Below are 54,355 nucleotides of genomic sequence, written 5' to 3'. Positions count from 1 at the left end.
GTCGACGGCGGCCCAGCTCAAGGTTCCGGTCACGGTGCTCGGCTCCGCCGCGAAGATCGTCTCCGAGGGCTTCGCCTTCGAGAACGAGTATCGGACGCCCGTTGAGGTCATGGCCGAACCGGCCGAAGGCTTCTCCATCGAGAACCCCGCGTACGACGCGACTCCCGTCGCCCTCCTCGAGAGCGTGATCACGGACGAGGGGCGGAAGACGTTCTGAGGCTACGGTGGAAAGCGAACGAAGTCGGAGCCGAGGCCAGTACCGGAACGAACTGACGGCAAACGGGGTGGCGAACGAGGGTGAAGAAACGGACGCCGAACGGGGGCGGTGGATGGGGATAGACAAACGGACGGCGAACGGGGATGGGGAGATTCAAGAGGCCCGCGCGTGCCATCTCGAGTAGATGCGCCACGATCACCTCATCACGAGCAAACACCTCACGCGGGAGGACGTCGAGGCCGTCCTCGACCGGGCTGCCGAGATCGACGCCGATCCGGACGCCGTCGCCGGAAAACACGAGGGGACGATTCTCGGCCTGCTCTTTTCGAACCGAGCACCCGGACGAAGATGAGCTTCGAGACGGCCATGAAACGCCTCGGCGGGGACGTCGTCGACATGGGATCCGTCGAGTCCTCGAGCGTCAAGAAAGGGGAGACGCTCGCCGACACCGTCCGCGTCATCGAGGGATACGCCGACGCCATCGTCGTTCGCCACCCGAGTCAGGGCTCCGCGAAGATGGCGAGCGAGTTCGTCGACGTCCCGCTGATCAACGCCGGTGACGGGGCGGGCCACCACCCGACCCAGACGCTGCTCGACCTCTACACGATCCGGGAGAACGCCGGTCTCGACGACCTCTCGATCGGGATCATGGGCGACCTGAAGTACGGACGGACGGTCCACTCGCTGGCCTACGCGCTGTCGAACTTCGACGCTCACCAGCACTTCGTCAGCCCGGAGAGCCTGCAGCTGCCGCGGGAAGTCGTCTACGACCTTCATCAGGAAGGGGCGTCCGTGCGCGAACACGAGAGCCTCGAGGAGGTCCTCGACTCCCTGGACGTCCTCTACGTGACCCGCATCCAGCGCGAGCGGTTCCCGGACGAAAACGAGTACCAGCGAATCGCCGGCGAGTACCAGATCGACCTCGAGACGCTCGAGGCCGCGAGCGACGACCTGACGGTGATGCACCCGCTCCCGCGGGTCGACGAGATTGCGCCCGAGATCGACGACACCGACCACGCGGCGTACTTCGAACAGGCGCACAACGGGGTGCCGGTTCGGATGGCGCTGCTCAATCGCCTTCTCGAAGGGGGTGTGTCTCGATGAGCGATAATCACGATCACGACGACGACCCAGACCACGACCACGAACTCCGCGTCAGCAAGATCCGAAACGGCACCGTCATCGACCACGTGCGGGGTGGCCAGGCGCTGAACGTCCTCGCGATCCTCGGAATCGACGGCAGCCAGGACGAGGAGGTCTCCGTCGGGATCAACGTCCCCTCTGACCGACTCGCCCGCAAGGACATCGTGAAGGTCGAGGGCCGCGAGTTGAGCCAGGAGGAAGTCGACGTGCTCTCGCTGATCGCGCCCGACGCGACGATCAACATCGTGCGAGACTATGAGGTGGCGAGCAAACACCGCGTCGAACGACCCGAGGAGGTCGAGGGCGTGCTCACCTGCCCGAACGCAACCTGCATCACGACCGAGAACGAACCCGTCACCTCCCGCTTCGACGTCCTCGAGGACGGGGTTCGCTGTTCGTACTGCGAAACGATCGTTCGCGACGAAATCGCCGACCTGATCGACTCGCGCTAGGTGACGAACGAATTTCTCGTTCTATTTCCGAGACTATCCAGAATCTCTAAGTGTTAGGAGATTGACTCTCCACGCGTACATGTCGCGTACGATCAAATTCCTGTTCGTCCTGGTCGCCGTCGTCGTTCTCTGGAAAGTCGTCTTCAGCACGTCCGAGGTCGACGTCGAGTACGAGCCGATCGAGTAGAGAGGAACCGAGCGAATCAGAACCGCTTACCGTCTCGACGTCCTATCGCCGCCCATGTACGGCGTCGTGACGCGAAACCCCGACGAAGTCGTGTGGGACGACTTCGGCCGGGCGTTCTACGAAGTCAAAGACGTGACCGGTCGATCCGCCGAACCGCTCCCCGACGCAGTGAACATGGTCTCCTGTTTCGGTGACAACGCGGCGGCCGACGCCGACCCCTCGCTCGTCCCCGTCGACGACGAGGGCCGTCCCGCCACGCGAGAGCGGCCCTACTTCGACTGGGCCTACATATGCCCCTCGAGAACCGAGTACCGGGATGGACTCCTCGAGATCATCGACGACTGCGTCGCCGCGAACGAGGACGTTCGTCTCGACGACGTCGGCTTCCCGCGCCCGGAGTACTGTCGATGCGAGGTGTGCGAGCGACGTTTCGCCGAGAGCGAGTTCGAGGATCGATTCGCGTGGCGCGCGAACGTGATCACCGAGTTCGTCGAGGCGGCGGCCGATCGTATCCCCGGCCGCGTCTACCTGACGCTGTATCCCGACCCCTACCCGGGACACCTCTACGAGCGATCCGGGCTCGACCTCGCGGCCCTCGAGCCCCACGTCGACGAGTTCGTCGTCCCCCTCTACGACATGGGGTACACGACGACCTACTGGCTCGAGACGATCGCCAAAGGGTTCGAGAGCGCGCTCGAGACGCCGTTCAGTATCGAACTCTACGCGGTGAACGTCGACCTCGAGAACCTGTGTCAGGCGGCCGAGGTGGCCGGTCACTACGGGAATGACGTCATCTTCGGCTACGAGGCGGGCAACGCGCGGGCCGCGGTGCGGCGACTCCAGGCCGACCAGCGCGAGGGCGTCTCACACGGCGACCCCTGACGCGACTGCGGCAAACGCCGACACATACTATTTGACCGTGGGTCTCGAACACACGACTCACAGCGATGTACGAGCGAATCCTCCTCCCCACCGACGGCAGCGAGACGACGGGTCGCGCCCTCGAGCACGCGATTGACCTCGCGAACCAGTACGACGCCGCGTTACACGTCCTCTACGTGATCGACAAGGCCGTCTTCGCGGGCGACGTCGAAACCGGCCCCATCGTCGAGCAGTTCGAGACCGTCGGCGACTCGGTCCTCGAGGACGTCTCCGGCGAGGCTGCCCGGGCTGGCGTCGAGCCGGTTATCACCACGCTCGAGCGCGGCAGTCCTCACACGAAGATTCTCGAGTACGCCGAGAGTCAGGGGATCGATATGATCGTGATGGGGACGCACGGCCGGACCGGGCTAGATCGCTACCTGATCGGGAGCGTGGCCGAGAAGGTGGTTCGGCTCTCCGACGCGCCGGTGTTGACGGTTCGCCAGGCAGAAGACGTTTCGGGCGGAGGCGAACGATAACCGGTAACGAAGCGTTATCAGTCACTCCTCGCCAGCATCGGCCGCCAGTTCCTCGAGCACCGTCTCGGCGTTTTCGACGGCCTGTGGCTTCTTCGCCGGGTAGGCCTCGACTTTCGCGCGGAACGTGATCCCCTCGCCGAGTCGGACGTCCCCGCCGAAGGCGGCCTGCTTGTCAAGGCGGAGAAACAGTTCGCAGTTGTCGGTGACGCGGTCGTCGAGTTCCGCCAGCAGCCGGTCGAACGTCTCGAGGTCGGTCAACTGGGCGAGCACGTGGCGAACGTCGTCGGCGTTCTCGACGCGGGCTGAAAGCACGAGAATACGGTCCCCGTAGTGGCCCTCGCTCTCGACGCGTTCGATCTCGGCCTCCTCGGGGAGGAAGCGTCTCAGCGCCGCCTCGACGCGCTTGTCGTCTTCGGTGGCGTAGCAGAACGTTCGCAGGTCGACGTAGTGAAGCGGAATCTGTGGCATCGGCGTGTCCTCGAGTCGGGGTCGAACGGCGGTGGTGAGACGCGCTACTGGGGGCGAATCGAGACTAGTTACGCGTCGTCTTCTTCGTCTTCGTCCTCGACGACATCCTCGTCGGCGGCCTCGTCCTCGGCTGCTTCGAGGGCATCCTCCGGAACGCCGGCCTCCTGGCCGTCCTCGAAGCTGATCGTGTAGGTCGTGTCGCCGAACATCGACTCCATCGTCTGGGTGATGGTGCCAGTTTCGCCGTCGAACTCGCTGTGCTTGTCGTGTAAGACGACGCGGTCGTCTTCGTCGAAGCTCATACCGGCTTTTCCCCGTCGTCGGGTAAAAAGGGCGTGATTCCCGCCAGCCTCGGCGAATCCGTTCGAGCTGGGCAGACCGACGGATTACTGGGAGATCGCGGCTCGCGCCCACTCGTATACCGTTCCGACGACGACCGAAATCCCGTAGCACCCGGCGACGAAGGGGATCCAGTAGACCCAGAGCTCGAACTGTGGCGCGAGCCTGTGGCCGACCGCCGACCCGATCGCGTAGATGATGTAGCCGGGAAGCGCGAGCGGGGAGAACAGGGCCGTCTTGAGCCAGCCGAGGCCAAACGGAACGACCAGGAAGAGAAACGTGGCGACGGTCGCCGGGCCCGCCAGCACGCGTCGGAGAGTGAGGGTCATCGGGCCACCACTGCCTCCGTCTCGAGTAGGCCGTGTAGTGCGAGGACGCGGGCCGCCGCTGCCCGCGTGAACGCGTTTTTCGTAGATCGGTCGAGCATGAAGCGGGTCGTCTCGAAGAGGTAGGCGGTCGACCCCAGTTCGTGTGCTGCCTTCTTGAACAGGAGCGGACTCGGTTGAGTGCTCTCCATGGCCACGAACCGGTGAGCGGGCATGTACCAGGGAACGAGGTCATCGTTGAGAGACGTCGCGAGTTCGTCGCCGTGGGCGTCAGGCGTGTGGAAAACTGCCTGGCCGACGTATCGGTCGTGAAGGCCGAAGATGCCGAGCGATCGGTGTAGATCGAGGACGACGTCGGGGTCGTAGCGTTCGACGGCGTCCCAGATGCCGCGAGCGAGGTCAGTTATCGGTTCGCGGTCCAGTGGAAACATCCGGTTGAGGTCTCCGTCAGTGCCTTCTCGCTGCTCGTTCTCGACGGCGACGCGGTTCGTCTCGGGGACGACGACAAGCGTCCCCGCGTCGGGGTTCCAGTCGGTGATTTCGTGAGCGACGTCGATGCCGTTGTGCTCGTCGCCGTGGACCCCGCCGAACACCATCACCGTCGGGCCTTCTTCCGGCGCGTCGATCGCGTGCAGCGGCGTCTCGTGCTCAGTACCAGAGAGGAGGCGTTCCGTCTCTCGTTCGACCCTATCCGCCGCTGGCGGCGCTCGAGCCGCCGAAACGAACGCGTCGTCACGCGACGTCTGACTCGCGGCGGTCGCAACCGTGACCACCCCAGCGGCGAGCGCCCCACCGGCGCCCAGGACCGTCCGTCGTTTCATCGTTCAAACCGATAACGTGCTCCCTTAAGCGGGTTTCCATCGGCGAGATCAATGTCAAAATAGGTACGATTTGACGATTCTCGTCCCCTGGTACGAACGCTCGAGCGCGTTCTTACTGACCGTTCTGTTCGAGTTCTTCGAGCAACGTCTCGGCGGCTGCCCGGGAGGATTCCGGCCCACGGCCCGTGATCAGGTCGCCGTCGACGATCACGTCCGTGTCGGCCTCGGCGTCGGCGTCCCAGTCAGCGCCGGCGGTAGTGACCTCGTCTTCGACCCAGTAGGGAAGCTTGCGGCCGTCGGGGAGCAGGTCCCGGTCGTCGACGATGTCTTCCTCCCAGGCGTTGGGGAACCCGGTGACTCGCCTCCCGTTGGCGACGAACGCACCGTGGCTGTCGCGGGCGAACGCGAGGATGCCGACGGCGTGGCAAACGACCAGAGCCTTTCCTCGCCCTCCAGAATCGTCCGCAGGGCGGCCCGGGCGTGGTGATCCTGGTTGACGTCCCACTCGGTGCCGTGGCCGCCCGGAAAGACGACCGCGTCGAAGTCCTCGGCGTGGACGTCCGCGATTGCCTCCGGATCGCTCAGCCGTTCGTCCGTCTCGTGGCGCTCCTGAACACGTTCGGCGGTCTCCTCACCGACCGTCTCGGGATCGATCGAGCGCTCGTCGATCTCCGGCGGCCCGCCAGAGGGCGTCGCAATCGTCACCTCGACGCCCGCGTCCTCGAGCGTCTCGAGCGGGTCGATACACTCCTCGCCCCAATAGCCGTACTCGCTCACGACGAATAGTGCGTTTGCGTCCGTCATCGAGTGAATGAACGGGTGCCACGGGGGAGTATCCTCCCCTGTCGTGTGCAGGGGGTGCCCTCGAGTGCTCCGCGTCCCGATGCCCCCGCACCCCGACGCCCAGCACCCGGTGCCCCGGCAGCCGGTCTCCCGACCCTCCTGCACCCCGACGCCCCAGCGCCTCGGCATCCCGGTGCACTCAACTTTTCTGACGGTCACTCCGACGTGCAGAGGACTTTTCGGTCCCGACAGCGTTACTCGAGACGACCATGTCACGACGTCCCAAACCACTCGACGACCTCGGTGCATTCTTCGAGCGACTCGGCCGCGAGTTCGGCGCCGCAACAAGTTCGTGGAACCCCGAGTTCACCCCCAGAGGCGGCCTCGGCTGGTCGCTCCACGATCGCGAACCCAACGTCGACGTCGCCGACTACGGCCACGCGTTCGTCGTCAGCGCCGACGTTCCCGGCTACGACGCGGACGACCTCGAGATCCAGGTGTCGGCCGAGAGCCTGCAGATACGGGGCACCCGGAGCCAGACGCGAGAGCGCGACGATGCGAACATTATCAGACACGAGCGACAAGCCAGTTCCTTCAACCGGCGGGTGGCGCTTCCCGACCCGATCGAGACCGCCGCCGTCGACGCGACGCTCAACAACGGCGTGTTGACGGTTACGCTCGCAAAACGCCAGCCAGCGGACGAACCCAGGCGGATCGACATCGACTGAGCAACTCACTCCCTGGAACCGTTCCCGGAATCCAGATTCAGCGCCTCGAAAAATCGTCGCCGAACCCGGGTGCCGACGAACGCCAGCACGCTCTCGTCGTCGCTGGCTTCGTCTGCGAACAGTCCAAGCCCAATTCGGCCGCCAGCCATGTCGTGGTGGCCGCCAACTGACCCGAACTCGCCGTAGGCATCCACGAGTACGTCGCCGATGTTGACCCGCGGATCGATCGACCGCCCGCTCAGTCGAACCGTCCCGTCGACGATGCCGTAGGTGAGCGTCGTGTCGACGCCCTCGATGTTGAGGAGGTAGTCCGCTGCCTGGGGAAGCGCATCCGTCTCGACCGTTCGACCGACGCTCGCGGTGACGGCCGATCCGCGGCGCTCGCGGGTGGTAATCGCCCGACCGATCGCGTCGATCGTCGCCGGCGAGAAGGCGCTGCCGTACAGCTGTTCGAGCGTCTCGAGGTCGGCCTCGGGATACACCGCCAGTGCAGCTTCGTACTCCCGCTGGGTCGGCTCGCGGACGAAATCCAGGCGTTCGCGGTGAAGCGCGAAGAGCAACGCGGACGCCAGTCGCGTCGTCAACGGGACCTCGAGTTCGTGGAGGTACTCGACGAATATCGTCGCCGTCGCCCCGTAGTCGGTTCTGACGTCGACGAACGTCGCGTCGGCGGATTCGCCGGGGTGGTGGTCGACGATCACGTCCGGTTCGAACCGCGCGTCGAGCGCCGTGTTCGCCGTCGGCATGGAGTGATCGACGAACGCCAGACAGTCGTATTCGCCGATCTCGAGATCCTCAAGCGGTTCCACGTCGATCTCGAGGCGGTTGACGAACGCCCGGTTTTGCTGGTGGGATATCTCGCCGCCGTAGGCGATGGCCGTCTCGGCGACGTCCTGGTCGGTCGCGATCGCCTCGAGTGCGAGCGCGCTCGCGAGCGTGTCCGGGTCGGGGTTGTCGTGACAGACGATCACGAGCGACGAACTGTCGGCGAGGACGTCCGCGAGGTCCGCTGCACGAGACATACCCGACGTAGGAGGGGGAAACGCTTCAACGTCGCTCCTGAATTCGATGTATCGTCGTCGAAACGAATACTGTCGGTCGCCGATCGACGTTTCTCCTCGAGCGGCGTGCTGTCGGTCGTCGTTTTCGAACCGTCTCGTACGGGAGGTAGTGCGATCGTCGTCGGCTATCGCTCTCTGAGCCCGCCGAAGCCGCCGAATCATCGACCCCATCGAACCCACGACCCCTTCGAAGCCGTTGGAGCCGTTGAATCCGTCGACACCGTCGACGACGTTCCGATACCACTTAGCGACGACGCCATGAACTTCGAGTATGGACCAGCACGACTTCGTTCGGCTCTCGCTGCTCGCCTTCGGACTCGTCGTCCTGAGCTTCGTCGTGCTCGGATTTGGTCGGATCGTCCTCCCGTTCCAAACGGCCCAGACGGTCGCCGCCCCCATCGGCCTCGTCGGGTTCGCGCTCGTCGTCTTCCTCTTCCTCCGGGCGACCGCCGCGGCGATCGGCCTCGCACCGATCGAGGAAGACGCGGACGGGGATGCGGATGCAGGTGGGAACGAGAGCGCGTAACCCCGGCCGCGAACGCAACCGTTTTTCACCGTTCGCCCGAATCCGAGCGTATGAGCGCGTTTTCCGTCACCGAAATCGCCGACCTCGGTCTCGAGACCCGGGCGGCCCTGTTCCAGCGCGACGCCGGAGTCGACGCCGCCAGGAACGACGCCCGCGAGATCGTCGAGCGTGTCCGCGAGGAAGGCGACGTCGCCGTCCGGGAGTACTGTCGCGAGTTCGACGGCGTCGACGTCGGCAATCTCGAGATCACCGACCAGTGCGAGCGTGCCGTCGAGGACCTCTCGGACGACATCCGCGACGCCATCGACACCGCCATCGAGAACGTCCGCGAGTTCCACGAGGCCCAGGTGCCGGAGGACTGGCGGCGCGAGTTCGACGACGGGCGCGAACTCGGTCGACGATTCCGGCCACTCGAGCGCGTCGGCGTCTACGTCCCCGGCGGTACAGCGGCGTACCCCTCGAGCGCGATTATGGGTGTCGTCCCCGCCGTCGTGGCGGGCGTCGAGCACGTCTCCGTGGTGACGCCACCAGCCGAGGAGATCAATCCGGTCACGCTCGCGGCGATCCACCTCGCCGGGGCCGACGCCGTCTACAGCGTCGGTGGCGCCCAGGCCATAGCTGCCCTCGCTTATGGAACCGAGAGCGTCACCTCGGTCCAGAAGGTCGTCGGCCCCGGCAACCGCTGGGTGACCGCCGCGAAAGCCGAGGTTCGCGACGAGGTGGAGATCGACTTTCTCGCGGGGCCGAGCGAGGTCGTCGTCGTCGCCGACGAGATCGCCGATCCCGACTACGTCGCCGCCGAACTCCTCGCCCAGGCCGAACACGACCCCAACGCCTCCGTCGTGGCCGTCACGGACGACGAAGCGACCGCCGAGGCCGTCGTCGACGCACTCGAGGATTCGCTCCCCGACCGCGAGCGCGAGGAGACGATCCGGGAGGCGCTCGAGAACGACGCCAGCGCCGTCTTGCTCGCCCGGTCGATGAGCGAGGCGATCCTCTTCACCGAGGAGTACGCCCCCGAACACCTCGCCATCGTCGCCGGCGACGACGAGTCCATCCTGGACCGCGTCGACAGCGCCGGGAGCGTCTTCCTCGGCCCGAACACCCCCGTCGCGGCGGGCGACTACGCCAGCGGCACCAACCACGTCCTCCCGACGAACGGCGGCGCGAAAGTCGCGGGCGGCCTCTCGGTGGAGCACTTCCTCCGGAGCACGACGGTGCAACGGCTCTCCGGCGACGGACTCGCGGAACTCGCGCCAACCATCACGACGCTCGCCGACGCGGAGGGCCTCGAGGCACACGCCGAGAGCGTCCGCGTCCGTCTCGACGACCGGGACGACGAGTGAGTTCCCCACCTCGGCGAGCGTCACAGTTAACACCGAGGCAGCCGTGGAGTGCACTATGAGCACGGAGAGCGCAGACGGTGGATCCGCCAACCCACGAATCGAGGTGACCGAGACCGCCGCCGAGCGCGCCCTCGAGTTACTCGAGGCCGAAGACTACGACACGACGGAGGCCGGACTCCGACTGTTCGTCCAGCAAGGCGGCTGCGCCGGCCTCTCCTACGGGATGCGATTCGATGAAAAGCCGGAGGCCGACGACGCGATCTACAACCACCACGACCTGCGGGTCTTCGTCGACCCTGCGAGCCTCAAGTACATCGAGGGTAGCATCCTCGACTACGAGAGCGGCCTCCAGGCCGAGGGCTTCCACGTCGAAAACCCGAACGTCGTCAGCGAGTGTGGCTGCGGCGAGTCCTTCCGGACCTGATTACGCTACTCCTGTAGTTCGAACGCGACCGTCACTTCCGCCTGGTACTGTCGCTCCTCTACCGACGCGATTTCGACGCCCAGTTCGTCGACTTCGACCCAGTAGACGTTGTTCAGCGTCGACTCCGCCCGGTCGATGGCGTCGTCCGCTGCGGCGTCGAAGCTCTCCGTACTCGTTCCGATCAGCGTGATCTTCTTGAAGACCATTGCACGGCCCCCTACATCGGTCGTCGCCTTAAACGTACGCTGAGCACTGTTCGAGCACGGGCACCGCCGCTGGTACCCGCTTCTGGGCTCAAGGTGGGCCCTCGAGTTCGGTATTCGCCGCCAGCGCTTGCGTTCTCGACGTCCTGAAGTGTCCGAGTTGGTCGTCCAGGCGTCCGCTTGAGGTCGACCGTTCGGTGGTGGCTCGAGGGGTGCTGCGGCTCTTCAGTATGAAAACGATATGAATGGAAGCGGCGAGTCGGAGTTTCCAGCGGATCTCTCACGCCAGTACTGGCCGAAACGCGGGCGGGCTTATCTGCCGTGTTCGGGATGGGTACGGGAGGTACCCCGCCGCTGTGGCCGCTCTAATGCCGATCGGCGGAATCGAACCGCCGCGAGGACGCCAGTATCGGTGGATGCTGTATGTGGTATGAGTGGGTCGGCGGCGAGCCGGGGTTCCCAGCGGGTCTCCCACGCCAGTACTGGCCGAAACGCGGGCGGGCTTAACTGCCGTGTTCGGGATGGGTACGGGTGGTGCCCCGCCGCTCTGGCCGCCGTAATGCCGACTCGCGGAGTCGAACCGCGACAGTACCAGGGTCGGTTACGGTGTCTAAGGTTCTCTGGTCGGTTGTGACCGTGTTGTACGTGTAGTCCAATTAGCGCCTGGACCCGTTCTTACGGGTTGATCCATGCGAAATGAATGGTGGCTTGATCTGTTAGTGCTCGCGGGCTCAACACCTCGTTGCCTCGGTGCGTACACCCCGAGTCTATCGAACTCGTCTTCTACGAGTGATCTCGGTGGCATCTCTTTTTCGGGTGGGTTTCGAGCTTAGATGCGTTCAGCTCTTACCCCGTGGTGCGTCGCTGCCCGGCACGTGCCCTCTCGGACAGCCGGTACACGAGTGGCACCCATTCGGAGTTCCTCTCGTACTATACGAACGTTCCCGTCAGATACCGTAGCACCCCCAATAGATAGCAGCCGACCTGTCTCACGACGGTCTAAACCCAGCTCACGACCTCCTTTAATAGGCGAACAACCTCACCCTTGCCTGCTTCTGCACAGGCAGGATGGAGGGAACCGACATCGAGGTAGCAAGCCACCCGGTCGATATGTGCTCTTGCGGGTGACGACTCTGTTATCCCTAAGGTAGCTTTTCTGTCAGCAATTGCCCGCATTGGGCGGGCTAATTGGTTCGCTGACCACGCTTTCGCGTCAGCGTCCGTTGTTGTGCCGGACACTGTCAGGCTTCCGTATGCTCTTGCGCTCTTTCTCGGGTCTCCGACCCGAGTGAGGAAACCTTGGGGCGCGCTCGATATCTTTTCAAGCGCGTACCGCCCCAGTCAAACTGCCCGGCTACCAGTGTCCTCCGCCAGGAGTGAGAGTCGCAGTCACCATCGGGTAGTATTTCAGTGATGCCTCGGTGGCCCGCAGCGCGGGTACCTGTGTAACGGCTCCTACCTATGCTGCACAATGGCGACCACGTCTCAGTGACAGCCTGCAGTAAAGCTCTATAGGGTCTTCGCTTCCCCTTGGGGGTCTCCAGACTCCGCACTGGAATGTACAGTTCACCGGGCCCAACGTTGGGACAGTGGCGCTCTCATTGATCCATTCATGCAAGCCGCTACTAAAGCGGCAAGGTACTACGCTACCTTAAGAGGGTCATAGTTACCCCCGCCGTTAACAGGTCCTTCGTCCCCTTGTACGGGGTGTTCAGATACCTGCACTGGGCAGGATTCAGTGACCGTACGAGTCCTTACGGATTTGCGGTCACCTGTGTTGTTACTAGACAGTTGGAGCGCCCGAGTCACTGCGACCTGCCACTTTCCGTGGCAGGCATCCCTTATTGCGAACGTACGGGACTAACTTGCCGAATTCCCTAACGTCGGTTGCTCCCGACAGACCTTGGCTTTCGCCGCCACGAGTACCTGTGTCGGATCTCGGTACGGACAGTGTGCTTGCCTTTTCACGGGCTCTGGGTTGACCTCTCTTGCGTTATCCAGCCATTCGACCGCTTCGTGCCATTACGGCTTCCACGGTCTTGGACTGTTCACCCGGGCGAAAGCCCGGGAGAGGCGGCCCCAAAGCGTCGGCTTTGAGTGCACACTGGCATAGGAATATTAACCTATTTCCCTTTTGTCAGCTTCGAATTGCGGGCTGACTTAGGACCGGCTAACCCTCAGCTGATTAGCATTGCTGAGGAACCCTTACTCGTTCGGCCGTCGGGGTTCTCACCCGACTAACGCTGCTACTATGACCAGAATTTTCGTTACTGCACGGTCCACACGAAATCTCTTCCGTGCTTCCACCCGAACAGTACGCCAACCTACGGAATCGTGCTGTGACGCACGTCGCTAGGTCTCGGTGATGGACTTGAGCCCCGATCATTTTCGGCGCCGCAAACCTCGGCCGGTAAGCTGTTACGCTTTTCTTAGAGGGTAGCTGCTTCTAAGCTCACCTCCCGGCTGTCTAGGGCTTGCGACCACCTTCGATCGCACTTAGTCCATACTTGGGGACCTTAACCCAGCTCTGGGTTGTCTCCCTCACGGTACACAGGCTTACCCCGCGCACCGGACTCCCCGCGTCGACGGCGTTCGTAGGTTCGGAGTTGGACAGGGGGGGCGAACTCCTCTCGGAGTCCGGTCCCCCAATCCGTCGCTCTACCCCACGAACTACCTCGGCGGAGGTCATGCTTCGACATGTTTCGGTTGGAACCAGCTGTTTCCGGATTCGATGGGCCTTTCACCCCTAGACATAGGTCACGCGAGGGTATTGTAGGACACCAACGCTAGCGGGCCTCCACGTGGCTTTCGCCACGCTTCACCCTGCCCATGCCTAGATCATCCGGTTTCGGGTCGTGCCCGCCTGACTCCCCGCGCTTGAACACGGTGACCCTGGTCGTAAGACTGCGGTCATATCGGTTTCCCTCTGCCTTCCCCGATACTCGGGTTAGACTCGTCAGACAGGCACACTCTCTGGTTCGTTTTTCAAAACGTACGACGGAACACCGGCTTCCCTCTCGGCTTACTACAGGTTCGCACCTGGTTCATTGTGAGAGGGACCTTGTATGCCCCGTCGCTCTATCGCCAACTGAGTTCACGCCCTATTGCACCTCCCTTTTTGGGGTGCTTTTCAGCGTTCGCTCACGCTACTTGTTCGCTATCGGTCTCGAGGAGTGTTTAGTCTTCGCGGTCAATGCCCGCGGGATTCACGAGGGATTTCCAACCCCCGCTACTCTGGAGCTGACTCCCATCGTACTGATCGACGGTACGGGACTGTCACCCTGTTTCGTACCCTATTCCAAGGGATTTCTCGTCGATGGTCGGATGTTGCAGGTCAGTCCGAACACCACATTGCCCGTGAGGGCTTCGGTTTGGACTGTGTCGGGTTCACTCGCCGTTACTAACGACATCGCGGTTTGCTTTCTTTTCCTGTCGATACTAAGATGTTTCAATTCTCGACGTTCCCCATTGCGCTAAGCAATTGCAAGAGGATTCCTATTCGGAGATCCCAAGTTCTTCCCCTCCGTGCGGGTCCCTTGGGCTTATCGCAGCTTGGCACGTCCGTCATCGGCTCTCGAGCCGAGCGATCCACCAGTTGGCACAGTAGCCACGTTCTTTCGGATCGGTGCTGCACAGAATGCAGCGGTTGTGACCCGGGAACGGGTCCAGTGGACGCCTGGACTACACGTACATACGGTCTTCATCTGCCACCAGTAGACGGCTGGTGGCATCGACCCTTCCCTCCCTCGCTTGCGCCGGGAGGTGCATCAGTTTTGCTTACGGATTGTATTCTCTTTCGGTCACGTACTTAAGGGCACGGATTCGACGTCGCCTGGTGATGCCCCCACATGGCCACCACTGGCACGGGGTTTTACTCGAGCCAAGACGTACTCCGGGAACGCTGAGACGCCCTCGCCCTCCAGACACAGATTCGCCGGGGAGTGAACGCTTTTGGTGGTTCCCACACCACACTATGCCATGCCACCAGCTAGCGACGACTCGAGCGCACCGGACGTCGGCGAACTGACGCCGCCGACGCGAACCCTGATGGGACCAGGGCCGAGCGACGTGCACCCGCGCGTACTCCGGGCGATGAGTACGCCCCTCGTCGGGCACCTCGATCCGTCGTTCATCGAGATCATGAACGAGGTGCAGGAACTACTCCGATACGCCTTCCAGACGGACAACCAGTGGACGATCCCCGTCTCGGGGACCGGCTCGGCCTCGATGGAGGCCGCGATCGGCAACGTCGTCGAGCCGGGAGACACGATGCTCGTCCCGACCAACGGCTACTTCGGCGGGCGCATGGCGTCGATGGCTCGCCGTGCGGGCGGCGAGGTCGTCGAGGTCGACGCGCCGTGGGGCGAACCGCTCGATCCAGCGGCGGTCTCGGACGCGCTCGCGGAACACGATCCCGACGTGTTCGGATTCGTCCACGCCGAGACGAGCACGGGCGTCCGCCAGCCGAACGTCCCCGAACTCACCGCCGCGGCCCACGACCACGACGCGCTCGTGATCGCCGACACCGTCACCTCGCTGGGCGGCGTCGAACTCCGGGTCGACGAGTGGGACATCGACGTGGCCTACTCCGGCCCGCAGAAGTGTCTCTCCTGTCCGCCAGGGGCCAGTCCGCTTACCCTCTCCGACGAGGCGATGGAAAAGGTCCTCTCGCGCGAGGAGCCATCCCGGTCGTGGTACCTCGACCTCTCCTTACTCGAGGGCTACTGGGGCGACGAACGAGCGTACCACCACACGGCGCCGATCACGAACGTCTACTCGATCCGGGAGGCCCTCCGCTTGGTCGCAGAGGAGGGCATCGAGAATCGCTGGGCACGCCACCGACGACTCGCGGGCGCGCTCAAGGCCGGCGCCGAGGGGATGGGCCTCGAGATGAATCCGGACGACGAGTACTGGCTCCCGAGCCTCAACGCCGTCCGGGTTCCTGACGGCGTCGACGACGGCGAAGTCTGCGACGAACTCCTCGAGCGCTACGACCTCGAGATTGCGGGCGGCCTGGGCGACCTCGCTGGCGAAATCTTCCGCATCGGCTGTATGGGCCACTCCGCGAGTCCGGAGAACGTTACGCTCCTCGTCGCGGCGCTGGCCGACGTGCTCGACGATTTCGGTGCGGACGTCGAGCCGGACGGCGGCGTCGCTGCGTGTCGTGAGGCCCTCCGATAATCGATAAGTGGGTGCGGGGACTGTCGTTAGACAGTGACTGTCGGTCCTGGCGGTGCGCGTTCGACCTGATAATCCTCGCCGTCGGCGGCGATGATGGCCCACTCGTAGCCCGGATCCAGGCTCTCGAGTCGGTCCTCGAGGTCGTCTACGTCACCGGGTTCGGTGACGAAACAGTGAAATTGTCCCGAGCATCGGGGAAGCTGTTCAACGTCGGAGACGGCGTTGACGTGAACGACTTTCCACGCCCGTTCTGCTCGGAAATCCGGTCCGTTGCCCTCGACCGTGTAGCCGAGTTCAGCAAAGATCGACCTGGCCTGCTCGACGAGTCGCATGTTAACAGGACCCATTCGAGTAGAACTACATCGGACACCATGATAAACGTTTGCACGGCGACAGGCAATGGACATCTCGAAGGACGTCGCTACCTTCAGCTGCTTCTGGTAATTACTCGTGGGCGGCGTCCCACTCGGTCGGTTTCCGGAGGTTGCCACACCGGTTACACAGGATGCGTCCCATCGGGTCCATCGCGTTGTCGATCGATTCGCAATTCGAACAGAACCAGCCGTAGCGACGCCTCCGCTCGCGGCTCTCGTAGGCGACCAGGAACGGTCCCTTGGATCCGCGGTCGCCGTCGGTCGTTTCGACGTAGACCGTGTCCCCATCGTCGGTAGCCACCGCTTGCATACCGCCCGCTACGGAATCGGCGGGTAAATGGCTGTCCTTCCGGGTCTCAGCCCGACCGTTCGCGGTAGGTGCCGAGCACCTCCTCGAGAACCAGACACTCCTGGTCGGTCGGTTCGTAGTGCATGTCGATGAAGTCCTCGGCGTCCTCGTAGTTCCCGCGAAGTCCGTACTTTCGGACGGTGATAAGCGCGTCGAGGAAGAACGTCCCGCCGTCTGCGCCCACCTCCTCGGCTCGAGCCGGTCGGTCGATGTTTAACTCGCTCTTGATCTCGTCGAAGTTGAACGTCTCGACCTTGTGGTCCGGGTTGATCATGGTCAGCACGTACTCCGCGGAGAACCGGTAGAACTCCGATTTGCTCTCGAACATACCGTCGTCGACGAGGTTGTCGATGGCTTCGACGACGTCGTCGGGATATCGGACGGTATCTTTTGCCATACCTTCCATCTCACTGCTACGACAGCATTATTGTTGCGGGAAAAGTCGAACTTCTGATATAAGCTCCTCGAACTCGAAACTCGAGATTTGAGCCTGAAGATTGAGACTCGAGACTCGTATCGACGCTCGAAACGGCGCGAACGTTTTAGGGGTCTCCGAGGTTCTCTTCGGACGACGACAGGGAGACCCACGTGTATTCTGGACTCATCTTCGAATCGCTGCCGTGGTGGATCGCCGCGCCACTGTTACAGCTCGGTATCCTCGTCTTCGGGATGGCTCTCGACGAGACCTACGTCAATCGGGCGACGGTACTGACGGGAGCGATCGCTCTCTACACCCACTCGGTCATCGCAGGCGGGGTCTGGATGCCGGTCGGACTCTACCTCGACATCGGCGTCGTAATCGGCGCGTACGGCCTCTACGCCTACGTGGTCGACGCCTACGTCGCGAACTGGTTTCGGGTCGCCGCCTTCTTCGTCTACTCGCCGCTGTCGGTCTTCCTGGTCATATTGCTCCCCGATGTCGTCTTTCCACTGGCGCTCGTCCTCGCTGGCTACGTGAACCTCCAGTTGATGGCGACCCTCGAGCCCACCGAACCCTACTACTTCGGGCCGGGCTCGCCCGACGAGTTCGAGGAGGCCGTGGCCGCGACTGACGAAGGTGAGAAGGGCACGGAGGACGGAACGGAGTCCGGACCAGACGTCTCGAGCGAGGACTCGAGCAGTGGTCATCTGGGTGCCGGACCCGCGCCCACGGGCGGTGACTCCGACGAGCGCGGGGTCTTGCCCGAGTTCATGCGTCGACTGTAACTATCTGTTTCGGCCATTGTGGCGTCATCCACGCACACTGGACGGGGTGCATTGACTACCGTAGAACGTGGCATTTTACGGCGAGTAACGATCGATACAGATCGTTCGTATCGTTCGCCACATCATTATTCGTAAAATACATAGTATGGCGACCTTTCTGGAAAATATGGTTTCACGGCGTGCACTTCTCGCGGGCGTCTCCTCGTCGGTGACAATCTCTCTAGCTGGATGTGCCTCGGCAGTTTTACGGAGCGAGAACTCGGTTCTCAACTGCATCGAGGTCGTGAGTGCAAGTAATACGCCACACACCGTTCATCTCCGTGTCGACTACGAGGGCGACGAGGTGTATGCTGACTCGTACAGCATCGATGGCAGTCGAATGGGCGAGTCGCTTCAATACCAATGGATCCCACGGAGTTGGCCAGACGATCCAGGCCACTTCCGCGTTCATATGCGCATGGACCATCACACGGAGTGGGTGACGATCGATTCTGAAGAAGAGTCCGGGGAATCCGCCTACCAGATCGCGTACTGGATCGGGCCCGATGGCAATGGCATTCCCCACTGGGAAACGGTCGATCTCGACGACCGCGAGCAACAGTGCAACTCCTCGTTACACGACCTCGTAACTGTAGATCAGTGAGACGAGCGTCTGTCCGGTTGATTTGTCCGATACGGGCCAAGCCGTTCGGTTCACACACGAAGTAGCCCGTGTCTCGAGCGAAGAGATAGTCGACGTACGACATTGAGAATGGATGACGAGATGTACGCGCTCAGCCCTCGAAGCCGTCCTCGAACACGAACGCTCCGTCCCGCTGCACGACCTGCGCCCACCTTTTGCCTCGCTCGTCGCTCCGCGACTTGCTCGCAAAAGCTGGACCAAAAAGCGGCTGTTCAGCCCTCGAAGCCGTCCTCGAACACGAACGCTCCGTCCCGCTGCACGACCTCGCCGTCCACTTCGATGAACGAATCCTCGCTCATGTCGACGATCATGTCCATATGGACGGAACTGTCGTTTCGCTCGTTGCCTTCACCGACCGTCTCGTCGTAGGCGCGACCGACCGCCATGTGAACCGTGTCGCCCATCTTCTCGTCGAACAGCATGTTGTAGGTGAACTCGGTGATGTCGCGGTTCATCCCGATGCCGAGTTCGCCAAGTCGACGGGCGCCGTCGTCCGTCTCGAGCACCGTCGAGAGCACCTCCTCGTTCTTCTCGGCCGCATGGGAGACGACCTCGCCGTTCTCGAACTCGAGGTACACGTCCGTGATCTCCCGGCCCTGGGCCATCAGCGGCTTGTCGAAGAGGACCTCGCCCTCGACGCTGTCGGGGACGGGTGCGGTAAACACCTCGCCGCCGGGGAGGTTCTTCTCCGCGTAGTCGTTGAGCGTCGGGTTCCCCGCAATCGACATCGTCACGTCCGTCGTGTCGCCGCTCACGATGTGAACCTCGTCGGCGGGATCGAGGATCTCGACCAGCTGTTGCTGGAACTCCCGCTGGGCGTCCCAGTCTCTGGTGATCGCGCCCCAGACGAACTCCTCGTAGGCCTCGGTGCTCATCTCCGCGTCCTGGGCGTTCCCCGGCGCGGGGTACTGGGTCCCAACCCAGCGCTTGCCCATGACCTCGTCCTGGATGGGTTTGTAAGCCTGGCCGAACGCTGCGGTGACTTCGGGGTCAACGTCGCTCGTCTCGTAGGTGTTCTCCGAGGCCCGGATCGAGATGAAGACGTCCGTCTCCTCGGCGGCCGCGAGGACGTGGCTGGGACACTCGAGGTCCTCCGGATCGACGGCTCGCCGGTAGGCGCGGCTGGCGGCGCTGTTCGACGCGCTGAGCAATGGGTGGGCACCGCGTTCGCCGAGCAGTTCGTGGATCGCGACGACGAGGTCCTGGGCGATCGGCGGTGCGCTGATTCTGACGTTGTCGCCTTTCTGTACGTCGACGGAGTGGTCGACGATGATTTCGGCGTGTTCGCGGACGCGTGGGTCCATACCCGTTAGTCGGGGAATCCCATCAAGAACCTTTATCATTCGGTCGTCGAGGGCGGCGTTCGCGGTTCGGGTACCGACTCGCTCCTCGAGTCCGACTCGACGCTCGATTGGACACGCCCACCGCGTCACGCACCCACCGACTCACACTACTCGAGCGTCGGCGGTTCCTGGCGACCGATGTGAATCTCGTGAGCCTCGATGTCCTCGATCGCGGCGACCCGACCGCCGACGCTCACGGAGCCGTCGTCGGTCTCGAGGGTCAGGCTGGCGACCTCCTCGCTCACCTCGAAGGAGACGTCGACGACCTGGCCACGAACGACTCGCGAACCCCCGCGCTCGACGTCACGCCCCTCGATAGTAGCGTAGAACTCGCCGCCGTCCTCGATGAGGTCCTTGACGCAGCGGCGGATGGAGGCGTACTTCCGGGGATAGGGACGACCTTCGCTGTTCTCACCCAGGATTTGCTCGGCGGTCGTCCAGAGCACGGTGCCGAAGAAGCCCGACACCAGGAAGCCGAGCGCGGAGCGGTTGAAGATGACACCGTAGCGGTCCTGGTCGTCCCGGAGGGCGTCCTGGGTCGCGTACATCGAGTAGTTGCCGTCGGCGACGGCGATGACCGGAGTCGTGATCCCGCGGCGGGCACGGGCCGTCGTCGCCACGGCCTCGTAGTCGAACTCCGCGGGAAGGGGCGCCTCCACGGCGGGCGTCACGATCAGGTCGACGCTGACGTCGGCGCTCGTCGCCGTCCGGAGCTGGTCCTCGAAGCGGATCAGCAGGTCGGGGGTCAACGAGAGCGCCAGTTCGTACTCGGCCTGCTCGATGATCTCCTCGAGGTAGCGCAGGATCGTCGATCGCGATTTCACGAGGGAGACGGCCTCGGTCTCTCGCGCCGGAGCGGTGTACCGGGCCTCGAGTTCGTCGACCATCTCCTCGAGGGCGTCCTGGACGTCGTCGAAGGCGTCGCCGGGGTCGATCGCGACGATCTTCATCGGGCGGGATTCGCGGAGTTCGACCAGGCCGCGGTCGCTCAGACTGCGGACGGTGTCGTAGACGCGCGGCTGTGGGATGTCGGTTCGATCGGCGATTTCGCTCGCCGTGAGCTGTCCGTGTGCGAGGACGGTCAGGTAGGCGTCGATCTCGTACTCGCCGAGATTGAATCGATCGCCCACGCGTTCGACCGTCGAACGCAGTTCGTCAGTGGCCATACGCGGTCATCGAACGCGACCGCTAAAACATTTTTTATGTTTCGAGTAGCACCTGATTCCAGAACAGAGTACCCAGTGTCGAACCCTTCAGAACGCTTAACCACGACGCCCCTGACAGTGAGGGTATGCTGCAGAACGCCACGGGTGGCAACGAGACGGCCGTCGAGGAGGGGCTCCGGTCACTCGCTCCCGACTGGATTCCACCCGGGGTCGTCGACCTGGCGTTCGCCGTTTTCGTGCTGCTCGTCGGCTGGTACCTCTCGAAGGTCGTCGTTCGTCTCACTGGCCGGACGATCGCCCAAAAAATCGAACGGCCGTCGGTGACGCGAACGGTCCTTCGGGCCGTTCGAATCACGGTCATCGCATTCACGGTCCTGATTGCGGCCAACATCCTCGGTCTGACCGGCGTCGAAATCCTGCTTCCGGTGACGGTCATCTCGGCCATGGTGGGTATCGTGCTCGCGCCCCTGGTCGGCAGCCTGATCAACGGCCTGTTCGTCCTCTCAGACCAGCCCTACGAAATCGGCGACATGATCGAAGTCACCGACAGCGGCCACCGGGGGTTCGTCGAAGACATCACGATCCGCTACACGAAGATATTCACGCTCGAGAACACGTTCATCGTCATCCCGAACTCGGAGATCAACGCCCGGGACGTCGTCAACTTCTCCGCGGAGGATGAACGGACACGGTTGTCCGTCTCGTTCGAGATTACCTACGAGAGCGACCTCGAGACGGCTATACGCGTCTCCGAACGAGCAACGCGAGGCGTCGACAACGTGATCGCCGGCGGCCCGGACATTCGCATCGGGAGCGCCCGGTACGCCGCCTCGCCGACGTGTGACGTCCTCCAGTATGGCGACAGCGGCGTCACCCTACAGGTCCGGTTCTGGGTGAACCACCCGTACAAGATCACGGTCGTCCGCTCGGCGGTCAATCGAGCAATCCGCGACCGGTTCAGCGCGGAGGAGTCGAGTTCGCCTACCCGCACACCCACCACGTCTTCGACGAAACCAGTGGTACTGCCCGGGTCGCGCAGGTCGACCGCGAACTCGAGCCCCGGCCGACGAGCCGAAAACACGAACAGGTTGCCGACGGGGATGGAGACGGGAACGAATAGCCCACGATCGACCCGTTCGAGACACGGACTCCGATCTCGACCAGTAGCCGTCCAGCCCGGGTTACAACGAGCGGGGCAGTCTCGCCACAAAAGGGTCCCTGACTCAGCCTACGCGATGGCCTGGCCGACCGTGATCACTTCGCACTCGAGGTGGTTCTTGAGGTACCGCTCGATGTTAGGGTTGTCCATCACCCGTCCGATGATGCGTCGCCAGCGGCTCACCTGTTTGGTGCCCACGACGACGACGTCCGCCTCTTCGCCGGCGACTTCGTCGAGAATCGTCTCTTCGACGAGAAATCCCGATCGAACGACGTATCGAGTGTTCTCCAGACGACCGAACTGGCGTTCGACAGCCGATTTCAGATCCGACCGCGTCACCGTCTTGCCGTTCTGATAGAGATTGACGTGCAACACCGAGAGAGCCGCGTTCCGCTCGCGGGCGACCTCGATGGCCTCCTCGAGCGTGCGGCGAGAATTGTTCGTTAATGGGTACCGAACGGGGACCACGACCAGAGTCATCACGAGAGGAAACGCGGTCCGTAGTGGTAAACGTTTCACTCGGTGCGTTCGCTCGACTCGAGTCGTGATTCGAGTCGACGCACGCGCCCCTCGATAGCGGGGTCGATGCCGTGCCGTCTGGCGTATTCGACCAGCACGTCGTACTGGCAAACCTCGGTTCGCTTGACGCGATCCGCCGGGTCGAGCGCGGGAAACTCGTCGTCGGTGTGAAAGAGGTAATCGGAGGTTGCTACGCGGTAACACTGGTCGGGATCGAGCGGTTCTCCGCCGACGCTGTCGACGACGACGCGGTGATCCGTCGGGTTCCACTCGAGGACGGCGCCGCTCACCTGGGCGTGCCACCAGTCCGGTTCGGCGAAGCCCAGGTCGAGTCCGGCGCCACCCTCGAAAATGGCCTCGAGCGTCGAACCGCTGACCTCGGCGACGGCGACGGGTTCCTCGAACGGGACGAGGCTGATCACGTCGGCGACCGTGACGTCACCCGAGAGCGTCGTCCCGGTCCTGAGCCCGCCGCTGTTCTGGATAGCGACGTCGGCCCCGGTCTTCCAGCGGTAGGCGTCGGTGACGAAGTTCCCGAGCCTGGCCTCGCCGCCAAAGAGCGTCGTCTCGGACCGATCGAGCGGTTCGTCGACGCGGGCGATTACTTCGTCGAGTCCCGTCTCGGCCTGGAGGGCTTCGAACGACCGGACCACGTCCTCGTGGGGCTCGAGTTCGGTCGTCTGCCGAATCGTTGCAGTCGGCCCGTCGCGCTCGAACGTAAGGTCCACGATCGCCGTCCCGCCGTCGCCGGGTCGCGTGAGTAGCGTCCCCTCGACGACCTCGTTCCGGGCGCTCGGAACGTGCCCCCCGAGGACGACGTCGGCGTCGACCTGCCGAGCGAGGGCGTCGTCGCCTCGCCCGAGGTGTGAGCAGACGACGACGTAGTCGACCCCCTCGTCGCGAAGGTCGTCGATCGCCGCCCGCGCCGTCTCGACGGGGTCGCGAACGTCGATGTCCGTCGCCATCGGGTTCAGCGACACCGTCCGCGGCGTCGTGACTCCCGTGAAACCGATCCGCGTCCCGTCTCGCTCGAGCACGGTCCACGGCCGGACGCCAACGTCCGACCCGAACGGGCCGCCGTTGCGCCGCACGTTCGCGGTCAGCCAAGTCTGCGGGGAGTGGCGGACTATTTCGCGAGTCGCATCGACGCCGAAATCGAAGTCGTGGTTGCCGAAGGTCTCGAGGTCGGGGTCAACGGCGTCGTAAAATTCCAGGGCCTGTCTCCTCCATCACGAGCGGCAACACGCCGGGTGCCGTGTTGTCACCGGTGCCAACGACCACCGTGTCCTCGTCCCGGTACCGCTGGAGGGCGGCTGCGAGCCGTCCGATCCGTGCGGGCTCGTCGCAGGCGTTTTCGACGTCGGAGTACTGGAGGACGCGAGCGGGCATTCGACGGTCCTTTCGATTCGACGGTCTTTGCTCCGTCGGTTTGGGTCATCGTCACCCGCGGCGGTACCGACGCGTCCACCGCGGTTCCGAACGGACGGCGAGCCACCACCCGAGCGCCCCGGCGATACAGCCGATCGCAGTCAGTACGGCCGCGACGGCGGTAGTAAGTGGCACGGCGACGAAGCCGACGACGAGCGTCGGCACCAGGGCGATGGCGACGCCGAGGGTGAACGCGCCGAACCGGACCGCGTCGAAGAGGAACTCGTTGGGGTCGAAGCCGGCGACGAAGGCGGTCAATCCGTAGTAGTACAGCGCAAGGCCGACGAGGAGCACGAACCCGACGGCAGCGTCGAGAAGCGGCGGTCGAGCCCAGGCGAGTGCAACGAGGTAGGCGAGCGTCATGGTCGGGAGGCCGACGAGGTAGAAGGCGACTCGCTTCGCCCGAAAGACAGCCGTAACCGAGACGGGGTAGGCCGCGTAGGACTCGACCGCGTCGAACTGGGTCAGCCAGTTGTAGGTCGTGAAGGCCGACAGGCCGAGCACGCTCCCGAAGAACGGGCCGAGCGCGGGTTCGATCCCGACACCGTCTCGAACGACCCCGACGAGCACGACGACGAGGCCGAGGAGGATTCCCACCGACACGAGCGGCTTCCAGATGCCGCCGCTCGAGCGCGCCAGGTCCAGCAGCGTCTTCGCGACGAGGGGGTCGCTTCCGGGCAACGACTCGAGGCTCCGAAAGCGCTGGCGGTACGTCCGCGTCGGGCGCGCGTACGCGGGATCGTAGACTCGCACGGAGAGTGCGGCGGTCACGACGAGCACGGCGACGAGGGAGGCAGTCAGCCAGAGCGGCACCCCGGTCAGGACGAGGTCGGTCACGGAGACGGAGGGGCGCGGGCGGCCCGCGACCAACCACGCGCCGCCGACTGCGAGGACGCCGAGCAGTCCGCCCCGGGTCGAGAGTCCTCGGGTTCGGAGAGCGATGAGGGCGAGCGTCGCCGTCATTCCGGCAGCGAAGACGAGCCACAGCGAGAGCCAGAGCCCGATGACGTTCCCTGGCGTCGAAACCGAGAGCCCCTCGAGCGGTACGACCACCAGCGAGAGCGGCAGAATCATCGTCACCCCGTAGAAGAGGGCGTCCTTCAGCAGGAAGTGTGCGAGCAACCGTCGTCGGGACAGCGGCAGGGTGTCCGCACTCGAGAGGAGCAAGGAGAGGTCGCCGAAGACGTTCTCGAGCATGTCCGAGCCGGCGAAGGCGGCGGTGCCGCTGTAGAGGCCGAACGCGAGGGCGGCGACGTGGACGCCGGCCAGAATCGAATCGGTCGCGTAGCCCGTCTCGCGCAGGGCGAACCCGCCAGCGACGACGAGAGTCGCGACGACGAGCGGAAAGGCGTAGAACCGTCGGCCGCCGAACAGTCGGGCGTGGAGTCGCCACTCCTCGAGGGCGAGCGCGCGGAAGACGAGCCAATCGTGGGACGTGGACATGGGATCGGTAGTTCGTGAGTACGGTAGTACGTGGGTTCGTGGGTCAGCGGGGCTACTGTCGCGGCGCCGGGGTCGAGTCCTCACCCTCGAGCGTCGGTACGTCCTCGGAATCGGTCGTCTCGACGTACGCGAGGAATTGCTCGCGAAGTCCGCCACCGTCGGGGGTCGTCTCGACGATCCGGCAGGTCCCGTCGGCAACGAACCCGACGCGGGTGCAGATGGCCTCTGCGACGTCGACGTTGTGCGTCGACACGAAAATCGTGTGTCCGCGGTCGACGTACTCGAGCAGGAACGCTTTCACCCGCTCCTGGACGAGTGGGTCGAGGTTGACGAGCGGTTCGTCGATGAAGACGAGGTCGGGTTCGTGGAGGAACGCCTGCGTGATCATGACCTTCTGTTGCTGGCCTCGCGAGAGGTCGGTGTGCAGCGTCTCGAGTTTGCTCGCGAAGCCGAGGCGGTCGGCCCAGGTGTCGACGCGGGCGGAAACGGTGTCGGGCTCGAGTCCGCGGATCGAGCCCACGAACTCGAAGTACTCGCGCGGCGTCAGGAAGCTCGGCGGCGACTGTTGCTCGGGGAGGATTCCGACGCGTCGGCGCGTCTCGACCGGCTCGCTCGTGGGATCGGTCCCCAGGACGGACACCTCGCCCGCGTCGGGCGCGAGTCGGCCCGTGAGGATGCCGATCGTCGTCGTCTTGCCGGCGCCGTTAGGGCCGAGAAAGCCGAAGAGTTCGCCCGACTCGACGGCGAAACTCATTTCCGAGAGTGCGGTCACCGACCCGAACGACTTCTCGAGTCCGGTGACGCGGAGCGCGACCATTGCTGTGGAGGATTCATCGGGCGTTCCCCATAACTGTACTGTCCGTTTTGTCGAGGAGTGACAGCACGACGGGTCGTTTTCGGACAGTCAGCACACAGTCCAGCGTCAGTACTCCGTCCCGCGCCGCGCCCGCTGGCCGTCGTCGAAGGGATGACGACGCTTGGCGACCTCCGTCACGAGGTCGGCGTGCTCGAGGAGGTACGCCGGTTCGGTGTGTCCGCCCGTAAGCACGACCTCGAGCGAGTCCGGTTTAGTTTCGAGAAGTTCGACCACGGATTCGGGCTCGATGAGCTCGCTCTCGACCGCGTAGAGAATCTCGTCGAGAACGAGCATGTGGACGCCGTCGTCGGGATCGGAGTCGAGCGGAAACGGCGTCGTCAGGTCGGCTTCGTTCGCCGCCGCCACCAGGTCGCGAGCACGCTCGAGTCCGGATCTGGCCTCGCGCTCGTGGTCGACGTCGTCGCTGCCGTCGGCCATCCCGTGCCAGCCGTAGTGGCCGAGGTTCTCGTAGCTGAACCCGGGAAGCGACTCGATGGCGTTGTACTCGCCGCGAACGGCCTCGACGCTCGAGGCGCCGCCTTTCATGAACTGGAGCATGTGGACCCGAAAGCCGTTTCCCGCGGCCCGCAGCCCCAGTCCCATCGCGGCCGTGGTCTTTCCCTTGCCGTCGCCCCACCACACCTGCACCAGGCCGAACTCCGAGGGGGCATCGGGCGTGATCGGTCGAGCGGTGGGCGTGGTTCCGCCACCAGGGGTGTTCTCGAAGACGTCGGACTCGTTCTCGATGTCAGCCCTTGCCTCCAGTGCGTTGTCGACGTCGGTCCCGGCTTCCGGCCCGCCATCGCTGTCGCCCTGACTCTCACCATTGCTGTCGCCCTCACGCTCGCCGCCGTTTACCTCTGGTCCGTCCATGGGTCATCTCGGGCCGTCACGACCTAACCGTTTGTGCCATCGAACGCTGTCTCCCCGCGTCGACCGACCTCAGTCGGGGTTCCAGACGAGTTCGGACTCGGCTCGGCGTTCGCGGTACTGTTCGCGAACCCAGTCGACGCTCTCGGGGTCGTCGGTTCGGAGGACGCCCGCGAGCCCGTTTTCGGAGTACACCGTTAGTCCGGCGACGACGGTCTCCCCTTCGGCGATCCAGATAGCGTACGACGTCTCGAGCGCAGTCGTGTACAGCCGACCGCAGTCCGCTTCGATAATCTCCCGAAGCCGGTCGTGCTGGTCGTCCTCGAGCGAGGAAAACAGGTTCCGGTCGAGGATCAATTCCGCGCGTAACCCGCCGTTCTCAATCGATTCCAGGAACTCGTCGAAGTAGAGGTCGAAGACCACTGGGGCCGTACCGTACACCGCCGACGCATCACGGATGTGACGCATGCTCGTCTCGAGGGCCGTCCACGGCGCCTGCGGACTCGGCACGTCGATCGATGCCTCGCGAAGGAACAATAGGTCGATCGACTCGAGGGGGAGTTCCGTCAGGATCGGTTCGGCCCGTTCGATCTGCTCCAGGTCGGCGAGATAGTCTCGTCGAGCGCGACAGGCGAGTCGGCCAGTCTCGGTCGCGAGGTACGCCGAGTCGCGTCGTTCGATACACCCGGTCTCGAGCAACGACGCGATCCCGCGGTCGATCGTCGACCGGGACGTGGACAGCTCGTCGACGAGTTCGGGTTTCGTCCGTGGCGTTTCGAGGAGGGCTTCGAGGAGGGCGTTTCGTGCTGCAAGTAACTCGTCCATGCATCAGTTCGTCTCGTGGTTCGTGGCGAGGGAGTAATAACTCTCGGGAGTTGCCAGGTTCGAAACGGTTCCGTCTGCCACTCCTACTGCGTCGATTCGGCTACACGCTCGGTGAATTTCTCGCGAACCTTGTCGATTTTGGGCGCGGCGTGCATCCGACAGTAGGCATCCGTGGGATTCTTCTCGAAGTAATCCTGGTGGTACGCCTCGGCCTCGTAGAACGCCTCGAGCTGTTCGATCTCGGTCGCGATTTCGTCGTCGTAGACGCCCTCCGCCTCGAGTTCCTCGATAAACGCCGTCGCGAGTTCGCGTTGCTCGTCGTCGTGGGTGAAGATTGCCGATCGGTACTGGGTGCCGACGTCCGGTCCCTGTCGGTTCACCTGTGTCGGATCGTGGACGGTGAAGAAGACCTCGAGTATCTCGTCGTACCCGATCACGTCGGGGTCGTACTCGAGCTGGACGACTTCCGCGTGGCCGGTCTCGCCCCTGCAGACGGCCTCGTAGCTCGGGTCCTCGACGTGGCCGCCCGCATAGCCCGACGTGACCGACGCGATGCCTTCGAGTTCCTTGTACGCCGCCTCGATACACCAGAAACAGCCGCCGCCGAGGGTCGCTCGTTCCATGGACGCCGTACGTGCTGGCCGGCAAAAGGTGTGGCGGGATTTCGGTCGTTCTGACATCAGGTTACCGATCGTCGTCGCGTTCGCCGGTATCTGAATCGTCGGTCACCGATCGCCTTCGCCTTCGCCGGTCTCCGCATCGGATTCGCCTGGTGGAGTCCCATCACCTGCATCGGACCCGCCAGGGAGGACGTGTGGATCGGCAGTATCGTCGCCGTGGACCGCGTCGTCGCGTTCGAACGCGTAGAAGGCGAGCCCCGCGACCACGAGCACGAGCAGGCCTGGGATCGGGACGGTCCCGATCACGATGTGGAGCGACAGCGCGAGGAGCATCGGGGCGGCGACGACGGCGGCCCACAGCCACGGGCGCTCGAACTCGAGGCGGTCGGCGTCCCGGTAGACGACGATGGTGGCGACGGCGACGAGAACGGCGCCGACGAGGGCGACCAGGAACTGGGCGGGATCTGCCATCACCTCGAGCAAGGACCGATCGGGGGAAAAGCGTTCTGAGACGACGGCTCGCTCTCGGTCGTCTCGCTCTCAATTATCTCACCCTCGCCCATCTCGCTTTCTCCCGTCTTACTCGAGCACGGCGACCGCCCGAACGGGGGCGCCGTCGGCGTTCGCGACCGCGAGCGGGTACGCGTGGACGGTGAACGCCTCGCCGGTGGGGAGCGCCTCGAGCCCCCGAAGGTTCTCGAGGAGAACCCGGTCGTCGGCGAACATTGTACGGTGGAATGGGTAGCCGTCCGGTTCGTCCGGGGCGGGGTCGCTTCCTGGCGTCGGGTCGACGTTCATCGCGTCGATGCCGAGGTCGAGTTTGCGCTCGACTAGCCAGTCGGCGGCCGACGCGGTCAGGTAGGGATGGTCGAACGCTCGATCGATTCCCCAGTGGGTTTCCCAGCCAGTTCGGCAGATGAGGAGGTCGGGGTCTCCGTCTACGTTCATACTTTCAGCCACCGTCCGCTCGAGGTCGCCCGCCCCGATCGGTTCTCGAGGCTCGAGCGGGCGGCAATCCGCGAGAACGGCCCGAAATCGGAACCGTTCCACGTCGAAGTGATCGAGCGTCGTGCCGTCCGCCCGCATGTGTGCGGGCGCGTCAACGTGCGTCCCCGTGTGAGAATCGAACGAGAGGTCCGTGGTCGCGTAGCCGTCGTCCGCGACGGTCGTCGCGGGTTCGACCGCGACCGGCGGCGAACCGGGGTAGACGGGCATGCCGGTCTCGAGTGGGTACGAGAGGTCGTGGACGGTCATCGACTCACGCTCCGTCCCCTTGCTCCTCGCTCGAGTCTTGCGCCAGTGGCTCGCTGCTCGAGTCGTGGTTGCTCGGCTCACCACTCACCTCGTCCTCGCCGCTCACCTCGCGCTCGAGCGTTTCGAGGAACGATTCGACGACCTGAGCGCGCTCCTCGGCGACGGCCCGCCCCTCTGGCGTGTACATTCGCTCGGGTAATCGAAGCAACTTCTTGTGAACGTGATTGACGCTGGTCGCGCCGGCGCGCGTGTCGTCCTTGGCCGGCGGGAGGCCGGGATCGTAAATCGTCGTTCCGAGTTCGCCCCCGTAGGAGAACGTGCGCGCGAGGCCGATGGCTCCGAGCGCGTCCAGGTTGTCGGCGTCCGAGAGGAGGCGTGCCTCGGCCGTCCGGGGGTCGACGTCGTTCGAGAAGCGGTGCGCGCGGATGCAGTGAGCGACGGCGTCGATCGACTCTGGAGGGTGGTCGACCGACTCGAGAATCGTCCGGGCCTCGCGGGCGCCCCACTCGGCGTGGTCGTCGATGGCGCCCGCATCTTCCTTCGGTCGGCCGATGTCGTGGAGAACCGCAGCCAACAGCAGTACGTCCTGGTCGACGTCCGTCCGTTCGGCAGCGAGGCGGCGCGCATTCGTTTCGACGCGCCTGACGTGGTGCCAGTCGTGGGCCCGGCGTCACCGCGTCGTCGAAGTAGGTTCTGGCGACGGGACGAACCCGCTCGAAAACGTCGTTCATGGGCACTCGTTCGTGGCCGCCGACAAAATCGTTCGGGAACGGCTGCCGGGTCATCCTCGACCGGCCGCGCGAACTCGGGAGCTCGAGTGATCGAGTGACCGACGAACACCCACTCGAACGCCGGACTGTCTGACTAAGAATTAAGAGTCCGCCGTGCATGGGTGGATACATGGACGACACTCCACAGGAGATTACCTCGCTCGTCGGACGCGAGGTCTACTCGAACAACGGCGTCTTCGTCGGCGAAGTCGAGGACCTGCGACTGAACGTCGGCGGCGAAGCCGTCACCGGACTGGCACTGGGGGGGACTCAACTACGAACTCTTCGGCGACGAAGTCACCACCGCTCGCGGCGTCATTCTGCCGTACCGGTGGGTACGATCCGTCGGCGACATCATCCTCGTGACCGACGTCGTCGAACGCGTCAAGGAACCGGACGAGGAAGAAGACGAACTGGTCGCGTAGGCTGGCGGTACGCGGATACGGATACGGACACGGACGCGGTTCACAAACTCGCTTCTATCTCTCCCGACGAGAACGGGCCGTCCTAGCTCCCGTTACCTTCGCCCTCGACGCCCATCGCGTCGAACAGTGTTCGCTTCACGGCCTCCTCGGTCAGCGTCAGGAGCGTCTCGCGCGTGTCGTCGGAGATTTCGATTCCCGTGAAGATCCCGAGGGGAATCTCCGCGCTGGCTTGCGTCGAGTGGCCCGCCGTCTCGCCAATCTCGCCGTAGGCGTCGGCCAGCACGCTCCCGATGTTCATTCGGATGTCCTTCGAGCGAGCGGCGAGGAAGATGGTCTCCTCCGCCACCCCGAAGACGGCCGTCGTCGTCACGCCTTCCAGGTTCAGGAGGTGGCTCGCGGCCTGCATCAGCGCCTCCCGGTCGCGGACGAAGCCAGCGTTCGAGACGAGGTGGCTCCCCTGGACGTCCCGATTCGCGATGGCCTCGGCCAGCACGTCGAGCGTCTCGGGCGACATCGAGGGCGACTCGACTTGCTCGAGCGTGTCGTGGTTCGCGAAGGGATAGAGGTATGCGGCAGCAGTCAGATCGGCCGGCGTCGTGTCGCGCTTGAAGTCGAGGGTTTCGGCGCGGATGCCGTAGAGCAGCGCCGTCGCCACTTCCTCGGAGACGTTCATGTCGAACTCCTGGATGTACTTCGTCATGATCGTCGAGGTCGAGGACATGTTGGGTCGAATGTCGGTAAAGAAGGGCTCGAGACCCTCCTCGGGCTCGGCGTGGTCGATTAGCACGTCGACCTCGAGCGTGAGGTCCTCGGTGCTCGTGTGGTCGACGAGCGCGACGGTGTCGTAGACCGACTGGTCCTCGACGTCGTCCCACTGCAGAAGGTCGATGCCGAGTAAGTTGACGAACGCCCGGTTCTCCTGGTGGCCGATATCTCCGAGATAGATGATGTCGGATTCGATGCCGAGGTGGGCCGCGATCGCCTGCAACGCCGCTCCGCTGGCGATCGAATCGGGGTCGGGACTGGGCTGGGTGAGGATCGCCAGCCGTCCCGTCGTCTCCTCGAGCAGGCCCGCGAGGGTCGCGGCGTTGTGCTCGAGTTCGCCGGACTCGAGGGCCCGCAGCGCGGAGTCGGCGATAACTGTCGAGGGGTTGATGACGATGTCGGCCCCGAGGTCGGCGAGTTCGTCGCCGGAGACGGGATCACTCGCGCGCGCGACGATGAACTGGTCGCCGTTGACGTTGCGAATGTGCTCGACGGCCTGTTTGTTGGCCTCGACGTCGGAGGCGAGGATGAGGACGACCGAGCGGTCGGCGACGAGGTTGGCAGCCTCGACCTCGCGAATGTCGGCGGTTCTGGCGTCGAGGTCCTGGTCACGGAGGGACTCGACGCGGTTTTCGTCGCGGTCGATGATCAGGACGTCTTTTCCCTGCTCGGCGAGTTCCTCGGCGACGGCGTAGCCGACGCTCCCGCACCCGAGGATCGCGTAGTCCGAAATCGACGAAATTGTAACCCCCGTACTCATGTGACAGTCCGGTTGAACCGACTGTACTTAACGTTCCCGAAGACGGTTACGGTTGTCGTTGCACTGTCCGGCCGATGGCGTGTCCGTGCGTGCCACATTGCTTCCTAAAGGAAACCTATTTGAGCGGCGGGCAAAAACTCGAATGTACAGGGCCGGTAGCTCAGTTAGGCAGAGCGTCTGACTCTTAATCAGACGGTCGCGTGTTCAAATCGCGCCCGGCCCGCTATCCTGTCGCGAACAAACCCGTGAGCGACAGGTACTGGATCCGGCGGGATTTGAACGCAGGGAGTGAAGCGAAGCGGAACGACCGTGTGTTCAAATCGTGCCCGGACCGCTTTCTGCGCAGCGTATCGGACTCCGATTCAAGCGCTACCCTGCGGAAGAGAGACGTTCTGAGCCACAGAGGAAATTCGGGCCTGATGAAATCCTCGAGGTGCGACGTGTTTTCACAGTATCACTGAAGACACAGCGCGAATCTATCAATAGTTGAATGTCTATTAATTAGAAATTTATATAATAGAGGTGTCAAAAACAGTAACTATTAAACATGCACGACTATATTTTGTGTCTGGCTATGTCGCGAAAATTCAGCAGGCGTTCAGTCGTCAAATCGATCGGAATTGCCGCGACCGGAATCACCGGAACCGCGGCCCTGAGCGGTTCGGCGAGCGCGTTTAGCGACGGCGAGCGCGTCGAAGTTACCGCGAGCGCACTGAACACTCGGGAACAACCCGGCACCGACTCACCAATCGTCGCCACACTGAACAACGGCGAGGTCGGCGAGATTATGAACGGACCGATCGACAAGGACGGCTACCGGTGGTGGGGAGTCCACTGGCTCGACCGGAACGTGTGGGGCTGGTCGGTCGAACGGTACCTCCAGTCCACCTCCGGCGGTGGTTCGGAATCGGACTTCGACTGGCCGATTACCGGATACATTACGTCTCCGTACGGCGCTCGTCCTGGTCACTACGCAGTGGATTTCGGCGCTAACGGCAACATCGGCGAACCGATTTACGCGGCCCACAGCGGCGTCGTGGACGTCCGAAGTTACCAGGCGGATGGCTGTGGCTATTACCTCAAACTGGGGCACGGAAATGGCTACCAGACGATGTACTGCCACTTGAACAGCTTCGACGTGGTGCAAGGAGAGAGCGTCGCGCGTGGTCAGAAGATTGGTGGCATGGGCGACACCGGTAATTCGACCGGTCCTCACCTGCACTTCACGATCGAACGAAACGGCAACCACCTCTCGATTCCTGGCTACGACGGCGAAACCGTCACTGCAGGCACCAGAATACCGAAAGACTATCCCGATATCTGAACTTACAGCCTGCCGTAGTGTCAGTACTAGGTGAACCCACTGAGGCCGTCAGTGACGTTCGAGGGCTAAAGCGGTTTTACTGCCGGTATCCGGATCCTACCGTCGGTACACCGTTTCTGGTTCTCTCGAGGAACCGGGAGAATTCGACCTCGGGAGAGTTTAACTGGAGAAAACGAGAAATGACCGCGATTATCGATGACTACAACCGGTTCGTGTTGACTCTGATGCCGTTGACGTACACGCAGAGGTCGTCCGTCGAGTCGACTTCGAAGGTCTCGATCTCGCCCGTGTAGTGCCATTCCGTCCACGAGCCGGTAAGGTACCAGTCGACCTCGCCGTCGCCATACTGCTCGCCTTCAGTCACGTAATGGGCGATCGACTCGTCCGGACGGATGTCACCGCTGACAGTGATCCGGTAGTCGCACTCGCCCTCGAGTCGAATAGTCTTCTCCGCCGATCCGGTGTCGTTGGACGCCCCGAGATCGTCCGGGTTCACCTCCTCTCCGTCGAGGTAGACGGTGAGCTCCTCGACGTTCTCGAGTTCGAACGCCTCGATCTCGCCGGTGAAGTACCACTCCGTCCACGAGCCGGTGAGGTACCAGTCGACCTCGCTGTCCCCGTACTGTTCGCCCTCGGTTACCCACTGGGCGATCTCGGGTGCCGGTTGGATGTCACCGCTGACGGCGATTCGGTACTCAGCTTCGCCCTCGAGACGGATCGGCGTTCCGTCGGGTTCCGTCGTCTCTTCTTGTTCGTCGTCGTTCCCAGGATTTTCGTCGTTCGTCTCCTCCGGTGCCCCGTCGCCGTCCGGGACCGGACACGTCCCGTTATTCGAGATGCCGCTCGTGGCCGGGCTTCCACTGATGGACGTTCCGGTGACGTTGATCGTCGAGTTCTCGATCTGAACGTCGCTCGAGTTCCGAACGCGGATGCCGTCTCCGGCTTTCTGAAGACAAAGATTGCGCAGTCGAGCACCGCTCCGACCGCTGAGGTAGATGCCCGCCTTCGAGGAGTCGCCGGTGATTGAGACGTTCTCGATGACTGTCTGTCCTGAGCCGCCCTCGGCGAGCTGAACAGCGTAAAAGTTGCTATCCTGGCGAATCACGCAATCGCGGATCTCGATTCCCTCGTGGGAATTCGACGTATAAATCGCGTGGGCACCACTCGGATCGCTCATCACGAACTCACAGCCTTCGATGGTGATGTCACCCGAAGTCGAGCTATTCGAGTTGATCCAGATACCGCGCGCCGCGCTCGCACCAGACCATCGTGCCGGTGGGGCTTGCGACTGGTTGAACACGGTATCTCGAACCGTCGTGTTCCCACCGATTCTGATACCCGTGTTCGTGTCCTCGAGGTAGCAGTTGTCGATCAACAGGTGACCGGGCATGTTGTGGAAGTACATCGAGTTGTTCGCGAAGCCCGAGACCGCTACGTTTCGCAGCGTCAGGTCACCCTCGGAGCCGACGATTTGTAGTCCGCCGCGATTCGACGAGTCGTCGACGGCCGCAGAGCCGTCCATCGCGCGGACGTTTTCAACGAGCCCCTGGGTGCTGCGTTCGGCGTCCATGTAGAGGAGCCGAGTTGGCGCGACTCGAGGGGTCGCTCATCCGCCCGACGAACTCGACGTTCCTGAACGTCCAGTCGCCGCCGTGAAGGAAGTTGACTGGGGCCGCGCCATCGGCGGACAAGTCGATGTCGATGCCGTCGATGGTCCAGCCGTTGCCCGTCAGGTGGAGGTACCCCTCGGTGACGTGGGATGGAACGACGAACGTTGCGTCCTCGCCAACCCACGTCCAGTTGTCCGCCCCGTTCCGGAAGGAATCGAGACGATACTCTCCTGGTGGAAAGTAAATCGTCGTACCATTCTCATGAACGGACTCGAGAACGTCGTTGATCGACGTGTTCCCGGAATTATCCGCACCAGCATCGACGATGTTGACGTCGGCTTCGGCGTCAGTGGCGGCCGCCGCCGTTCCTGCCCCGGCGACTAGGCCAACGGCCGAGCCAGCGAGTTTGAGATACGAACGCCGATGGAGGATTCCATCAGTCGTTTGGCGTTGATTACGTTTAGGTAGCTGATCGCTACTCGAGTCGACCGGAGTGTCGCGTGCCATACAGTCAGGGGACTTTACCAATGATACATAAACTTTCTCGTCCAATAATTGGGCATTTGTTGTGATATTCAACGGTGTGTGAATGAATAGCTATTAATTAAGCCGTACATGAAAGAACTCTTGAGCTAATGTAAGTCGTCTCTGCGTCCGATTAGCATCGAAATACTCGATGCCCCTGAATGGAATTCTACGAAGATCGGACTGTTCTCGACGTTGTTCTCTCGAGGCGAACGAACCTGTTTAATCCGCATTACAGACCTTGATAACGGTCGTTCGACGAGTACCATCACTTCGATAGGAATACCGTCTTCTCGAGAACGAGTCGACATCGTCCCACCGACCGTCTATCACTCGTAGGCCACCGCAATCCGGCGAGCACGCCGCTAAACGTGGATTATATTCGCCACCTCGAGTCGTGTAGTAACCTTTAAACCAAAGTGCGCACAAATGGGGACCAGATGGCGAGTAACAAGATTCTCGGAATCGACCTCGGGACGACGAACAGCGCCTTCGCGGTGATGGAAGGCGGCGATCCGGAGATTATCGTCAACGCGGAGGGCGACCGAACGACGCCCTCCGTCGTTGCGTTCACCGATGACGACGAGCGCCTCGTCGGCAAACCGGCGAAGAACCAGGCGATCCAGAACCCGGAGAAGACCATCGCGTCGATCAAGCGCCACATGGGCGAGGAGGACTACACCGTGGAGATCGAGGGCGAGGAGTACACGCCCCAGCAGATCTCGGCGATGATCCTCCAGAAGATCAAGCGCGACGCCGAGGAGTACCTCGGTGACGACGTCGAGAAGGCCGTCATTACGGTCCCGGCGTACTTCTCTGACACCCAGCGCCAGGCGACCAAAGACGCCGGCGAAATTGCCGGTTTCGACGTCGAGCGCATCATCAACGAGCCAACGGCCGCGTCGATGGCCTACGGTCTCGACGACGACTCCGACCAGACGGTTCTCGTCTACGACCTCGGTGGCGGTACCTTCGACGTCTCCATCCTCGACCTGGGTGGCGGCGTCTACGAGGTCGTCGCGACCAACGGGGACAACGACCTCGGTGGCGACGACTGGGACCACGCGATCATCGACTGGCTGGCCGAGGAGTTCGAGGACGAACACGGTATGGACCTCCGCGAGGACCGACAGGCCCTCCAACGGCTCAAGGACGCCGCTGAGGAGGCCAAAATCGAACTCTCCTCGCGCAAGGAGACCGAGATCAACCTGCCGTTCATCACGGCCACCGACGACGGCCCCATCCACCTCGAGAAGTCCCTCACACGCGCGAAGTTCGAATCGCTCACCTCGGATCTGATCGAGCGCACGGTCGAACCGACCGAACAGGCCCTCGAGGACGCGGGATACGAGAAAGAGGACATCGACGAGGTCATTCTCGTCGGCGGTTCGACTCGGATGCCTCAGGTCAGCGAACAGGTCGAGGAGTTGATCGGCGAGGCGCCCCAGAAGAACGTCAACCCCGACGAGGCCGTCGCGCTGGGCGCAGCGATCCAGGGTGGCGTGCTGGGCGGCGAGGTCGACGACATCGTCCTGCTCGACGTCACCCCCCTGAGCCTGGGAATCGAGGTCAAGGGCGGCCTCTTCGAGCGCCTCATCGAGAAGAACACGACGATTCCGACCGAGGAGTCGAAGATCTTCACGACCGCGGCGGACAACCAGACGTCCGTCCAGGTCCGGTCTTCCAGGGTGAGCGCGAACTCGCGAACAAGAACGAGATGCTCGGCGAGTTCCACCTGACCGGTATTCCGCCCGCGCCCGCGGGAACGCCCCAGATCGAGGTCACGTTCTCCATCGACGAGAACGGCATCGTCAACGTGAGCGCAGAGGACAAGGGAACCGGCACCAGCGAGGAGATCACCATCGAGGGCGGTGCCGGACTGTCGGACGCCGAGATCGAGCGCATGCAGCGCGAGGCCGAGGAACACGCCGAGGAGGACAAGCAGCGTCGCGACCGTATCGAGGCTCGAAACACGGCCGAGGCGACGATCCAGCGAGCCGAAACGCTCCTCGAGGAGAACGACGACGTCGACGACGACCTCCGCGAGAGCATCGAGGCCGCGGTCGACGATCTCGAGGAGACGATCGACGATTCGGACGCCGACGCCGAGGCGATCGAATCGGCGACCGAGGACCTGAGCACGGAGCTTCAGGAGATCGGCAAGCAGATCTACCAGGAGGCGGCTGCGGCGGGTGCCGGCGGCGCTGGTGGCGCAGGCGGTGCGGGCGCCGCTGGAGCCGGCGCGGGCATGGGTGGCGGCCCGAACCCCGGCCCCGGCGGTGCGGCTGGCGACGACGAGGGCGAAGAGTTCGTCGATGCCGACTTCGAAGACGTCGACGAAGAGGACGAAGACTGAGGCGGTTTCGTCGTTTCGTCAGATTGCCTCTGACGATGTCGACAAAACCGACGAAAGCGAGGAGGAACGCAGAAAGCTAATCTGAACCGACCGTCAGCGATCAGCTGATTTTCGCTGTCTCGCTTTCACGACTCTATCCTCGCTCGAGCAGTGAACGCAGAACGGTCGTTTCAAGTGTCTCAACGGTATACCAGTGGATAACGAATGAGCGAGGACTTCTACGACGTGCTCGGCGTGAGCCAGGACGCCTCCGCCGAGGAAATCAAAAAGGCGTACCGGAAGAAGGCCACGGAGTACCATCCGGACGTCAGCGACGATCCGGACGCCGAAGAGAAGTTCAAAAAGATCCAGAAGGCGAAGAAGGTGCTCACCGACGAGGAGAAGCGCCAGGCCTACGACCGGATGGGCCACGATCGGTACGAACAGGCTGAGAAACACGGGTTCGATGCCGGCGGTGGTGGCCCAGGCGGCATGGGCGGCGATCCGTTCGGCGGCATGGGCGGTATGGGTGGCATGGGCGGCGGCCTCGGCGACATCTTCGAGCAGGTTTTCGGCGGCGGTGGCCGCGGCCGCGGTCGCAACCGGCCCCGCAAGGGCCGAGACCTCCGAACGGGCCTCGAGATCGACCTCGAGCAGGCGTTCGAGGGCGTCCAAAAGCAGTTCACGGTCGAGCGCCCCGAGGCGTGTGAGACCTGCGACGGCGAGGGCCATCCGCCCGAGGCCGAGGCGTCGACCTGTCCGGAGTGTCAGGGTCGCGGGCAGGTAACCCAGGTCCAACAGACGCCGCTCGGCCGGGTCCAGCAGACGACGACCTGTCCCCGGTGTGAGGGCGAGGGGACGCTGTACTCCGAAACCTGCGACGACTGTCGCGGCGAGGGGTACGTTCGCAACGAGGCCTCGCTGTCCGTCGAAATTCCAGCGGGCATCGACGACGGCCAGACCCTCCGGATGGAGGGCGAGGGCGCCCCGAGTCCGAACGGGGGGCCCCACGGCGACTTGTTGATCGACATCTCGATCGCCGACCACCCCGAGTTCGAACGCGAGGGCGACGACCTCCACTACCAGTTGCCGATCTCGTTCCCGCAGGCCACCTTCGGCAACAGCGTGCAGGTGCCGACGCTCGAGGGATCAGTTGAATTCGAGGTGCCGAAGGGAACCCAGAGCGGGGAGACGTTCCGCCTCGAGGGCAAGGGGATGCCGCGCCTGCGGCGGTACGGCCAGGGGGACCTCTACGTCCGCGTGCAGATCGTCACGCCGGAGTCGCTCAACGACGAGCAGCGAGAGGCGCTCGAGGCGTTCGCCGAGGCTGGCGGTGAGGAAATCGAGGTGAGCGAGGGCTTCTTCGAGAAGATCAAGCGGAGTTTCTAAGTTCTCGTTTCTCGAGTCTCTCACTTCTCGTCTCTAATTCCTACATCCCTTCCCCCGAACCCACGCGAAAGTGACGGCGCTTTTGTAATCGCGGTGAGTAGGTCGGGTATGGAAACGCTGGCTGCGTGTTTCGAACGCGAACGACGGAGCGAGCGGCGGCACTCGAGGACGCAACCGGTCGAACGTACGACGCCCACTGGCTTCGTACCTCGGCGTGGAAGGCCGGGAACTTTCTGCGCCACACGGGCGTTCGCCGGGGCGTCACCGTCGGCGTCGTCGGATCGGGTCCGCTCGCGCTACTCTCGTTTTTCGGGACAGCGCTGCTCGAGTCCCGGACCAGGTTCGATCCGCCCCACGACCTGGGAGGGAGCGAGGATCTGCGAACGCTCGTCGCGCCGGTTAGCGACCTCGGGGAATACGCCCTCCCCGAAGGTGCTCAGCGAGTCGGTTACGGCGAGCGCCCCGACGATCCAGGAGTCCGTCACCTCGAGAGTGGTCTCTGGAGCGAGAACCCATCGTTTCCGCCGCTCGAGATCGATCCCGGGACGCCGTTGCTCGTCGACGGCCGGCGCAGGTACAGTCATCTGACGGTACTCGAGACGGCTACCGATGTCGTCGACGAGTGGGGGCTCGAGACTGGCGATCGGGTGGCGCTGCGGGCGCCTCTTTCGGATCCGCGAGCGGTCGTCGGGGGCGTCGTCGCGCCGCTGCTCGTGGATGCGGTCACCGTGCTCTCCGATTCGGATTCGGATTCGGATTCAGAGCCTCCGGTCGACGACGTCGATACGGACGTCGACTTCGTCGTTACGACCGAAGACGACCGCTCTCGCACAGCTGGCCCGGTACGGTCACTCTCTGCGATCCAACTCGAGTAGACGGCGTTCGATATTCTCGACCGTTCGAGCACTCGAGCGCTCGACTGTTCTGCGTGGTTGGTTGAGTCGATCGTATCCGCCCTGGTCGACGTCAGCCGTCAGCCGTCGGTCGGCGGGACGTACCGCTCGGCCGGCGTTCGTTCGCGACTGAACGCGGTCGACGCGAACACGAGCGCCAGCACGCTACACGAGCCACCGAGAACACCCACGACTAACGCGAAGGTCCCCGACGCGATCAGCGCCAGGACGAGTAACATCGGAGCGAGCGTCCCGACCGCTAGCCCAAGGACGAGTCGAAACGCACTGCGCATTCCGAGATTCCCTCTGAGGAACGCGAGGAGGCCCCCGTAAATCGACACCGGGCCGGCCAGCAGGACGAGGCCGGCCAGCAGGAGGCGGACGGTCGGGGCGAACAAGGCGAGTCCGCCGGCGACGACGAGTACCATCGCTCCCGCCAGTCGACGTGAACGGTCGCCGCTTCCCGTCTCACCTCGAGCCACGTCCCGTCGGTCGTCGAATGCGTTCCTAACCGTTTCGATTCGTGGCCCGACGAACCTGGTCGGACACTGACCTCGAGGCTCGGATAGAGCGATGAGACGATAATTGATTTCGAGAACGCGGATACACTATGCTCGAGGACACCCACAACATTTATGTCCAGGAACTGGAACGTATGGGAAACATCATTATCGGTGACGGTCATGAATGCGTGTATGACTCAATTGCTCCATCAGCTCCGGGGGGAGGGAGGGAGCACGCCGGGCGGTCCGTGGGGACGGCGAAACCGCGATCAACGTAGCGTTCTATCGCGAGGCACGCGATGATCGACCGCGCCGACCGAGGGCTAACGCCGGTACTCGCCCTGACGATCATCATCGGCATGGTCGCCGTCGCCAGCATCGGCATCGTCCTCGTGGGAACCGGGGCCCTCACGACGTCGTCGGACCAGCTCGAGGACGAACGCGTCGAACAGTCGTTCGTCAACCTCGGCTCGGAACTGAACACGGTCGCCGCCTCGAGCGACGACACGCGGTCGGTCGCGCTCGGCCTGGCAGACGCCAATGGCGGCGTCTCGCTCGTGGAATCGGGCCACATTACGGTGACCGCGTCCGGACTCGAGGACCCCATTATCGACGAACCCATTCGGGCGATCGAGTATCGCGACGGCGAGACGGTCGTCGCCTACGAGGGCGGTGGCGTCTTCCGCGGCACGGGCGCCCAGGCGAGAATCGTCTCCGCGCCACAGGCCGAGTATCGCCAGGACGCCTTCCGGCTGCCGATCACGCGACTCGAAGGCGTCGAATCGGTGTCGAACGACCGGGTTCGTCTCTCGAAAGTGCGGAGCGATCGGCCGAGCCACGATATCCCGAGCGTCGCGGGCCGGTTCGTCACGATCACGATCGAGAGCCCGTACTACGCTGGCTGGGCGGCCCACTACGAGCGACAGGTTGGCGACCAGTACGTGACGGTCGACCACGCGAACCAGACCGTCGCCGTCCTCCTCGGACAACCCGATCCCGACGGGTCCTACGACGGAGCGGTCACCGCCGTCGGGGACGTGCTCGATAACGGCGGGAACCCCTCCGTGAACGGCTCTATCTCGGCGACCGGAAACGTGAGTATCTCTTGCGAGGCGCCTGCCAACTGTACGGGCGGCGAAGAAGTGGACCTTCGGCCGCTCGACGACGACATCGCGTACCTGTTCGAGACGTCGGCGGAGGACGCCCGATCGATCGACGGATCGACCCTCGAGAACGGGACCTACTACGCGGACGAGTTGCTTCGAGACGACGACCTCGAGGTCGATCTGAGCGAGGGGGACGTGACGGTCCTCGTCGACGGGAACATCGGACTCGACAACGCGAAAATCGAGGTCGTCGACGGTGCGGGAACGGATCACGTTGCGAGGGTCTACACGACCGGCGACGTAGCCATGGGAGGCGGTAGTGGCGGCGTCACCGTCGAATCCGACGATCCCCAGCGCTTCCAGCTCTACGGAACCTCGGAGATGAAGTTCGCGATCGGCCAGGGGACGTTCACGGGAACCATCTACGCGCCACGGGACGAACCGGCCGAGGGGACGAACGAACTCGTTGACGAGTACCTGAACAACGCCGACTGCTCGCCCGAGGCCGACTGGGCCGACGTCTGCATCGGAACGGGGAGCGTCGACTTCACGGGATCGATCATTTCGGGGCCAATGTCGATCGCCCAGAACGCGGAGTTGACGTACGATCGGTCGCTTTCGACCGTCGAACCGACGATCGCGATCCCACCGGAGCACCTGCCACCGAAACTCAATCATCTGACGGTCGTCGTCCACGAGGTAGCCGTCGAGAGCGAGTGACGAGTAACCGGTCGTTCGCTCGACCGCTCTCTCGCCGTTTGTTTCAGGAACGTCGCCCAGTCAGCGCTTCGCTCGCGGGTGCGAACGAAATGGTCGACCCAAGTCCCTCCTCCGTCGCCCGTTCGTACAGCATCGCCGCGGCCGCGACGGTTTCGATCCCGGTCCCTCCACTGTCGAACACCGTGATCTCGTCGTCACTCGTTCGCCCAGACGCCTCGCCAACCACGATGTCGCCCAGTTCGGCGTGAACGTGATCTTCGGCTATCGCGCCGGCCTCGAGCGCCGCGAGAAACGAGCCTGCGTCGTAGGTCGCCCGGTCCCGAAGGTCGGGAACGTAGGTGGCCCGTTCGATCGTCTCCACGTCGAGTTCGCGCTTCTTCGGGTGATACTGCCCCATCGCCGTAACGTGGGTTCCGGGCTCGAGCAGCGAGCCGTCGAAGACGGGTTCGCTCGCCGTCGTCGCGGTGATCACGACGTCGGCACCCTCGACGGCGGCGGCGCTCGAGTCGACGGCCGTGACGCTGGCGGCGAGCTTGTCGTCGAACTCGGCAGCGAACGCCTCCCGATTGGACGCCGTCGGCGAGAAGACGCGAACAGTCTCGAAATCGCGAACGGTCGCCGTCGTGTGGACCTGTCCGCGTGCCTGCGGGCCAGTGCCGATCACGGCGAGCGTGGTGGCGTCCTGGCGAGCGAGTTCGTCGACGGCGACCGCGCCGGCGGCGCCGGTCTTGAAGGGGTTCATGTGGGCGCCGTCGAGCAGGGCGATCGGTTCACCGCTGTCGGCGTCGAACAGCGGCGTGACGAACCAGGCGTCGCCCGATCCGAACCCGGCGCTGTACATGTAGCCTCCCATCGCGCCGGTTTCCGGAAGGACGGCGGAGTAGGTCGTCAGGAGCCCACCTGGGTCGGCGCGAAAGAGTTTGGTTCGGGGTTTGGCGGATGCGCCGGCGCCGCGCTGGCGGTAGCCGTCTCGAACGGCAGTAACGTAGTCTGCGGGCGAGGCGAGGCCGACCGTCTCTTCGCTGGTGAGAAACAGGACGTCGGTCATACTCCCACGAGGAGACTGAGAGATAAAAACCGCGTGGCTGGGGTTACTCGGAGTTGACTCTGGGGCGCGTGGCTGGGGCGTCCTCGACGGAATCGACGGGACCGTTGACGAACATCGCGTGACCGATGACGCCGATTGCGACGGTAGCGCTAATCGGGACCGCAGCCGTCAACGAGACGCCGACGACGGTCAGGGCAGCGGTGATACCGAGCAGTGCGACCGGGATAAGTCCGAGAACAATGTCATAATAGCCAGCCATAATCTATTACATTCTATGAGGAATAGGCATATAAGCGTTTCCCATAATTAGCCGATATTGAATTTGTCCCTGATTCAGATAGAGGGGGGATTATCCTCGTAACTTATCGAGTGGTTCCAATCGGCAAAAGTGGCCTGGGTCGAAATCCCCTCTCAAAACCGATATTATCGAGCTCAGTGCACACTCGAGCCGTGAACGGCCGGTTTTAAATCGTCGATCGCTTCGACAAACGATTTGATCCGGGTCGACCTGCACTCGAGGCCCTCGTTTCTGACCGGGGTCACTCGAGCCAGCCCGCATTACGGAGCCCCACCGAGAGCCCGATGCGCCAGATTCCGAGCACGAGCAGCCCAATGGCGGTGATGACGACGTTGAACGCCCACAGCGCATTGCCGTCGAAGAACGGCGACGAGCGAAGAATGAGGCCGACGTTCGCCCCGCCGAGCCACGCGACGGTGGTGACCACGGCGGCGGTCTTCGTCGACGCGATCGCACGTCGAGCGTACGCGCCAGCCAGGAGGGCGACGACCGTCCAGCCGACGAGAAACGGCAAGGCGGTCTCGAGGGCGGCTCCCGGTTCGCTTGCGATCGGCAGGCCGTGCTGGCGTCGGCCGGTCATCATGATCGCCGTGATGAGGGCGAGGTCGACCGCCCCGACTGCGCGATAGCTCGCTGTCCAGGACGATCGGTATCGAAGACGGTAGGTAGCGCTCCCATGTTCATCGGTCCGAGCGGAGCCCGTATTGGTGTCACGGTTTCTGGACCTGGCGTCGCTATCGCTGGGTTCGCTCGGTAACGCCCGTCGCTCTCGAACCGTCCGTCGTGCGATTCAGGAGATGACTACAATAATATAGTTCGAATACAAACGATGTGACAGATGGCTGTGGTCGACCAACGCCGTGAACGGTGTGATGGGTGTGGACGGGCCGTCGCGCTCGAGAACCTGACCACCGTGACGATGCCGGACGGAGAACGGCTGGCGTGCTGCCCGACGTGTGCGCCCCACGCCCGCGAGGCCGCCCGGAAACTCGAGTCGATCGACCGACCGCGCGGGACGTGCGATGGCTGCCACTCGAGCGTTTCGCGAAACGATCTCGAGGACGTCGTTTTACCCGACGGAACGGTGATCACGTGCTGTCCCGACTGTCTCGAGGAGGTTCCCGGTCACGGGGATGCGGGAAGCTCCAGGTCGGGAAGCTTTACGGCGGAAAGTTCCGAGGCGGAGGACGGCAATGGGGCCGCACCCGCCGACGAAGCGACGGAGACGACCCACCTCGCGACCCGTCGAACGCTCTGTAGCCAGTGTCACGAGTACGTCGACGAAGAGCTCTATCACGTGACGACGATCGACGGCCGGACCGAGGAGATGTGTCCGGACTGCAAGGCGCTGGCCGAGGAGAAAAGGGTCGTCAGCAGCGTCGAGATGCGCGAGTCTGAGGCGCGGGAGATCCTTCGTGTCGACGACGACGCGACGAGTCAGGAGCTTCGCGAGGCATTCTTGACCCAGATCAAACACGCCCACCCGGACAAGAAGAGCGGCAGCGAGTCGGCGTTCAAACTCGTCAAAGAGGCTTACGACCGGCTGAAGTGACTGTCACGCTGTGCGTTCGAGGCCGTCCATACGCCTGACGAACCCGATCGTCGCCGGATCGAAGGCGTAGGCGGCGTCGCAGACCTCGCAGGTGGCCTCGAGTAACTGACCGTGTTCCGAGAGTTTCCAGAGTTTCGTCTGGCCCTGCGTGATGTCAGCGTGACCGGGTGGCCACAGTCCGGAACAGTACACGGGAATCGGACGTACCAGTTGGGGACTGACAGTGCTCCGAGCGGAGAGAGTTCGCTCCGAAGCCGGCAGAGCAGGTTGAAGATCGTGAACGAGAGGTTCTCACGATCGATGGCGACTCCTTCGACGTCGGCGATGAACCCGCCGCGGAACGCCTCCTCGTCGTACAGCGGGAGAACCGGAATGCCCTTCGCGAGCGCGTAGCCGATCTCCTGGTTGACCCAGTTGCTGGTCGCCGACGCCTCAGTGAGTACGGCGACGACGACGTCGCTGTTGGCGAGTCGGCCCTCGAGTCGCTTGCGCGTTCGACCGGATTCGATCTCCTCGAGGGCGATGTGGACGCCGAACGGGAAGTTCTTGACCGTCGAGAACAGTTCCTGCACGAGGTCGAGGTCGACGGGTGCGTGGGAGACGAACACCTGCTCTCCGGTCATCAGTAGCTCTACGGAACCGAAGACAGCAATCCGTAATGAATGTAACTACTTCTTATCCCCGGCGTGAGTAATTGTATCGAGAACGAGGTCCGAAAATTCGAGTTCGAAGAGTTCGTCCCCAGCTGATCGAACCACTCGCGTTCGACTCGCCACGTCCCGCGCCGGTCCCCGTCGGTGGATCGAGAGATTGCCTCGAGCGTTCCTGGCTCCCACTCGCGCTCCTCCGCGACCGTCAGGACGATTCGAACGACGGTACTGACCTCGTGGGTGGTCACGCCCGGTACGTCGTGCACCATTTCGTACTCGAGTCGCGTTCGGTCGTCGGTTCGCTCGAGCGAATTGACGTAGACGCCCTGGCCCATTAGGCGGTTCTCGAGGGTAACCTCGAGTGGGTGCGCGTCGGACGTGTCGTCGGGATTCGAGTTCGCGTTTGCGTTCGCGGGCGAGTGAGAGTGTGAGTTCCGGTCATCGTCGCTCATCGGTGATGCCTCGAGTTCACGTTCGGTGGGGAAAAGGTATCGGGCTCTGGCGGTGCTGTCACTTTGGCTCTCGTCCGTATTTCCGTTCTCGTTCTCGTCCCTGGTCTCGTTGTCGTCTTCATCCTCGTCCCCATTTCGCTTCCATCCCCGCTCACAGCGGCTCGACCAGATCCGCGAGCGCCGCCGCGGGGTCGTCGGCTTTGGCGACGCCGCTGGCGAGCAAGACGCCATTCGAGCCGAGGTCGGCTGCGGCGACGACGTCCTCGCCGGTACTGATCCCCGCGCCACAGAGCACGGTGACGTCCTCGTCGACCCGAGCGGCGGCGTCGACGGCGTCCTCCACGACGTCCGGATCGGCCTGGCTGACCGGCGTCCCGGTGCCGATCAGTTCCGGCGGTTCGACGGCGACGGCGTCGGGGCCGAGCGCCGCGGCCGCCCCGATCTGGGCCGGGTTGTTCGCACAGACGACCGTCTCGAGGCGGCACGTTCGGCCGCCCGGATCGCGCCGTCGACGTCGGCGAGTTTCAGGCGGCGCTCGGAGTGGTTGATCAACGTGCCCACTGCGCCCGCATCCGCGACCGCCTCCGCGAGCGTGTGCCCAGTGTTGCTCCCGTAGTCGATCGGATCGACGTGCTGGGCCCAGGTTTCGACGCCCGTCTCGGCGACTCGCTCGAGGTGGGTCGCCTGCGGGGCGACGGCGATGCGAGCGTCGGTCGTCTCGTCGACGTCACGCGCGGCTTCGGCGACGGCGACGGAGTCACACGGATACGTCTTGAGGTTGATCAGAACGAACATGCTCGAGAGGAGGCCCTCGCGACCAAAATAGTTACCGAGTGGTCGTCGTCTCGAGGTCCGTCTCGGGCTCGCCGGGTACCGACGGATCGTACCGGTGGCAGGCGACCGGTCGGCCCTCTGTGCGGGTCTCGAGCGTCGGCGACTCGCGCTCACAGACGGTTTCGGTCGGTGCCGCGAGGTGGTCTCGAGCCATTACGAGGTCGCCGTCGTCGATGGATTCGACGGTCGCCGTGAGCGCCGCCTCGAGGTCCGGATCCGCGAGTTCCGCGGGCAGATCGAACCTCGATCGAACGGCGTCGTCGGTGGCGGGGACAGACTCGATGGTCGCAGGACCGTTTGTACCGTCCGACTCGGGCCCGGCGACGGCGGCCCGCACGTCGTCCGCGGTCGTCCAGTCGTTCTCGAGCCGAAAGCGGAACCGCACGAGTCCTCGCCACTGGTCACGAGGGATCGTTGCGTCGGCAGGCGGGATGATCGCCGGACACCGGGGATGGAACCGACAGCCGGACGGCGGGTCGGACGCGTCGGGGAGGTCGTCGGTCAGGGACTCGACGCTGGAGCGCGACGCGTTCGGGTTGAGGCTGGGAATCGACGACACGAGCAGTTGCGTGTACGGGTGGCGAGGGTCCTCGAAGACGTCGTCGACCGCCCCGGACTCGACGATTTCGCCGAGGTACATTACCGCCGCCCGGTCGCAGAACCGACGCACGAGCCGACGTCGTGACTGATGAAGACGATCGCGACGTCGAACTCCCGCTGGAGACGTCCCAGCAACTCGAGGACGTCGGCCTTGGTTCGGCCGTCGAGCGCGCTCACCGGCTCGTCGGCGACGAGCAGATCCGGGTTCAACACCAGCGCGCGGGCGATGGCGATGCGCTGTTTTTCCCCGCCGGAGAACTCGTGTGGGTACTGGTCGGCCGCGGCGGCGGAGAGCCCGACGCGCTCGAGCGTGTCCTCGACGACGTGTCGGCGCCGCTGGGAACCGTGCAAGCCGTGGATGCGGAGGGGCTCTTCGACTGACTCGCCGACTGTCCGACGCGGGTTGAGCGCCGAGTCCGGGTCCTGGAGCACGAGCTGTGCGCGTCGGCGAAAGCGACGCAGTTCGTCGTCGTCGTACGCGCGAACGTCGTCGCCGTCGAACCGGACCTCGCCACCGGTCGGCTCCTCGAGACGGAGTACCGACAGCGCGGTCGTGGATTTCCCGCAGCCGGATTCGCCGACGAGCCCGAACGCCTCGCCGGGCTGGACGTCGAAGCTCACGCCGTCGACGGCCCGAACGGTCCCGACCTCGCGCCGAAGGAGCCCCTTGGTGATCGGGTAGTGCTTCTCGAGGTTCCTGACCGAAAGCAACGGATCCGCCTCAGTCATCCTCGGTCACCCCTTCCCCGCTGCGCCGAAATCGGGAACAGTGTCGAGGACCGTTCTCGCATCTTGTCGGTTGCCGTGGTAGATGCACGCCGCACGGTGGTCTTCGACGCCGGCGACCGGTTCGAACGGCGGTTCGTCGGCGCGACACGCCTCGACGGCGTGTGGGCACTCCCGACGGAAGCGACAGCCGTCCGGCGGAGCCGGTTCGTCACCTCCGACAGTATCAGTACGGCGGTCCGGCCCGTCCGCCCTACCCTGCCCCACGAAATTCCGGAACAACGACTGCGTGTAGGGGTGTCCCGGTCGCTCGAGGACGGCCTCGACCGGCCCGCGCTCGACGGCGTTCCCGGCGTACATGACGACGACGCGGTCGGCCAGCGAGGCCACGACCCTGAGATCGTGGGTGACGAGCAACATCGTCAGCGCTCGCTCTCGTCGGAGGTCGTCGATCAGGTCGATGATTCGGGACTGAATCGTGACGTCCAGTGCGGACGTCGGTTCGTCGGCGATGAGCAGGTCGGGCTCGGTGGCCAGGGCGATGGCGATCAGGACGCGCTGGCGCATGCCGTCGGAGAATTCGTGGGGATACGCGTCGAGTCGCTCCGCCGGTCGCGAGAGGCCGACGGTCTGCAGCAGGTCGATCGCTCGCTCTCGCGCGATCTCGTCGCTGACGTCTCGGTGGAACGTGATCGCCTCGACGAGCTGATCGCCAACGGTGTACACCGGATCCAGCGCGTTCTGGGCGTTCTGAAAGAGATAGGCGATACGGTTGCCGCGAATCGATCGAAGTCGGCTTTCGTCGGCCGAGAGCAACTCCTCGCCCTCGAACGTCACGGATCCGGAGACGTCGACCTGCGAACTCGAGACCAGACCAGTGATCGAATCACAGGTCAGCGTCTTCCCGCTCCCGCTCTCGCCGACGAGGCAGACGGTTTCGCCGGGCTGGACGTCGAAGCTCACCCCGTCGACGGCCCGAATGGGACCGTCGGCGGTCGCGATGTGAGCGTGCAGGTCGTCGACGGAGAGCAGTGGATCTGTGTCAGTCATGAGTCCCCCGTGGATCGAGCGCGTCTCGCAGTCCGTCGCCGGCCACCTTGAACGCCGCGACCGTCAGTCCCAGGGCGATGGCGGGGAACGTCGAGACCCACCACGCGTCGAGCGGGGACGCCCTGAACAGCCCCTCGCCCATCGTCATGCCCCACGACTGGAACGTGGCGTGGAACCCGAGGAACGCGAGCGCCGCCTCTGTCAGGACGAGCACGGCCATCAGGTGGAACGCCGCCGGGATCACGCTATTGGTAATGTTCGGCAGGACGTGTCGTCGCAGGACGTACGGCCTCGAGGCCCCGAGCACTCGAGCGGCGAGGACGTACCCTTCCTCGCGTCGTTGTAGCGTCTCGCTCCGGACGATACGGGCGATCCCGCCCCAGGATAGCAGGCCGAACGCGGCGAGGAGGACGAAAACGAGTCCCCGATGAACAGGTACGCGATCATGTAGATGACGATCGCTGGGATGCTGGCTGGACGTCGACGTAGCTCATCAGGAGGTCGTCGACGGAACCGCCGTAGTACCCCGCGAGGAGACCGACGATCGTCGCCAGCGGCACGATAATGCCGGCCGTGACGAGCACGGCGTAGGCCACAGGTCGAGCGCCGACCACGAGGAGGTCGACCATTTCGTACCCCCAGCGGTCGGTTCCGAGCACGTACTCCCAGCTCCCGTGACACTGCTGTTCGTATATCGTGTCCCCGGTAACCATGCCCACGCAGTCTTTTCCCGTTTCCAGGTAGGAACCGCTGAAGCCGACCGGCGGCTGGAGTTTGTCGGTTCCGGCCGTCCCCGAGTATAACGTCAGCCGGGGCTGGAACCCCGTTATCATCGTGTAGAGCGCGGTAAGAGTGACGATCACGAGAACTGTGAGGGTCGCGACGGTTGCCCACCGTCGTCGAAGTCGAGCGAGGAGTCGCCGCCGCGGGACGGATCGAGGACCATCGGAACGGCGCCGTAGGCGACGATCACGGCCAGGGCGAGCAGTAGCAGCCAATCTTCGGGGCCGACGTACCATCGAGCGACGAGATAGATGCTGTCTCTCCAGCGGTAGTAGAGGTACGCCAGCCCGACGGTAAGGACGCCGATTACAAGCGCGATTCGTTCGGGCGAAAACCGGCGCTTCGACGAGTCGACCCGATTCCAGTCGATTCGCTCGAGCGCCGCGACGTCCGTCTGCCCCGACGGTTCGTCTCTGGCGGATGCGTTCGATCCCGGTTCCGTCATTGCGAGTCGTGCAGGAACCTGTCGCCTCCGCGAATAAGTGTTTCTGTTCCATCACGACCGCAACACTCATATTTCCCTGGCTGGCATGTGTGCAGTACTCGTGATTCGCGACTCCGTCATCACGTCTGGTCCACTCGCAGGTGACCGCCAGTGAGAGTGGTGCGAATTCTGGCTCGGCGTCTGGCACTGGGAGCGATCGCCGCCTGGGCCGTGCTCACGGTGATGTTCGCGCTGTTCGCCGCGACCGAAGACTGGGTGCTCGACAGGCAACTCGCGCTCGCGGCCTACGGCGGTGCCGATCCCGACAAACTCGAGTCCATTCGCCAATCGTACCTCGCGGACCGAGGGCTCGACCGACCGCTCACCGAGCAGTACGTCGACTGGATGAGGAACATGATCACCCTGGAGTGGGGCGATTCCTTCCAGAGCGGCGAGGCAGTGTTTCCGCTGGTCCGCGAGGCCACCCTCGAGACGGCGCTGTACGTCGTCCCGGCGATCGTGCTGGCGACGACGCTCGGGCTGACCGTCGGCGCCTACGCCGCGATGAACGTGCGCTCGATTCGCGGCGACGGAACCATGGGTATCGTGTATCTGCTGTTCGCGATCCCGAACTTCTGGGCCGGCTTCCTCATCCTGAGCGCGTCCGCGACTGCCGCTGCCGCCTTCAGTTGGGGCAGCGAATTCAACTACATCACGGTGACCGAGTTGCCGTTTCTCTACGGGCGGGTCCTCCCGGTCGTCCTGGTTACGACGACCCTGCTCGCTGCCATCGTCAGTTACGCTCGAGCGTACGCTCGCCAGTACTACACCGCGGACCTCACCAAACTCGTTCGCGCGAAAGGCGGTGGGCGGCTCGACGTCGCCAGACACGTGTTGCGAAACGCGGCGATCCCGTTGCTCTCGCTCGTGTTCGCGGAGACGCTCGCATTGCTCGCGATTTCGGTGATCATCATCGAGGCCGTGTTCGGCATCGGCGGGATCGGCTCGCTCTTCTACAACGCCGTCTGGACGCGCGACCTTCCCGTCATGATGGGCGTGACGGTCGTCATCGTCGCCTTCGGCGTCGTCGGCAACGTCGTTCAGGACCTCGCGTACTCGCTGCTCGACCCTCGAGTGGACACCGGGTCGCAGTGAACAACACCGGCGATCGGGAAAATGTTGGTCGGCGCTCGATCAATCCTTTCGCTTGACGACGTCACCAAGCGTGTAACTCCCGCTCGAGGAGCCACCCTCCCAGTCGCTGTCCTCGCTCGACCCGGATCCGCCGGTGAGGCTGATCTCAGGAATCGCTCGAGTTTGCTCTGGACCCGGTCGCTGGGCAGGGTATCCCCGCGCTCGAGTTTGCGGATCAGACTCGCTTTCTCGTTGAGTTCGTTCGCGAGGTCGGACTGGCTGAGGTCTTCTTCTCTCGCCCGCCGGATGCGGTCGTCGTAGTCGGTGACAATCTCGTCCATCTCGTCGAACATGTCTCGGCGACGCGAGCCACCGGACCCCGAGGAGCGACCGCCGCTCGAGGACGTGTCGCTGGACCCCGACCCGGATCCCGATCCAGAGCCCGTCGAGTACTTCGTCGACGTGCTCGAGGATGAGCGGTCTTCACCTCGGTGCCGAAGTCGGTACAGTTCGAACACACGTCCAGCTTCGCGCCTTCGACTTTGATGGTCTTCGGGGACGACGTCTCGGCGCCACACATCTCGCACTGAACCATGGTCGGGTCTAACGCACCACGCGTGATAAAGGGTACGGCGCCAGCGATCCGGACGGGTCGTATCGAACTCGATACCCGCCCCGGACGAGGGGTCGGACCTTGTCAGACGCTACTCGAGCGCGCTCCAGGAGTAGAAGAACCGCTGGAAGGCCGTCAGGTGGCCGACGACGGCGAGGAAGACGAGCAGCCAGCCGACGAGCGAGAGGCCACCGGCGTCGAACGACTCGAGAGGATAGGCGAGGAAGCCGACGATTCCGATGATCGCCAGCCGGTCGGCACGGCCGACGAGCCCGCCGTAGACCCGGTCGAGGCCCACCGCCTGGGCCTGGGTGCCGAGGTAGGAGGTCATGACGACGCCCGTAACCGCCAGGAAGCCCAGCCAGTAGTCGCCGACGCCGGCGGCGAGTCCACCGATGATCACGATGTCGGCGTACCGGTCCAGGACGTGATCGAGCAGGTCCCCCGCGGGGAGGAGACGCCCTGGGCTCGAGCGAGTGCGCCGTCGATGATGTCGAACCAGCCGTTCAGGAAAACGAGGGCCGCGCCGACGGCGTACCAGACGGGGTGGGCGACGCCACCGAGGTAAAACACGAGGCCCGCGGCAATCGCCACGAACCCGGCGATAACGCTCACGCCGTCGGGACTCATTCCGACCCGGTCGAACCCACGGACGAATGGATCCAGGAACCTCGAGATGTACGGTCGGAACTTATCGAGGGTCATGTCAGGTACCCCACGAAGTCGACCTCGCCGACACTCGGCGCTCGTGTGCCCCGGACGACGGCCTCGAGTTCGTCGGCCACCGCGGCGGGCTCGCGGTCCGTGGTGTCGATTTCGTACACGGACTCGAGTCCGTGGCGGTCGACGGCCTCCGAGAGGATGACGTCGAGCGCCTCGCTCTCTGCGTTCTCGCGAGCCTTAGCCGCACTCTCACCGCGCTCTCTCAATCTGTCCTCGAGCACTGTCGGCTCACACCGCAAGACGGCGACGCGATCGGCCGGGGTGATGGGCGAGGTGCGACTCGATCAGGACGTCGTCTCGCTCCGCGAGTCGCTCCTCGAGGGCATCCAGGTCGGCGACCTTGCTGTCGCGCTCTTCGTCGACGGCCGTGTACAGCCCCTCGCGTTCGAGCAGGTCGTTGAGGTGGATCACGTCGTAGTCCTCGAGTCGGTCCTCGTGGCGATCGCCGAGTTGGTGCTCGTGGCGATCACCGAATCGATCCTCGAGGATCGTCGTTGCCGTCGTCTTCCCCGTTCCCGGGGTGCCGGTAACTGCGACTCACGCGCCGTTCACCTCGGTTGGGATTCCGCCGTCAGCGCCGAGTTCGCGCTGGTGCCCTCGGTCCTCGAGCACCTCGTTGAGCGTCTCGACGGCCCGTTCGGTTT

General features: G+C 63.9%; 51 protein-coding genes, 1 tRNA gene, 3 rRNA genes and 13 pseudogenes (1 of these 68 cut by a window edge). 24 read left to right on the top strand and 44 right to left on the bottom strand.

The window, feature by feature from the left end; genetic code table 11:
• The 6 genes and pseudogenes from ACFQS4_RS00340 to ACFQS4_RS00315 form a co-directional block, all read left to right on the top strand.
• On the top strand, positions 1-217 hold the end of the coding sequence (locus ACFQS4_RS00340) for an eIF2B alpha/beta/delta subunit family protein (protein ID WP_500191585.1). 635 nt of this gene lie to the left of the window's left edge; only the last 217 of its 852 coding nucleotides appear in the window; its start codon lies beyond the left edge, outside the window; the stop codon is at positions 215-217.
• 7 nt (positions 218-224) lie between these two features.
• Positions 225-401: a hypothetical protein gene (locus ACFQS4_RS00335; RefSeq protein WP_500191582.1), complete on the top strand. Its 177-nt coding sequence runs from the start codon at positions 225-227 to the stop codon at positions 399-401.
• Positions 402-1,321, top strand: a pseudogene (pyrB, locus tag ACFQS4_RS00330) (aspartate carbamoyltransferase).
• Positions 1,318-1,812 carry an aspartate carbamoyltransferase regulatory subunit gene (gene pyrI / locus ACFQS4_RS00325; protein WP_500191579.1) on the top strand — a complete coding sequence of 165 codons (495 nt, stop codon included), beginning with the start codon at positions 1,318-1,320 and terminating at the stop codon, positions 1,810-1,812. The pseudogene pyrB and the gene pyrI overlap by 4 nt, the downstream one beginning before the upstream one ends.
• A 241-nt stretch (positions 1,813-2,053) precedes the next feature.
• Positions 2,054-2,881 carry a hypothetical protein gene (locus ACFQS4_RS00320; protein ID WP_500191577.1) on the top strand — a complete coding sequence of 276 codons (828 nt, stop codon included), beginning with the start codon at positions 2,054-2,056 and terminating at the stop codon, positions 2,879-2,881.
• A gap of 65 nt (positions 2,882-2,946) precedes the next feature.
• Positions 2,947-3,399 (top strand): universal stress protein, encoded by a 453-nt coding sequence (locus ACFQS4_RS00315; RefSeq protein ID WP_500191573.1) that lies wholly within the window; start codon positions 2,947-2,949, stop codon positions 3,397-3,399.
• 21 nt (positions 3,400-3,420) lie between these two features.
• Here ACFQS4_RS00315 and ACFQS4_RS00310 read toward each other — a convergent pair whose 3' ends face one another.
• The 5 genes and pseudogenes from ACFQS4_RS00310 to ACFQS4_RS00290 form a co-directional block, all read right to left on the bottom strand.
• On the bottom strand, positions 3,421-3,867 hold the full coding sequence (locus ACFQS4_RS00310; RefSeq protein WP_500191571.1) for an RNA-binding protein: 447 nt from the start codon (positions 3,865-3,867) through the stop codon (positions 3,421-3,423).
• Positions 3,868-3,935: 68 nt separating this feature from the next.
• Positions 3,936-4,169 carry a DUF1918 domain-containing protein gene (locus ACFQS4_RS00305; protein ID WP_500191568.1) on the bottom strand — a complete coding sequence of 78 codons (234 nt, stop codon included), beginning with the start codon at positions 4,167-4,169 and terminating at the stop codon, positions 3,936-3,938.
• Between the two features lie 84 nt (positions 4,170-4,253).
• Positions 4,254-4,535: a hypothetical protein gene (locus tag ACFQS4_RS00300; protein WP_500191566.1), complete on the bottom strand. Its 282-nt coding sequence runs from the start codon at positions 4,533-4,535 to the stop codon at positions 4,254-4,256.
• On the bottom strand, positions 4,532-5,353 hold the full coding sequence (locus ACFQS4_RS00295) for a succinylglutamate desuccinylase/aspartoacylase family protein (RefSeq protein ID WP_500191564.1): 822 nt from the start codon (positions 5,351-5,353) through the stop codon (positions 4,532-4,534). Before ACFQS4_RS00295 ends, ACFQS4_RS00300 begins: the two co-directional genes overlap by 4 nt.
• Before the next feature lie 112 nt (positions 5,354-5,465).
• Positions 5,466-6,157 (bottom strand): annotated as a pseudogene (locus tag ACFQS4_RS00290) (type 1 glutamine amidotransferase domain-containing protein).
• 248 nt (positions 6,158-6,405) lie between these two features.
• On the opposite strand from ACFQS4_RS00290, the gene ACFQS4_RS00285 reads away from it, so the two are divergent.
• A complete protein-coding gene (locus tag ACFQS4_RS00285) occupies positions 6,406-6,864 on the top strand; it encodes an Hsp20/alpha crystallin family protein (RefSeq protein ID WP_500191560.1) in 459 nt (152 codons plus the stop codon).
• 5 nt (positions 6,865-6,869) lie between these two features.
• Here ACFQS4_RS00285 and ACFQS4_RS00280 read toward each other — a convergent pair whose 3' ends face one another.
• Positions 6,870-7,886: a DHH family phosphoesterase gene (locus ACFQS4_RS00280; RefSeq protein ID WP_500191558.1), complete on the bottom strand. Its 1,017-nt coding sequence runs from the start codon at positions 7,884-7,886 to the stop codon at positions 6,870-6,872.
• Between the two features lie 310 nt (positions 7,887-8,196).
• On the opposite strand from ACFQS4_RS00280, the gene ACFQS4_RS00275 reads away from it, so the two are divergent.
• Genes ACFQS4_RS00275 through ACFQS4_RS00265 form a run of 3 tightly spaced genes read left to right on the top strand, consistent with a single transcriptional unit; the run spans position 8,197 to position 10,221 of the window.
• Positions 8,197-8,451 (top strand): hypothetical protein, encoded by a 255-nt coding sequence (locus tag ACFQS4_RS00275; RefSeq protein ID WP_500191554.1) that lies wholly within the window; start codon positions 8,197-8,199, stop codon positions 8,449-8,451.
• Positions 8,452-8,501: 50 nt separating this feature from the next.
• Entirely contained in the window at positions 8,502-9,797 is a 1,296-nt protein-coding gene (gene hisD / locus ACFQS4_RS00270) for a histidinol dehydrogenase (RefSeq protein ID WP_500191552.1), read from the top strand.
• 55 nt (positions 9,798-9,852) lie between these two features.
• Positions 9,853-10,221: a HesB/IscA family protein gene (locus ACFQS4_RS00265; protein WP_500191550.1), complete on the top strand. Its 369-nt coding sequence runs from the start codon at positions 9,853-9,855 to the stop codon at positions 10,219-10,221.
• Positions 10,222-10,226: 5 nt separating this feature from the next.
• Here ACFQS4_RS00265 and ACFQS4_RS00260 read toward each other — a convergent pair whose 3' ends face one another.
• From ACFQS4_RS00260 to ACFQS4_RS00245, 4 genes are all read right to left on the bottom strand, one after another.
• On the bottom strand, positions 10,227-10,427 hold the full coding sequence (locus tag ACFQS4_RS00260) for a dodecin (RefSeq protein WP_254157105.1): 201 nt from the start codon (positions 10,425-10,427) through the stop codon (positions 10,227-10,229).
• Positions 10,428-10,670: 243 nt separating this feature from the next.
• Positions 10,671-10,792, bottom strand: a 5S ribosomal RNA gene (gene rrf / locus ACFQS4_RS00255).
• Positions 10,793-10,861: 69 nt separating this feature from the next.
• Positions 10,862-10,983 (bottom strand): 5S ribosomal RNA (gene rrf, locus ACFQS4_RS00250).
• A gap of 139 nt (positions 10,984-11,122) precedes the next feature.
• A 23S ribosomal RNA gene (locus ACFQS4_RS00245) occupies positions 11,123-14,040 on the bottom strand.
• Positions 14,041-14,402: 362 nt separating this feature from the next.
• Here ACFQS4_RS00245 and ACFQS4_RS00240 point away from each other — a divergent pair.
• The gene (locus ACFQS4_RS00240) at positions 14,403-15,605 is read left to right on the top strand and encodes a pyridoxal-phosphate-dependent aminotransferase family protein (protein ID WP_497902083.1); all 1,203 of its coding nucleotides are present in this window, start codon (positions 14,403-14,405) and stop codon (positions 15,603-15,605) included.
• A 26-nt stretch (positions 15,606-15,631) separates the two neighbouring features.
• On the opposite strand, the gene ACFQS4_RS00235 is transcribed toward ACFQS4_RS00240, so the two are convergent.
• From ACFQS4_RS00235 to ACFQS4_RS00225, 3 genes are all read right to left on the bottom strand, one after another.
• Positions 15,632-15,937, bottom strand: coding sequence for a DUF7116 family protein (locus ACFQS4_RS00235; RefSeq protein WP_497903206.1), 306 nt, complete (start codon positions 15,935-15,937; stop codon positions 15,632-15,634).
• A gap of 112 nt (positions 15,938-16,049) precedes the next feature.
• Complete coding sequence (locus ACFQS4_RS00230; protein ID WP_253436462.1) at positions 16,050-16,289, bottom strand: DUF5816 domain-containing protein; 240 nt, start codon at positions 16,287-16,289, stop codon at positions 16,050-16,052.
• A 46-nt stretch (positions 16,290-16,335) separates the two neighbouring features.
• Positions 16,336-16,725, bottom strand: coding sequence for a ribbon-helix-helix domain-containing protein (locus ACFQS4_RS00225; RefSeq protein ID WP_497902082.1), 390 nt, complete (start codon positions 16,723-16,725; stop codon positions 16,336-16,338).
• Positions 16,726-16,916: 191 nt separating this feature from the next.
• On the opposite strand from ACFQS4_RS00225, the gene ACFQS4_RS00220 reads away from it, so the two are divergent.
• Entirely contained in the window at positions 16,917-17,534 is a 618-nt protein-coding gene (locus tag ACFQS4_RS00220; RefSeq protein ID WP_497902081.1) for a hypothetical protein, read from the top strand.
• Positions 17,535-17,700: 166 nt separating this feature from the next.
• Positions 17,701-18,177, top strand: a complete 477-nt coding sequence (locus tag ACFQS4_RS00215) for a hypothetical protein (protein ID WP_500191543.1) — start codon at positions 17,701-17,703, stop codon at positions 18,175-18,177.
• A gap of 251 nt (positions 18,178-18,428) precedes the next feature.
• Here the strand turns inward: ACFQS4_RS00215 and ACFQS4_RS00210 are convergent, their stop codons facing one another.
• Both ACFQS4_RS00210 and trmB read right to left on the bottom strand, forming a co-directional pair.
• Positions 18,429-19,520 carry an aminopeptidase gene (locus tag ACFQS4_RS00210; RefSeq protein WP_497902079.1) on the bottom strand — a complete coding sequence of 364 codons (1,092 nt, stop codon included), beginning with the start codon at positions 19,518-19,520 and terminating at the stop codon, positions 18,429-18,431.
• Between the two features lie 146 nt (positions 19,521-19,666).
• Positions 19,667-20,725: an HTH-type sugar sensing transcriptional regulator TrmB gene (trmB, locus tag ACFQS4_RS00205; protein WP_500191540.1), complete on the bottom strand. Its 1,059-nt coding sequence runs from the start codon at positions 20,723-20,725 to the stop codon at positions 19,667-19,669.
• Between the two features lie 125 nt (positions 20,726-20,850).
• On the opposite strand from trmB, the pseudogene ACFQS4_RS00200 reads away from it, so the two are divergent.
• Positions 20,851-21,845 (top strand): annotated as a pseudogene (locus ACFQS4_RS00200) (mechanosensitive ion channel family protein).
• Between the two features lie 108 nt (positions 21,846-21,953).
• Here ACFQS4_RS00200 and ACFQS4_RS00195 read toward each other — a convergent pair.
• From ACFQS4_RS00195 to ACFQS4_RS00145, 11 genes and pseudogenes are all read right to left on the bottom strand, one after another.
• Positions 21,954-22,364 (bottom strand): universal stress protein, encoded by a 411-nt coding sequence (locus ACFQS4_RS00195; RefSeq protein WP_497902078.1) that lies wholly within the window; start codon positions 22,362-22,364, stop codon positions 21,954-21,956.
• A 35-nt stretch (positions 22,365-22,399) separates the two neighbouring features.
• Positions 22,400-23,494, bottom strand: a complete 1,095-nt coding sequence (locus tag ACFQS4_RS00190) for a bifunctional metallophosphatase/5'-nucleotidase (RefSeq protein ID WP_500191538.1) — start codon at positions 23,492-23,494, stop codon at positions 22,400-22,402.
• A gap of 100 nt (positions 23,495-23,594) precedes the next feature.
• Complete coding sequence (locus tag ACFQS4_RS00185; RefSeq protein ID WP_500191535.1) at positions 23,595-23,792, bottom strand: hypothetical protein; 198 nt, start codon at positions 23,790-23,792, stop codon at positions 23,595-23,597.
• Positions 23,793-23,843: 51 nt separating this feature from the next.
• Positions 23,844-25,274 carry a hypothetical protein gene (locus ACFQS4_RS00180; RefSeq protein ID WP_497902076.1) on the bottom strand — a complete coding sequence of 477 codons (1,431 nt, stop codon included), beginning with the start codon at positions 25,272-25,274 and terminating at the stop codon, positions 23,844-23,846.
• A gap of 52 nt (positions 25,275-25,326) precedes the next feature.
• On the bottom strand, positions 25,327-26,091 hold the full coding sequence (locus tag ACFQS4_RS00175) for an ABC transporter ATP-binding protein (protein ID WP_497902075.1): 765 nt from the start codon (positions 26,089-26,091) through the stop codon (positions 25,327-25,329).
• A 105-nt stretch (positions 26,092-26,196) separates the two neighbouring features.
• The gene (locus ACFQS4_RS00170; protein ID WP_500191532.1) at positions 26,197-27,003 is read right to left on the bottom strand and encodes a cob(I)yrinic acid a,c-diamide adenosyltransferase; all 807 of its coding nucleotides are present in this window, start codon (positions 27,001-27,003) and stop codon (positions 26,197-26,199) included.
• Positions 27,004-27,072: 69 nt separating this feature from the next.
• Positions 27,073-27,825, bottom strand: a complete 753-nt coding sequence (locus tag ACFQS4_RS00165) for a helix-turn-helix transcriptional regulator (RefSeq protein ID WP_497902074.1) — start codon at positions 27,823-27,825, stop codon at positions 27,073-27,075.
• A gap of 83 nt (positions 27,826-27,908) precedes the next feature.
• The gene (gene msrA / locus ACFQS4_RS00160; protein ID WP_497902073.1) at positions 27,909-28,448 is read right to left on the bottom strand and encodes a peptide-methionine (S)-S-oxide reductase MsrA; all 540 of its coding nucleotides are present in this window, start codon (positions 28,446-28,448) and stop codon (positions 27,909-27,911) included.
• A gap of 102 nt (positions 28,449-28,550) precedes the next feature.
• Positions 28,551-28,916 carry a hypothetical protein gene (locus tag ACFQS4_RS00155; RefSeq protein WP_497902072.1) on the bottom strand — a complete coding sequence of 122 codons (366 nt, stop codon included), beginning with the start codon at positions 28,914-28,916 and terminating at the stop codon, positions 28,551-28,553.
• A 108-nt stretch (positions 28,917-29,024) separates the two neighbouring features.
• On the bottom strand, positions 29,025-29,780 hold the full coding sequence (locus ACFQS4_RS00150; RefSeq protein WP_500191526.1) for a cyclase family protein: 756 nt from the start codon (positions 29,778-29,780) through the stop codon (positions 29,025-29,027).
• Between the two features lie 13 nt (positions 29,781-29,793).
• Positions 29,794-30,430 (bottom strand): annotated as a pseudogene (locus ACFQS4_RS00145) (HD domain-containing protein); the annotation flags it as partial.
• A 157-nt stretch (positions 30,431-30,587) separates the two neighbouring features.
• Here ACFQS4_RS00145 and ACFQS4_RS00140 point away from each other — a divergent pair.
• Positions 30,588-30,980 carry a PRC-barrel domain-containing protein gene (locus ACFQS4_RS00140; protein WP_500191523.1) on the top strand — a complete coding sequence of 131 codons (393 nt, stop codon included), beginning with the start codon at positions 30,588-30,590 and terminating at the stop codon, positions 30,978-30,980.
• On the opposite strand, the gene ACFQS4_RS00135 is transcribed toward ACFQS4_RS00140, so the two are convergent.
• Positions 30,977-32,419, bottom strand: coding sequence for a DHH family phosphoesterase (locus ACFQS4_RS00135; RefSeq protein ID WP_254157074.1), 1,443 nt, complete (start codon positions 32,417-32,419; stop codon positions 30,977-30,979). The two genes, ACFQS4_RS00140 and ACFQS4_RS00135, sit on opposite strands and share 4 nt — an antisense overlap.
• 149 nt (positions 32,420-32,568) lie before the next feature.
• Between ACFQS4_RS00135 and ACFQS4_RS00130 the strand changes: the two genes are divergently transcribed.
• A tRNA-Lys gene (locus tag ACFQS4_RS00130) sits at positions 32,569-32,642 on the top strand.
• A gap of 351 nt (positions 32,643-32,993) precedes the next feature.
• Entirely contained in the window at positions 32,994-33,743 is a 750-nt protein-coding gene (locus ACFQS4_RS00125; protein WP_497902068.1) for a peptidoglycan DD-metalloendopeptidase family protein, read from the top strand.
• A 199-nt stretch (positions 33,744-33,942) separates the two neighbouring features.
• Here the strand turns inward: ACFQS4_RS00125 and ACFQS4_RS00120 are convergent, their stop codons facing one another.
• Complete coding sequence (locus tag ACFQS4_RS00120; RefSeq protein WP_500191520.1) at positions 33,943-35,313, bottom strand: right-handed parallel beta-helix repeat-containing protein; 1,371 nt, start codon at positions 35,311-35,313, stop codon at positions 33,943-33,945.
• A complete protein-coding gene (locus tag ACFQS4_RS00115) occupies positions 35,279-35,860 on the bottom strand; it encodes a hypothetical protein (RefSeq protein WP_500191518.1) in 582 nt (193 codons plus the stop codon). The genes ACFQS4_RS00120 and ACFQS4_RS00115 overlap by 35 nt, the downstream gene beginning before the upstream one ends.
• A gap of 458 nt (positions 35,861-36,318) precedes the next feature.
• Here ACFQS4_RS00115 and dnaK point away from each other — a divergent pair.
• The 3 genes and pseudogenes from dnaK (at position 36,319) to ACFQS4_RS00100 (ending at position 40,477) form a co-directional block, all read left to right on the top strand.
• A pseudogene (gene dnaK / locus ACFQS4_RS00110) lies at positions 36,319-38,234 on the top strand (molecular chaperone DnaK).
• Positions 38,235-38,438: 204 nt separating this feature from the next.
• Positions 38,439-39,602 carry a molecular chaperone DnaJ gene (gene dnaJ, locus ACFQS4_RS00105; protein ID WP_497902065.1) on the top strand — a complete coding sequence of 388 codons (1,164 nt, stop codon included), beginning with the start codon at positions 38,439-38,441 and terminating at the stop codon, positions 39,600-39,602.
• 125 nt (positions 39,603-39,727) lie between these two features.
• Positions 39,728-40,477: a hypothetical protein gene (locus ACFQS4_RS00100; protein ID WP_497902064.1), complete on the top strand. Its 750-nt coding sequence runs from the start codon at positions 39,728-39,730 to the stop codon at positions 40,475-40,477.
• 98 nt (positions 40,478-40,575) lie between these two features.
• Here the strand turns inward: ACFQS4_RS00100 and ACFQS4_RS00095 are convergent, their stop codons facing one another.
• The gene (locus ACFQS4_RS00095) at positions 40,576-40,977 is read right to left on the bottom strand and encodes a hypothetical protein (RefSeq protein WP_497902063.1); all 402 of its coding nucleotides are present in this window, start codon (positions 40,975-40,977) and stop codon (positions 40,576-40,578) included.
• A 320-nt stretch (positions 40,978-41,297) separates the two neighbouring features.
• Between ACFQS4_RS00095 and ACFQS4_RS00090 the strand changes: the two genes are divergently transcribed.
• Positions 41,298-42,824: a DUF7289 family protein gene (locus ACFQS4_RS00090; RefSeq protein WP_497902062.1), complete on the top strand. Its 1,527-nt coding sequence runs from the start codon at positions 41,298-41,300 to the stop codon at positions 42,822-42,824.
• Positions 42,825-42,867: 43 nt separating this feature from the next.
• On the opposite strand, the gene ACFQS4_RS00085 is transcribed toward ACFQS4_RS00090, so the two are convergent.
• From ACFQS4_RS00085 to ACFQS4_RS00075, 3 genes are all read right to left on the bottom strand, one after another.
• Positions 42,868-43,872, bottom strand: coding sequence for an ornithine cyclodeaminase family protein (locus ACFQS4_RS00085; RefSeq protein ID WP_497902061.1), 1,005 nt, complete (start codon positions 43,870-43,872; stop codon positions 42,868-42,870).
• A gap of 43 nt (positions 43,873-43,915) precedes the next feature.
• Positions 43,916-44,131 carry a DUF8015 family protein gene (locus ACFQS4_RS00080; RefSeq protein ID WP_254157053.1) on the bottom strand — a complete coding sequence of 72 codons (216 nt, stop codon included), beginning with the start codon at positions 44,129-44,131 and terminating at the stop codon, positions 43,916-43,918.
• A 280-nt stretch (positions 44,132-44,411) separates the two neighbouring features.
• A complete protein-coding gene (locus ACFQS4_RS00075) occupies positions 44,412-44,960 on the bottom strand; it encodes a DUF3054 domain-containing protein (RefSeq protein ID WP_500191659.1) in 549 nt (182 codons plus the stop codon).
• 48 nt (positions 44,961-45,008) lie between these two features.
• Here ACFQS4_RS00075 and ACFQS4_RS00070 point away from each other — a divergent pair, with 48 nt between their 5' ends.
• A complete protein-coding gene (locus tag ACFQS4_RS00070) occupies positions 45,009-45,722 on the top strand; it encodes a J domain-containing protein (RefSeq protein ID WP_497902059.1) in 714 nt (237 codons plus the stop codon).
• Positions 45,723-45,725: 3 nt separating this feature from the next.
• Here the strand turns inward: ACFQS4_RS00070 and ACFQS4_RS00065 are convergent.
• The 8 genes and pseudogenes from ACFQS4_RS00065 to ACFQS4_RS00030 all read right to left on the bottom strand — a co-directional run bounded on the left by ACFQS4_RS00065 (position 45,726) and on the right by ACFQS4_RS00030 (position 51,262).
• Positions 45,726-46,345, bottom strand: a pseudogene (locus ACFQS4_RS00065) (toll/interleukin-1 receptor domain-containing protein).
• A gap of 8 nt (positions 46,346-46,353) precedes the next feature.
• Complete coding sequence (locus tag ACFQS4_RS00060) at positions 46,354-46,824, bottom strand: DUF8159 domain-containing protein (RefSeq protein ID WP_500191510.1); 471 nt, start codon at positions 46,822-46,824, stop codon at positions 46,354-46,356.
• A 151-nt stretch (positions 46,825-46,975) separates the two neighbouring features.
• Positions 46,976-47,619 (bottom strand): annotated as a pseudogene (gene tpiA, locus ACFQS4_RS00055) (triose-phosphate isomerase).
• A 31-nt stretch (positions 47,620-47,650) separates the two neighbouring features.
• Positions 47,651-48,987: pseudogene (locus ACFQS4_RS00050) on the bottom strand (ABC transporter ATP-binding protein).
• A gap of 6 nt (positions 48,988-48,993) precedes the next feature.
• Positions 48,994-50,034, bottom strand: a complete 1,041-nt coding sequence (locus ACFQS4_RS00045) for an ABC transporter ATP-binding protein (RefSeq protein ID WP_497902056.1) — start codon at positions 50,032-50,034, stop codon at positions 48,994-48,996.
• A pseudogene (locus ACFQS4_RS00040) lies at positions 50,027-50,434 on the bottom strand (ABC transporter permease); the annotation flags it as partial. The gene ACFQS4_RS00045 and the pseudogene ACFQS4_RS00040, both read right to left, overlap by 8 nt.
• Before the next feature lie 43 nt (positions 50,435-50,477).
• A complete protein-coding gene (locus ACFQS4_RS00035; protein ID WP_500191507.1) occupies positions 50,478-50,897 on the bottom strand; it encodes a hypothetical protein in 420 nt (139 codons plus the stop codon).
• A complete protein-coding gene (locus tag ACFQS4_RS00030; RefSeq protein ID WP_500191504.1) occupies positions 50,894-51,262 on the bottom strand; it encodes a hypothetical protein in 369 nt (122 codons plus the stop codon). The genes ACFQS4_RS00035 and ACFQS4_RS00030 overlap by 4 nt, the downstream gene beginning before the upstream one ends.
• A gap of 159 nt (positions 51,263-51,421) precedes the next feature.
• On the opposite strand from ACFQS4_RS00030, the gene ACFQS4_RS00025 reads away from it, so the two are divergent.
• The gene (locus tag ACFQS4_RS00025) at positions 51,422-52,396 is read left to right on the top strand and encodes an ABC transporter permease (protein ID WP_500191502.1); all 975 of its coding nucleotides are present in this window, start codon (positions 51,422-51,424) and stop codon (positions 52,394-52,396) included.
• A 39-nt stretch (positions 52,397-52,435) separates the two neighbouring features.
• Here the strand turns inward: ACFQS4_RS00025 and ACFQS4_RS00020 are convergent.
• Positions 52,436-52,922, bottom strand: a pseudogene (locus ACFQS4_RS00020) (multiprotein bridging factor aMBF1).
• Here ACFQS4_RS00020 and ACFQS4_RS00015 point away from each other — a divergent pair.
• Positions 52,903-52,965, top strand: a pseudogene (locus ACFQS4_RS00015) (DUF8138 family protein); the annotation flags it as partial. The pseudogenes ACFQS4_RS00020 and ACFQS4_RS00015 overlap by 20 nt on opposite strands.
• Before the next feature lie 114 nt (positions 52,966-53,079).
• Here the strand turns inward: ACFQS4_RS00015 and ACFQS4_RS00010 are convergent.
• Both ACFQS4_RS00010 and ACFQS4_RS00005 read right to left on the bottom strand, forming a co-directional pair.
• A pseudogene (locus ACFQS4_RS00010) lies at positions 53,080-53,693 on the bottom strand (CDP-alcohol phosphatidyltransferase family protein).
• Positions 53,690-54,200 (bottom strand): annotated as a pseudogene (locus ACFQS4_RS00005) (adenylate kinase family protein). Before ACFQS4_RS00005 ends, ACFQS4_RS00010 begins: the two co-directional pseudogenes overlap by 4 nt.
• Positions 54,201-54,355: the final 155 nt, after the last annotated feature.

Origin of the sequence: Saliphagus sp. GCM10025317 (assembly GCF_042663665.1) — an archaeon.
GTDB lineage: Archaea > Halobacteriota > Halobacteria > Halobacteriales > Natrialbaceae > Natronosalvus.
This window is presented reverse-complemented; position numbering and strand designations above follow the sequence as displayed.

Coding starts and splice junctions, on each gene's coding strand:
- pyrI (WP_500191579.1), top strand. CDS start 1,318: ATGAGCGATAATCACGATCACGACGACGACCCAGACCACGACCACGAA.
- ACFQS4_RS00320 (WP_500191577.1), top strand. CDS start 2,054: ATGTACGGCGTCGTGACGCGAAACCCCGACGAAGTCGTGTGGGACGAC.
- ACFQS4_RS00315 (WP_500191573.1), top strand. CDS start 2,947: ATGTACGAGCGAATCCTCCTCCCCACCGACGGCAGCGAGACGACGGGT.
- ACFQS4_RS00310 (WP_500191571.1), bottom strand. CDS start 3,867: ATGCCACAGATTCCGCTTCACTACGTCGACCTGCGAACGTTCTGCTAC.
- ACFQS4_RS00305 (WP_500191568.1), bottom strand. CDS start 4,169: ATGAGCTTCGACGAAGACGACCGCGTCGTCTTACACGACAAGCACAGC.
- ACFQS4_RS00300 (WP_500191566.1), bottom strand. CDS start 4,535: ATGACCCTCACTCTCCGACGCGTGCTGGCGGGCCCGGCGACCGTCGCC.
- ACFQS4_RS00295 (WP_500191564.1), bottom strand. CDS start 5,353: ATGAAACGACGGACGGTCCTGGGCGCCGGTGGGGCGCTCGCCGCTGGG.
- ACFQS4_RS00285 (WP_500191560.1), top strand. CDS start 6,406: ATGTCACGACGTCCCAAACCACTCGACGACCTCGGTGCATTCTTCGAG.
- ACFQS4_RS00280 (WP_500191558.1), bottom strand. CDS start 7,886: ATGTCTCGTGCAGCGGACCTCGCGGACGTCCTCGCCGACAGTTCGTCG.
- ACFQS4_RS00275 (WP_500191554.1), top strand. CDS start 8,197: ATGGACCAGCACGACTTCGTTCGGCTCTCGCTGCTCGCCTTCGGACTC.
- hisD (WP_500191552.1), top strand. CDS start 8,502: ATGAGCGCGTTTTCCGTCACCGAAATCGCCGACCTCGGTCTCGAGACC.
- ACFQS4_RS00265 (WP_500191550.1), top strand. CDS start 9,853: ATGAGCACGGAGAGCGCAGACGGTGGATCCGCCAACCCACGAATCGAG.
- ACFQS4_RS00260 (WP_254157105.1), bottom strand. CDS start 10,427: ATGGTCTTCAAGAAGATCACGCTGATCGGAACGAGTACGGAGAGCTTC.
- ACFQS4_RS00240 (WP_497902083.1), top strand. CDS start 14,403: ATGCCACCAGCTAGCGACGACTCGAGCGCACCGGACGTCGGCGAACTG.
- ACFQS4_RS00235 (WP_497903206.1), bottom strand. CDS start 15,937: ATGCGACTCGTCGAGCAGGCCAGGTCGATCTTTGCTGAACTCGGCTAC.
- ACFQS4_RS00230 (WP_253436462.1), bottom strand. CDS start 16,289: ATGCAAGCGGTGGCTACCGACGATGGGGACACGGTCTACGTCGAAACG.
- ACFQS4_RS00225 (WP_497902082.1), bottom strand. CDS start 16,725: ATGGCAAAAGATACCGTCCGATATCCCGACGACGTCGTCGAAGCCATC.
- ACFQS4_RS00215 (WP_500191543.1), top strand. CDS start 17,701: ATGGTTTCACGGCGTGCACTTCTCGCGGGCGTCTCCTCGTCGGTGACA.
- ACFQS4_RS00210 (WP_497902079.1), bottom strand. CDS start 19,520: ATGGACCCACGCGTCCGCGAACACGCCGAAATCATCGTCGACCACTCC.
- trmB (WP_500191540.1), bottom strand. CDS start 20,725: ATGGCCACTGACGAACTGCGTTCGACGGTCGAACGCGTGGGCGATCGA.
- ACFQS4_RS00195 (WP_497902078.1), bottom strand. CDS start 22,364: ATGACTCTGGTCGTGGTCCCCGTTCGGTACCCATTAACGAACAATTCT.
- ACFQS4_RS00185 (WP_500191535.1), bottom strand. CDS start 23,792: ATGCCCGCTCGCGTCCTCCAGTACTCCGACGTCGAAAACGCCTGCGAC.
- ACFQS4_RS00180 (WP_497902076.1), bottom strand. CDS start 25,274: ATGTCCACGTCCCACGATTGGCTCGTCTTCCGCGCGCTCGCCCTCGAG.
- ACFQS4_RS00175 (WP_497902075.1), bottom strand. CDS start 26,091: ATGGTCGCGCTCCGCGTCACCGGACTCGAGAAGTCGTTCGGGTCGGTG.
- ACFQS4_RS00170 (WP_500191532.1), bottom strand. CDS start 27,003: ATGGACGGACCAGAGGTAAACGGCGGCGAGCGTGAGGGCGACAGCAAT.
- ACFQS4_RS00165 (WP_497902074.1), bottom strand. CDS start 27,825: ATGGACGAGTTACTTGCAGCACGAAACGCCCTCCTCGAAGCCCTCCTC.
- msrA (WP_497902073.1), bottom strand. CDS start 28,448: ATGGAACGAGCGACCCTCGGCGGCGGCTGTTTCTGGTGTATCGAGGCG.
- ACFQS4_RS00155 (WP_497902072.1), bottom strand. CDS start 28,916: ATGGCAGATCCCGCCCAGTTCCTGGTCGCCCTCGTCGGCGCCGTTCTC.
- ACFQS4_RS00140 (WP_500191523.1), top strand. CDS start 30,588: ATGGGTGGATACATGGACGACACTCCACAGGAGATTACCTCGCTCGTC.
- ACFQS4_RS00135 (WP_254157074.1), bottom strand. CDS start 32,419: ATGAGTACGGGGGTTACAATTTCGTCGATTTCGGACTACGCGATCCTC.
- ACFQS4_RS00125 (WP_497902068.1), top strand. CDS start 32,994: ATGTCGCGAAAATTCAGCAGGCGTTCAGTCGTCAAATCGATCGGAATT.
- ACFQS4_RS00120 (WP_500191520.1), bottom strand. CDS start 35,313: ATGGACGCCGAACGCAGCACCCAGGGGCTCGTTGAAAACGTCCGCGCG.
- ACFQS4_RS00115 (WP_500191518.1), bottom strand. CDS start 35,860: ATGGCACGCGACACTCCGGTCGACTCGAGTAGCGATCAGCTACCTAAA.
- dnaJ (WP_497902065.1), top strand. CDS start 38,439: ATGAGCGAGGACTTCTACGACGTGCTCGGCGTGAGCCAGGACGCCTCC.
- ACFQS4_RS00090 (WP_497902062.1), top strand. CDS start 41,298: ATGATCGACCGCGCCGACCGAGGGCTAACGCCGGTACTCGCCCTGACG.
- ACFQS4_RS00085 (WP_497902061.1), bottom strand. CDS start 43,872: ATGACCGACGTCCTGTTTCTCACCAGCGAAGAGACGGTCGGCCTCGCC.
- ACFQS4_RS00080 (WP_254157053.1), bottom strand. CDS start 44,131: ATGGCTGGCTATTATGACATTGTTCTCGGACTTATCCCGGTCGCACTG.
- ACFQS4_RS00070 (WP_497902059.1), top strand. CDS start 45,009: ATGGCTGTGGTCGACCAACGCCGTGAACGGTGTGATGGGTGTGGACGG.
- ACFQS4_RS00060 (WP_500191510.1), bottom strand. CDS start 46,824: ATGAGCGACGATGACCGGAACTCACACTCTCACTCGCCCGCGAACGCA.
- ACFQS4_RS00045 (WP_497902056.1), bottom strand. CDS start 50,034: ATGACTGACACAGATCCACTGCTCTCCGTCGACGACCTGCACGCTCAC.
- ACFQS4_RS00030 (WP_500191504.1), bottom strand. CDS start 51,262: ATGACGGAACCGGGATCGAACGCATCCGCCAGAGACGAACCGTCGGGG.